Source organism: Pseudomonas sp. AF32 (assembly GCF_022342325.2).
Taxonomy (GTDB): domain Bacteria; phylum Pseudomonadota; class Gammaproteobacteria; order Pseudomonadales; family Pseudomonadaceae; genus Aquipseudomonas; species Aquipseudomonas uvaldensis.
In genome coordinates, this window is the sequence record NZ_RQJK02000008.1 from 1 (window position 1) to 57,044 (window position 57,044).

Genomic DNA, 57,044 nt, shown 5'->3' on the forward strand with positions numbered 1-57,044 from the left:
CCTCGCGTTTGAATTCAGCGGAAAAGGAACGACGTTGCTTGGTCATCAGACACCTCTATCTGGCGAGCATTCTCGCCTAAATGGGTGTCCGGTTTCATTAGACCACTACAGACAAATGCGGTCCAACTGGATGGACGCGACAGTCTTGTTGAAGCTGCATCCACTCAGCGAGAGCAAGCGCCTCTACCTGCATAAATCAAACAAGACCTAGGTGAAAACGGAGCTGCACGCGATTACAGCCCCGTTTTTGCAGTCTGCTAAACGATGCTATCCACCACCCCGCCATCCACGCGCAACGCCGCCCCCGTGGTAGCCGAAGCCTGCTCCGAGCTGGCATAGATAATCATGTTGGCAACTTCCTCGACCCGCGCCGCCCGTTGAATGATCGACGTACTACGGTGCTGTTTGACGAAATCCGCCCCCACCTTCTCCAGACTTTCCCCCGTGCGCTCGACATCCGCCTGAAGCATGTGAGCCACACCTTCGGAAAGCGTTGGCCCTGGTAGCACCGAGTTCACCGTAACCCCCGTGCCGGCAAGGCGCTTGGCCAAGCCGCGAGCAATGGAAAGCTGGGCGGTTTTGGTGAAGCCGTAGTGGATCATGTCGGCCGGAATGTTCACGCCCGATTCGGACGAAACAAACACAATCCGCCCCCAACCGCGCTCGACCATGCCCGGCGCGTAGGCCCTGGAAACCCGCACGCCGGACATCACGTTGGTTTCGAAGAAACGCTGCCACTCGCTATCCGGGGTTTCAAAAAAGTCTTCCAGCTTGAAAATGCCCAGGTTGTTGATGACGACATCGAAGCTTGGGTGTTTGGCGACCAGTGCCTGACAGCCAGCCTCGTTGCTGAGATCGCCGACGAAGCCGGTGGCTCTGGAGGCGAGATCGCCCAGGCGCTGCAAGGCGTCCTCGACGCTGCGCTCGCTGCGACCGTTTATGACCACGTTGGCGCCGGCTTCGAGGAAGCCTTTGGCTGTGGCGAAACCTATACCGCTGGTGGAGCCGGTGACTAATACGTGACGGCCGGTGAAGTCGATTTTCATGGAGTAACTCCTTGATGAATGGACTAGGGGGACTGTGGACTTTTCTTGGACGGATGATGATCCGAAGGATTCAAAAATGGCTTTCAGGCATTTCGAATACACAACCACCCGACAGCTCCGATACTGCAGGCACTAATCATGGACACGATTGAGGGTTTGCGCCTCCCAAGCGCTTCAGCTACGGCGCAAATAAATCATCCTGGTTGCGGCACAGCCAAAAGGAATTCGACCATGACTGAACGGGTCAAGTAATTCTGGACACCCGTTAAGGTTTCACGCTGCCAGTTTCTCCATAGCTATCGGCGACCGGTAGTCTTGTAGCTATGGAGCCGAACAGCACTTTCGAGAATCAAGGCAGCCGCTTCTCCATCGGCTGATAGACCAGCCCAGCGAAGTTGCCCACATCCCCTGCCAGGACGAATCCGTAGCTTTCGTAAGATGCCACCGAAGACAACGATGCCCTGACTGTCACGATCTCACCCCTTGCCTGCTCCAACGCCGCCATTATCAGACGCATGCCGATACCTCGACGCTGCCAGCTCGGCGCAACGAACAGCATCGCCACGTGGCGCCCTTCCTTGAGCTCGACCAGCCCCGTTATCGCTCCATCCACTTCACAGACCAGCATCAGGTTGTCGCCCTCCATACGGTCGGCAAACGCTTGCACCGCTGCCACCTTGGCGAAGGTTTCAACACCCTGCTCGGACAGGGAGGGCGCAACCGCCTGCATGAACGCATCCAGGCAAAGGGCACTGGCGCGGGGCAGGTCGTCGTGGGTCAGTTTGCGTATCTGAATGGTCGTCGTCCGTGTCTGGAAGATGGGGGATAACAGTGCAGGCCAGCGGGGATGAATTCCCTCGCGGCCGTCGCCGCAATGGATGCCTTGCTTTCAGTACCACCGCGCCTCACCCGGCGGGCGCTTCTTGAAGCGTTTCATGCTCCACATGTATTGGCTGGGGTAGGCGCGCACGTAGCGTTCGACTACCTGGCTCATGGCGGCGCAGGCGGTTTCGGTGTCGGTGCTGTACATGGCCTCGGGGGCGGCTTCAAGGATGACTTTGTAGCCGGAGCCGTCGGGCAGGCGCAGGGCGTGGAGAAAGACGCCGACCGCTTTGCCGCCGGCGAGCATGTTCGGGACGAATTTGCTGGTCAGGGCCTGGGTGGCGAAGAAGGGTACGAAGATGCCGGCGGATTCGGCCGGCTCCGGGTCGGCGGGGATGCCGACCTGGCCGCCCTTGCGCACTTCCTTGATGACGCTGAGGATGCCTTCCTTGGTGGACGCCGCGACTTTGTTGCCCAGCTGTACGCGCTGCTTTTGCAGCAACTCATCCACTGCCTTGAGCTTGGGCGGGCGATAGAAAATGATCGGTTTGCACTGACTGCAATAGAAGTGGTTGAGCACTTCCCAGTTGCCCAGGTGGCTGGTAATGCCGACCACGCCTTTGCCGGAGGCAAGGGCGTCTTTCAGAACCTGCAGCCCTTCAACTTCGCGCACCAGTTCGATGGAGCGCTGGGCCGGCCAGATCCAGGCGCAGGCACTTTCGGTCAGCGACTTGCCGATGTCCTTCAGGCTCTGGCCCACCAGGCGCTCGCGCTCGGCCGGGTCCATGTCGGGAAAGCACTTTGCGAGGTTGATCCGCACCACGTCGCGGGAACGGTTCGGCAGTTTCCACATCAGCCAGCCAATGGCCGAGCCCACCGATTGCACCGCACGCCAGGGCAGCAGCGCAAACAACCGCAGAGCGCCGACCAGCAAGGCGCCTTTCAACTTATCCACAGGTCACTCCTGAATTCATGGGCGTGTTGCGAGCCGGCTATTCTAACCGCCGTTTGCCAGCTCGGCGTAGCGGTCGCAATCCTGGGTGTGGTCCATGACCATGCCCGAGGCCTGCATGAAGGCATAGCAAATGGTCGGGCCAACAAAGGTGAAACCGGCTTTTTTCAGGCCTTTGCTCATCGCCAGCGCCTCAGGGGTGATGGCCGGCACTTCGCTGCGGTCCTTGAAATGGTTGATCAGCGGCTTGTCACCGACGAAGGACCAGAGGAATGCCACCGGGTCTTCCAGCGCCAGCCAGGCCTGGGCGTTGCGGCGGGCGGCCTTGAGCTTGAGGCGGTTGCGGATGATGCCGGGGTCGAGCATCAAGTCCTCGATTTCCGCGTCGCTCATCTGCGCCACGCGCTGTACGTCAAAGCCATAGAGCACCTTGCGGTAATGCTCGCGTTTGCGCAGCACAGTGATCCAGGACAGGCCCGCCTGGAACCCTTCGAGCAAAAGCAACTCGAACAAACCCTGCGCATCGCGCAGCGGCATGCCCCACTCCTGATCGTGATATGCCATGTACAGCGGATCGTCAGAACACCAAAAGCAGCGTGGCATAAGGCTCCAGGGGGCGTGCGCACGAACGAATCGGGTATACTCCCGCTCTTTAAATCGCAGCCCAAGAAACAGGTGAATTTCGTGAGCCAGCCTACGCCAGCCGTGCGTACCTTCCAAGACTTGATCCTCGCCCTCCAGCAATACTGGGCCGAGCAAGGTTGCGTGGTACTTCAGCCCTACGATATGGAAGTAGGCGCCGGCACTTTCCACACTGCCACGTTTCTGCGTGCCATCGGCCCGGAAACCTGGAACGCCGCCTATGTCCAGCCCAGCCGCCGCCCGACTGACGGCCGCTACGGCGAAAACCCGAACCGTCTGCAGCACTACTACCAGTTCCAGGTGGTACTGAAGCCGAACCCGGAGAACTTCCAGGAACTGTACCTGGGCTCCCTCAAGCACGTGGGCCTCGACCCGCTGGTGCACGACATTCGTTTCGTCGAAGACAACTGGGAATCGCCGACCCTGGGCGCCTGGGGTCTGGGCTGGGAAGTCTGGCTCAACGGCATGGAAGTGACCCAATTCACCTACTTCCAGCAAGCGGGCGGCATCGAGTGCTACCCGGTCACCGGCGAGATCACCTACGGCCTGGAACGCCTGGCGATGTACCTGCAAGGCGTGGATTCGGTCTACGACCTGGTGTGGGCCGACGGCCCGTTCGGCAAAGTGACCTACGGCGACGTGTTCCATCAGAACGAAGTGGAGCAGTCGACCTACAACTTCGAACACGCCAATGTCGACAAGCTGTTCGAACTGTTCGATTTCTACGAAAGCGAGGCCAAGCGCCTGATCGAACTGGATCAGCCGCTGCCGTTGCCAAGCTATGAAATGGTGTTGAAGGCGTCCCACACCTTCAACCTGCTGGACGCACGCCGGGCGATTTCCGTGACGGCGCGCCAGCAATACATCCTGCGTGTGCGCACCCTGGCGCGTTCCGTCGCGCACGCCTACCTGCTGGCCCGTGCCAAGCTGGGCTTCCCGATGGCGACCCCGGACCTGCGTGATGAAGTGTTGGCTAAGCTGGAGGCTGCACAATGAGTGCTCAAGATTTTCTGGTTGAACTGGGCACCGAAGAACTGCCACCCAAAGCCCTGAATACCCTGGCCGATGCGTTCCTGGCCGGCATTGATAAAGGCCTGCAAGCCGCCGGCCTGAATTTCGAAACCAAGCACGTCTACGCCGCGCCGCGTCGTCTGGCCGTGCTGATCACCGGCCTGGCCACCCAGCAGCCGGACCGCAGCATCAACCTCGATGGCCCGCCGCGCCAGGCCGCGTTCGATACCGACGGCAACCCGACCCAGGCCGCCCTGGGCTTCGCCAAGAAGTGCGGCGTGGACCTGAGCGAAATCGACCAGAGCGGTCCGAAGCTGCGCTACAGCCAGAGCATCAAGGGCAAGCCGACCGCCAGCCTGTTGCCGACCATCGTCGAAGACTCCCTGAACGACTTGCCGATTCCCAAGCGCATGCGCTGGGCTGCGCGCAAGGAAGAGTTCGTGCGTCCGACCCAATGGCTGGTGATGCTGCTCGGTGACCAGGTCATCGATTGCACGATCCTGGCCCAGAAGGCCGGTCGCGACTCCCGTGGTCACCGTTTCCATCATCCGCAAAGCGTGCGCATCACCTCGCCGGCCAACTACCTGGCCGACCTGCGGGCCGCCTACGTGCTGGCTGACGCCAACGAGCGCCGCGAGCTGATCAGCAAGCGCACCGAAGAGCTGGCGACCCGCCAGGAAGGCACCGCCATCGTACCGCCGGACCTGCTCGACGAAGTGACCGCCCTGGTGGAATGGCCCGTGCCGCTGGTGTGCTCGTTCGAGGAGCGTTTCCTTGAAGTGCCGCAGGAAGCCTTGATCACCACCATGCAGGACAACCAGAAGTATTTCTGCCTGCTGGACGCCGAAGGCAAGTTGCTGCCGCGTTTCATCACTGTCGCCAACATCGAGAGCAAGGACCCGGCACAGATCATCGCCGGTAACGAAAAAGTCGTTCGCCCGCGCCTGACCGACGCCGAGTTCTTCTTCAAGCAAGACAAGAAGCAGCCGCTGGAAAGCTTCAACGAACGCCTGCAGAACGTGGTGTTCCAGGAAAAACTCGGCAGCGTCTACGACAAGGCCGAGCGCGTGTCGAAGCTGGCGGCGTTCATTGCCCCGCGCATTGGCGGCGACGCCCAGCGTGCGGCGCGTGCCGGCATTCTGTCCAAGTGCGACTTGTCCACCGAGATGGTCGGTGAGTTCCCGGAAATGCAAGGGATCGCCGGTTACTACTACGCCCTCAACGACGGCGAGCCGCAAGACGTGGCCCTGGCGCTGAACGAGCAGTACATGCCACGCGGTGCCGGCGCTGAACTGCCAAGCACCCTGACCGGTGCGGCCGTGGCGATTGCCGACAAGCTCGACACCCTGGTCGGCATCTTCGGCATCGGCATGCTGCCCACCGGCAGCAAAGACCCGTATGCCCTGCGTCGCGCAGCACTGGGTGTGCTGCGGATCCTGATCGAGAAGCAGCTGGACCTGGACCTGAACGAAGCGGTGGCCTTCGCCGTCAGCGCGTTTGGCAGCAAGGTCAAGGCCGCCGGCCTGGCCGATGCGGTGCTGGAATTCATCTTCGACCGCCTGCGTGCGCGTTATGAAGACGAAGGCGTCGATGTCGCGACCTACCTGTCGGTGCGTGCCCTGAAGCCGGGCTCGGCCCTGGACTTCGACCAGCGCGTACAGGCGGTGCAAGCCTTCCGCAAACTGCCGGAAGCGGCGGCATTGGCGGCGGTGAACAAGCGTGTGTCGAACCTGCTGAGCAAGGCCGAGCCTTCCATCAAGGCCCCTGAAGCGCGTTACTTTGATAACGCGGCGGAGTTCTCACTCAACTCGGCGATTCAACAGGCTTACACCTCCGTGCAGCCGCTCATGGAAAAACGCGATTACGCCGAGGCACTGGCACGCCTGGCGGCATTGCGCGAGCCTGTGGATGCGTTTTTCGACGCGGTGATGGTGAATGCGGACAACGAAGACGTGCGCAAGAATCGCTATGCACTGCTGACCCGCCTGCGCGGGCTGTTCCTCAACATTGCCGACATTTCCATGCTGGGCTGAGGAGCTGCTGTTGAAACTGCTGATTCTCGATCGGGACGGGGTGATCAATCACGACTCCGACGCTTACATCAAATCGGTGGAGGAGTGGCTGCCGATCCCTGGCTCGATCGAAGCCATCGCGCAGTTGAGCAAGGCCGGCTGGACGGTGGCGGTTGCCACCAACCAGTCGGGCATCGCTCGCGGTTACTATGACCTCGCGGTCCTCGATGCCATGCATGAGCGCTTGCGCGCCCTGGTGGTGGAGCAGGGCGGCGAAGTCGGGTTGATCGTCTATTGCCCTCATGGGCCGGACGAAGGCTGCGATTGCCGCAAGCCCAAGCCGGGCATGCTCAAGGCCATCGCCACGCATTACGATGTGGCGCTGGCGGGCGTGTGGTTCGTCGGCGACAGCCTCGGTGACCTGGAAGCGGCCAAGGCCGTCGATTGTCAGCCAGTTTTGGTAAAGACCGGGAAAGGCGAAAAGACTCTGGGCAAGACCCTACCGGTGGGCACCTTGATTTTTGACGACCTGGCGGCGGTTGCCGCTGAACTTATCCACAATTAGAGCTCCCAAGGCATCCTGATCAAGGACGGTTGGGTAAGCGCTTAAACAGTCGGGCTCTGCCCGCAACGGTAAATGCCGCTATGTCGATATCGCAGGCCATCAGATCTTTTCTCTTTTACCTGCTGTTGGGCACCAGTTCCTTGCTGTGGTGCTCCTTGAGTTTTTTTGTCGCGCCTTTCATGTCGTTCAAGGCGCGCTACCGTTTTATCAACGTGTACTGGTGCCGTTGCGCACTGTGGCTGAGCAAGGTGTGCCTGGGCATCCGCTATGAAGTGAAGGGCGCCGAGAACGTGCCCGACCGGCCCTGTGTCATTCAGTCCAATCACCAGAGCACTTGGGAAACCTTCTTTCTCTCGGCCTATTTCGAGCCCCTGAGCCAGGTGCTCAAGCGTGAACTGCTGTTCGTGCCGTTTTTCGGCTGGGCCATGGCCATGCTTCGCCCGATCGCCATTGATCGCGACAACCCCAAGGCAGCGCTCAAGATTGTCGCGAAGAAGGGTGACGAGTTGCTCAAGGATAATGTCTGGGTGCTGATTTTTCCCGAGGGGACCCGCGTTCCCTATGGAACGATGGGCAAGTTTTCCCGCAGCGGTTCGGCATTGGCGGTAAACGCCAACCTGCCGGTGCTACCGATTGCACACAATGCCGGCAAATTCTGGCCCAAGGCGGGCTGGATCAGGAAGCCAGGACTCATCACCGTGGTGATCGGCGCGCCCCTGTACGCCGAAGGCAGCGGGCCCCGCGCCATTGCCGACCTCAATGATCGCGTTCAGGCCTGGAATGAACAGGCACAGCGGGAAATGGGTTCATTGCCTTCCGCTCCGGAATCACCAGCCGCCACGGACCAGATCGCTGTCTGATTTCTGTGGATAAGCTGTGTACGGTTTTTTCTGAAAGCGTTTTATTTTTCAGATAACTATTTGTTTTTTATACATATTTCTTAAACACATAAAACGCCGACGTAGGTGCATAAGTTTTTTATAGCACCGCGCCGGTGCTGCCGAAGGTCAGGATTTTCAGGCCTCCAGCAACGGCAATCCCAGACTGAACGTTGTACCTTGCCCCACCACACTGCGACATTCGATTCGCCCCTCATGTCGATCCACCACGGCCTTGACCATCGACAGCCCGAGGCCCACGCCATCCACTCCGTGGGCCGACGAGAACCGCCGATACTGGCTGAACAGATCGGGTAGTTCCTCCGGCCCGATGCCTTTGCCCTGATCGATGAGCTCACAGCCCAGCCAACCCTCCACGCACCGAACCTGCAGGACCACGCGGGAAGCGGGCGGGCTGTACTTGATGGCGTTTTCCAGCAGGTTGAACAGCGCACGGGTCAGCAAGGACTGGTCCGCCCTCACCATCGCCTCCTCGTCATCAATGTCGTGGCTCAACTGGATGCCCTTGGCCTGGGCAAGCGGCAGAGCCTGGTCAAGCACATCCAGGATCAACATCGCGAACAGTGTAGGGCGAAACTGGTAGACCTCCGATTCGGCCCTCGCCAACTGCACGAAGCCGTCGGTCAGCGCCAGAGCGCGTCGTACCTGACGCTCGATCTGCTCGAACACCGGTTGAGCCCCGCCGTCCTCATGCCTTTGCACATCCAGCAGCGCCAGGATCGCCGAGTGCGGCGCGCGCAGGTCATGGGACAGGAAGCGCAGCATGATATTGCGCTGCGCCTCGGCTTCACGTTCAGCGCTCAGATCGATGAGGCTGAGTAACCAACCAATCGGCACATTGCCGTCGACCGGCAACAGCGGTTCACGCTCCAGGCGCAGGCTGCGCTCGCGCACATCGCGAAACTCCAGCAACGGCAGTGTGGATAACCTGTGCGAGCCGTCCTGCGCCAACCCCGGGTAACCTAGCTGGATCAGCTGCTCCAGTACTTCCCCGCCCGTCAGGGCATGACCGAAGAGCTCGCGCGCCTTTCGGTTGCCCAGCAGGATCCGCCCATGGGGATCGCTGATCAGGGTCGCCACGGGCAGGTGTTCCAGGCCATCGGCAATGAAGCGGCGAGTATCCCGCGTCCGGCCCATGGCCTGCTCCAGGGCCAGGATCTGGCTTTGTAAGCGATCACTACCGGTGTACGGTGCCCGACGGCGCTCCGGGAATACCTTGGGCTCGGCGTCCAGGCGCGCCAGTTCCCAGCCGAAATAAGCCAACACCACACTCAGGCGTCGCCAGTTCCAGATCAGGTAGCCGAACAGCATGCCCAGCACGCTCGCCAACGGCGACCACCATTCGCCCTCGGCTCCCAGCACGGCACTGATCAGCAGCGCCAGGCTCATGCCACCGACGGTCGTCCACAGCGCCAGATGCGGGCGCAGCAGCATCAACCCCAGTACACCGGCCACCAGGCAGACCGACACCAACGCCGCACCGGCTCCGTTGCGAGTCGGTTGGGCGCTGAATGACAACAACGCCGTCAACGGCAATAGCAACAAACTTATCCACAACCACTCCCGCACCCACTGCCGAAACAAACGTTGGGCCTGGGTCGGTTCACGGCTTTCCCGGCGGCGCTGATGACTCATAAGCACCCAGGACGAAGGGAACGGGAGAAGGTTGTATTCATGGCGATTCAACGGACCGGCAAACTGCGAAGCCCAAGACTATAGCGGACTCGATGGTGGCGTGCTGCAGCCTTTCCCTACACGACATCAGCCGGTATTGTCGCAGCCTGCGACAGGAGGCCGAGCCCACTTGCGTGGCCGCCCGAGGATGTCCGTCAGTCTCGAAATCAAGGAATTGCATGCATGCGTGTCGCCATACTGGATGACGAACCGGCTGAATTGCGCCGGGTGGAACAGACACTGCAACAAATCCCCGGCAGGGGCGAGCAAGCCTGGACCCTGCACAGCTTCGAACGGGGCGAAGACCTGCTGCGACAGCTGCGTAGGGAGACGTTCGACCTGTTGATCCTCGACTGGCAGGTGCCCGACATCAGCGGGTTGTCGCTGCTGCGCTGGACGCGCGAACACATGGACTCGCCCCCGGCCGCCATCATGCTCACCAGCCGTGACGGCGAGCACGACATCGTCCAGGCCCTCAATACCGGCGCCGATGATTATGTGAGCAAACCCTTCAGACCCAACGAACTCAAGGCCAGGGTCAACGCCGTGTTGCGCCGCCACAACCTGCAACGTGCTCCGGCCAGCGACGTATTGGTGTTCAACGACCTGGCATTCGACGACGCCGAACTGACCGTCACCCGCGCCGGTGTCCCCATCAACCTGACCGAACGGGAATATCGCCTGGCCCGCTGCCTCTTCTCCAACCTGGGGCGTCCACTGTCCCGTGAGTACTTCTATGAACGCTTCTGGACCCACGAGGAAATGACCTCGTCCCGTCCGCTGGATACCCATATCTATCGCCTGCGCAACAAACTCGGGCTGACGGCGGACCGCGGTTGGCAGCTACTGACGATTTATGGGTACGGGTATCGCCTGGAAAGTGTGGCGGTGGGAAGTGAAACGACAGTGGCGAGTTAAAAGACGCTTAACGAAAAGGCCAATGCAGATGCGTTGGCCTTTTCTTTGGGTCGGATCAACCGTGGCGAATCAACTCACCGGGCCATCTGTAGCCCTTTGTCGGCCCTTGCGGCCCGACGACGCTGCAACAGCAGCCCGGACGCCACGACCAACACGCTGAGCAGGCCAGTCGCAAGGATCTCCACACGATGGGCTTCCTGGAACAACATGATGGTCAACGCCCCGACGATGAACACAATCACCGCGTAGGTCAGCCCAGGGAACAACCACATGCTGAAGGCGATTTTCTCCCCGCGCGCCATGCGCTGCTTGCGCATGCGCAATTGCGAAAACGCAATCACCAGGTACACCAACAGGGCGATAGCGCCGGAGCTGGCGAGCAGGAACTCGAAGACCGCCGCCGGCGCCACATAGTTGGCGAATACCGTCAGGAAGGCAGCGCCGGTTGAAAGCATTACCGCCCAGTAAGGCGTGCCGCTCTTATTGGTGCGTTGGGAAACCGCTGGCGCATCACCGCGCTTGCCCAGCGAGAACATCATGCGCGAAGCCGTGTAGAGCGCCGAGTTGAGGCAACTGGTGACCGCGACCAGCACCACGATATCGACGATCAGCTTGGCATTAGGAATCCCCATACGCTCAAGCACCGTCTGGTAGGAACCTACGCTGGCAAGCATCGGGTCATTCCATGGCACCAAGGCGACGACCATGAAAATGGACACGAGGTAGAACAAGCCGATCCGCCAGATGACCGAGTTGGTCGCCTTGGAAATCTGCTGCCCTGGGTTCTTCGATTCAGCCGCCGCGATGGTCACGATCTCAGTGCCCATGAACGAAAACATGGTGGTCAGGATCGCCCCCAACACAGCACCCATGCCGTTGGGCAGGAAGCCTTGGGTATCGAACAAATGCGAAACGCCGCTGACCTGGCTGGTGGGCAACAACCCGAGGACCGCCAGCGCACCCAGGGCAATGAAACCGATGATCGCGATGACTTTGACCAAGGCGAACCAGAATTCGAACTCACCGTAATTTTTCACGCTGAACAGGTTGGTGATCGTCAGCAGCAAGGTGATGACCAGGGTGAAAGTCCAGATGGCCACATCAGGGAACCAGGCATGCAGGATGGTCGCGGCAGCGTTGGCTTCCAACGGAATGACCAGCACCCAGAACCACCAGTAGAGCCAACCGATGGTGAAACCGGCCCAACGGCCAATTGCCCGATCAGCGTAAGTCGAGAACGAGCCGGTATCCGGCGAAGCCACCGCCATCTCGCCCAGCATGCGCATCACCAGCACCACCAGCGCACCAGCGGCGGCATAGGCCAGCAGCACAGCCGGCCCGGCCGCGGCGATAGCATGGCCGGAGCCCACGAAAAGGCCAGCGCCGATCACGCCAGCGATGGAGAGCATCGTCACATGACGGGGCTTTAGCCCTTGCTCCAGATTATTGGAAGCTTGCGAACCACTCATTGAGACTACCCTTGGAATTGGATTTATTCGTACCGCCTCTTGCCATCGTCTTCTGTAAATTTAAAAAAACGACGTGTTGTTTATTCAGCACGCAAGTTTTACGCCAGAAAACGTGAGAGCCCGTCGTGGCGGGGGATTGAAGCGATTTGCAAGCTATTGAGCAGGAAGGCTTTGTTCCAAAGTGTTACCGGGTTACCCGGTTTTTGACCGTCGAGTTTCAGAAGGGTGCATGTGATCACGTCGTAAAAAAAAGCCAACGCCAGGCACTCCAGCTGTTTCGAGCAAGGCATCACGGATTTCTACATGGATCATGTCCCGTCGCACGTTTTTCAATCCGCGTGTGGCGAACAAAAGCCCAGTGGGTCGAGCAGTCACTACCTGAGATTTGTCTGCTTCCAATATGGGGTTGGTCTGTTCAAAGTCCTTTTCGTATGATCGGCAAACCCTCCCATGGAATGATTTTCGTGAAGCCGTCACCTGGAAGCGTCTCGTCGTCCACTGCTAAGCCGAATGGCCCCAAATGGGATGTCAGCGAGGCCGTTAATCAGCTCTCCTGGGACGACTTGAGGATCATCAAGATCTTGAGTGACTGCGGTAGTCGCGCCGCAACGGCGAAGAAGCTCGGTGTCAACGTCTCCACCGTGTCGCGTCGGATCGCCCAGGTCGAGAAAGCTTTGGGGGTGGCTCTCTTCGATCACCGGAAAGCCGGGTATTTGCTGACAGTCGAAGGGGCGGAGCTGCGAGCACTGGCGGAACGAGTCGAACTGGACATCGTCAGCGTCACTCGCCGGGTTTCACGTGCAAGCCAAGGCCCTCTCGGGAAGCTCCGGATTACCACCAGCGACTCGCTGCTGCTCTATTTTCTCACTCCAATAATCGCGGACTTCAAAGCTCTGAATGAGGGGATCACGATTGAGGTGCTGGTAGGAAACCAGACCTTGAGCCTGGCCCGAGACGAGTCGGATATCGCGATACGAGCGACCAGGAAACCAGCTGACACTTTAGTGGGCAGGAAGTTGGCCAATATTGCATGGGCTCCGTATGGCAGCATCAGGCATGAGGCGATTGCAGATCCCTTCGCCGAGGGTCAGGAATGGGTGTCCTACTCCGGTGGCTTGTGCGGCTTGAAGGCGACCAGCTACGTTGAATGCAGGGTGTCCCCCGAATGTATTTCCTACCGCACGGATTCTGTCGCAGCGGCGAGCGCGGCGATTGCGGCTGGCCTAGGCCTGGGCTTTCTACCCTGTATGCTCGGCGACATCACGCCTGGTTTGCTTCGCGTCGGCCCGGTAGTGCAAGCGCTTCAGGACGAGCTTTGGTTGCTTACCCACCAAGACATCAGGAAGTCTTGGCGGGTTAAAGCATTCATGACGTTTTGTGCAGCTGCCGTTGCCGATCTGAAACCCTTGGTCGAAGGCCGGCAGCCTGGCCTGGCTTCATATACTGAAACTGAGTGCTGATCAGTTGGCTGGGGAGCTGATGACAGCCCTGCACACGATTTCGATCAACTGTGGGCGCTGGGCAAGTCTGGACACACCAATAATGTTGCTGGCCGCCTGAGGGCGCTCCGAGCCATACGCCGCTTTGCGCACTTTGCCAACGACCGCAAAGGCAGCGTCCATATCCAGCACGTACAGCGTCTCCTCGACCACATCCTGAAGGCTTGCCCCATACAGCGCGAGCAGCTTGGCTATGTTGTCGTAGGAGACCCGCATCTGTTCTCCCATCGAAGAAAAGTCGCTCGGTCTGCCATCAGCACCCAATGGCGCTGGGGCGACCAGATTGCCCTCTTCGTCGTGATTGAACTGACCTGAGACAAAGATCTCGTTGCCTACCCGCCGCGCCTGCGGATACCCGTAGCTCTCTTCCCAAGGAACACCCCAATAAGCAGTGTCGTCGTTGTAAGGTCGTGAAGCAGCCATTGCATTCTCCTGGCGAAAGACGGATCGAAGGGATCCGGATGCGGCAGATCCTAGCAGCGAAATGCGGCAGTATAGCGGTGTATTACTGCGCTCCAAGAAGCGCAAAAATGCGCCACCGCGCTGCCTTCAGTTTGGCTATCTTCTACTGGCATTCAGCTACTTCCGCTTGAAGGCTTCCCGACGAGACTCGCGTTCGTCAAGGAAACGATCGCTGATCATCGCTTCCAAGTCCTTGCGTTCCACAGGGTCGCCGCAGTGAGGACAAACGCTGGCCACACCCACATCATGGCCGCATGCACGGTGCACGAAATGCACGGCCAACCCCTCATCCGAGTTCTTGCACCACTTCTCGCCCCAGGCGCGCAGCGCGTAGATCACAGGATAGAAGTCCCAGCCCTTGTCGGTCAGATGGTATTCGTAGCGCAGCGGCTTTTCGCTGTAGGGCCGGCGTTCGATCAGGCCGTTCGCCTCCAGCGCTTTCAGGCGCGAAGTCAGCATCTGGGGCGTAGCGGTGGTCTGGATCTGCATTTCCTCGAAGCGTGTCGCGCCCATGTACAGCTCACGCAGGACCAAAATGGTCCATTTGTCGCCCACCGAATCCATCGAGCGCGCCACCGGGCACACCGTATCGCTTGTCTCGTCCTGCATCGGCATCACGCTGTTTTCTCCGTGGAAACTATTATTTTCATAGTAACGCAGCGAAGATAACAATGTCGCATGGATCACAGCGCAAAGCCTCATTCCCATTGACACTATGATTTTCATAGTTAAGATGAAGCCTGTGCGGCTTACCCTGTCGCAGCGGGCAATTACTCGTGAGCAAACGTCTCGGAACGCCTCTCCTTTCATCTGGAGCACCATCATGACCCATCCTGTGTATGCCTCGGAGCGGACCGCTCTGCTGCTGGTCGACCCCTACAACGACTTTCTGTCCGATGGCGGCAAGCTTTATCCCATGCTCAGAAGCGTCGCGGACGAGGTTCAACTGCTCGACAACCTGCGCACGACCGTTGCCGCCGCGCGAGCGCGAGCCATTCAGGTGTACTACGTGCCTCATCGGCGCTGGCAGCCCGGCGACTACACCCACTGGGATCACCCCAATCCGACCCAACGCCTGATCCAGCAACGCCACACCTTTGCCAAGGGTTCCTGGGGCGGCGAATGGCATCCCGACTTCGTGCCGCAGGAGGGCGACATCATTATCCAGGAACACTGGGGACAAAGCGGGTTCGCTAATACCGACCTCGACTTCCAGCTAAAGCAGCGAGGCATCACACACGTGATCGTCATCGGCCTGCTGGCGAACACCTGCATCGAATCGACCGCACGCTTCGCCATGGAGTTGGGTTATCACGTCACACTGGTACGCGATGCGACAGCCGCCTTCAGCAAGGAAATGATGCACGCGGCGCACGAACTGAACGGGCCGACGTTTGCGCACAGCATCGTCGACACCCGCGGGCTCGTGCAGATTTTGCAACAGCAGTGAAGGGGCTGCGTCATGTCTGCCTCTTGCGCATCGCCGATGGGAGTTTCCGGCCGCCTTGTCACGCTCATGGCCCTGTGCTGCGCGCTGGCGGTCTCGACCATCTACTACCATCAGCCACTTCTGCCCCAGATGGCCGCGTCGTTTGGCCTGGCGCCGACACAGGCCGGCCTGATCGCCACGCTGACGCAGCTTGGCTATGCGCTAGGCCTGCTGTTCATCGTGCCGCTCGCCGATTGTCGACAGCCACGCCAACTCGCGTTGCTGGCCATCGCGGGAAATGCCGTAGCCCTGCTTCTTTGCGCCGTGGTTCCGACCTTCACGATGCTGTGCGTTAGCAGCTTTCTAGTCGGCGTGACAGCGATCACTGCGCAGCTCATCATTCCCTGTCTGTCGGGGTTGGCCACTCCGGCTGAACGAGGTCGTATCGTCGGCAGCCTGCTCAGCGGCCTCTCGGCAGGTCTCTTACTGGCGCGCATGCTCGGGGGCTTCGCCGGCGCACATGCGGGATGGAGAGCCGCTTTCGTGCTGGCCTCCCTCAGCGATGTCCTGCTGCTAGTCATCGTTGCCAAGCACCTGCCCGCCACCACGAGCCTGCAGACGATAAGCTACGGGCGCCTCCTGGGTTCGCTAGGCAGCCTGGTCAGGCAGGAAGGCGTGCTGCGTTACTGCGCGGCGAGCGGCCTGCTGATGTTCGCCGCATTCAGTGCGCTGTGGGCCTCGCTTGCCGCGCTATTGGCACAACCTCCCTACCGACTCGACTCCGCCACCATTGGTCTGTTTGGCCTAGTCGCGCTGTTGGGCATCGTCGCGTCACCCCCTATCGGCGCGCTGGCGGATCGCCTGGGCGCACGCACCATGGTCCTCGCCGGCGCAATCACCCTCGTCCTGGGTTTCGCCTGCATTGCAGCGAGCGGGCAACATCTTGGCTGGCTGATCCTCGGCATGGTGCTGCTCGACATGGGCAATCGTGCCGGGCTGGTTGCCAACCAGGCACGCGTATTCACCCTGAGGAGCGAGGCCAGGAGCCGGCTCAATACCGTATTCATGGGGTCGTATTTCCTGGGGGGAGCGATCGGCGCCGCGTTGGGGAATTACGGCGTGCACCGGGCAGGCTGGATCGGCCTTGCCGCTGTTGGCATCCTGCTGGCTATTGCGGCCACCGCGATCAACGCTCTTGCACCCCGTGAGACGAGCTCGACGATGGGCGAGGTTCGACCATGAGCGACTCAAAAACGACGCGACAGCGCATCTTTTGCTGGTTTGCTTAGGCTTCCGACGGAATTCCAGGCAAAAAAAGCCCGCGAAAGCGGGCTTGATGCTGACCGGCGGGGACCAGGATCAGACCCCGGTCGGTCAATTATTTGTGAAAGCGTGCAGCTATTCTGTGAACCTGCTAACAGGATCAGAAATCCAGGTTAGACACCGCCAACGCATTGCTCTCGATGAAGTCACGACGAGGTTCGACCGCATCACCCATGAGGGTGTTGAAGATCTGATCCGCACCAATGGCGTCTTCGATGGTGACTTTCAACATCCGGCGCGAGCCCGGGTCCATGGTGGTTTCCCACAGCTGGTCGGGGTTCATCTCACCCAGTCCTTTGTATCGCTGGATAGTGTGGCGCTTGGTGCTTTCGGCCATCAGCCATTCAAGGGCTTCCTTGAACTCGGTCACCGACTTCTTGCGCTCGCCACGCTGGATGTAGGCGCCTTCGTCCAGCAGCGTGCTCAATTGCGCACCAAGGGAGACGACGGTCTTGTAGTCGTTGCTGCCGAAGAAGTCGCGGTTGAAGGTGACGTAGTTCGACAGGCCATGGGAGATCAGTTCGACTTCTGGCAGCCAGACGTTACGTTCACGGTCTTCACGCAGGCTGGCCTTGTAGACCAGGCCAGACTTCTCGACAGTGCGCAGGCGGGTTTCGTACTGGGCCAGCCAATCCTGCATCGCTGCGTGATCGGACAGTTGCTCCAGGCTGATGGCCGGCAGGTAAATGAAGTGCTCGGTCAGCTCCTGTGGATAAAGACGCGACAGACGCTTGAGGGTTTTCATCACCAGGCGGAAGTCGTTGACCAGGCGCTCCAGGGCTTCGCCGGAGATGCCGGGGGCGTCTTCGTTCAGGTGCAGGCTCGCATCTTCCAGGGCCGACTGGGTCATGTACTCTTCCATGGCGTCGTCGTCTTTGATGTATTGCTCTTGCTTGCCTTTCTTGACCTTGTACAGCGGCGGCTGGGCGATGTAGATGTAGCCACGCTCGATCAGCTCCGGCAACTGACGGAAGAAGAATGTCAGCAGCAGGGTGCGGATGTGCGAACCGTCGACGTCGGCGTCGGTCATGATGATGATGTTGTGATAGCGCAGCTTATCGATGTTGTACTCTTCACGGCCGATGCCGCAGCCCAGCGCAGTGATGAGCGTGCCGACCTCAGCAGAGGAAATCATCTTGTCGAAGCGCGCCTTCTCGACGTTCAGGATCTTGCCCTTGAGCGGCAGGATGGCCTGGGTCCGGCGGTTGCGACCCTGCTTGGCGGAACCGCCGGCGGAGTCACCTTCCACGAGGTACAGTTCGGACAGGGCAGGGTCCTTTTCCTGGCAGTCAGCCAGTTTGCCGGGCAGGCCAGCGATGTCCAGCGCGCCTTTGCGGCGGGTCATTTCACGCGCCTTGCGCGCCGCTTCACGGGCACGGGCGGCGTCGATCATCTTGCCGACCACCAGCTTGGCTTCGTTCGGGTTTTCCAACAGGAAGTCGGAGAAATACTTGCCCATTTCCTGCTCGACCGCCGTCTTCACTTCGGAAGAAACCAGCTTGTCCTTGGTCTGGGAGCTGAACTTGGGATCCGGCACTTTCACCGAAATGATCGCCGTCAGGCCTTCGCGGGCATCGTCACCGGTGGTGGCGACCTTATGCTTCTTCGCCAGGCCTTCCTGTTCGATGTAGTTGTTCAGGTTACGGGTCAGCGCGGAACGGAAGCCCACCAGGTGAGTACCGCCGTCACGCTGTGGGATGTTGTTGGTGAAGCACAACAGGTTCTCGTTGAAGCTGTCGTTCCACTGCAGGGCGATTTCCACGCCGATGCCGTCGTCGCGCTGGACATTGAAGTGGAACACCTGGTTAACCGCATTCTTGTTGGTGTTCAGGTATTCGACGAACGCCCGCAGGCCGCCTTCGTACTTGAACAGCTCTTCCTTGCCGCTGCGCTCGTCCTTGAGGACGATACCGACACCGGAGTTCAGGAAGGACAGTTCGCGAATCCGCTTGGCCAGGATGTCCCAGCTGAAATGGATGTTCTTGAAGGTTTCGCTGGAAGCCTTGAAGTGGATCTGGGTACCGGTGGTTTCGCTGTCGCCAACGATTGCCATCGGTGCCTGGGGCACGCCGTGGACATAGGTCTGTTCCCAGATCTTGCCGCTGCGGCGAACCGTGAGGACAAGCTCTTCGGACAGGGCGTTCACCACCGAGACACCTACGCCGTGCAACCCGCCGGATACCTTGTAGGAGTTATCGTCGAACTTACCCCCTGCGTGGAGGACGGTCATGATGACCTCGGCGGCGGAAACGCCTTCCTCCTTGTGTACGTCTACCGGGATGCCACGGCCGTTGTCGCGAACGGTGATGGATTCGTCCGGGTGAATGATGACGCTGATATCGTCGCAATAGCCGGCGAGGGCTTCGTCGATGGAGTTGTCGACCACCTCGAACACCATGTGGTGCAGACCGCTGCCATCGTCGGTGTCACCAATGTACATACCGGGACGTTTGCGTACGGCATCCAGGCCTTTAAGCACTTTAATGCTCGTTGAGTCGTACGTATTTTCTTCGCTCAATGCCTTCACTCCCGATGGTCGTGGGTCTGGGTGATACGGCCCTGTTCCACGTGGAACAGGGCGACTGGCGTTTCCGTCTGCCAGCCTTCCCTCAGTAATTCGTGGTCTACACAGGTAATGAACACCTGGCAGCGTAAGTCTTCCAGCAAACGGCAAAGCGCTTGACGGTGGGCCTCGTCCAACTCGGACGGCAGGTCATCCACCAGATAAATACACTGGCCGCGGCGAGCCTGGCTGACCAGGTGTCCCTGGGCAATACGCAAGGCACACACCACCAACTTCTGTTGCCCCCGGGACAAGATGTCCGCGGCGTTATGGGCGCCCAATCGAAGGCGCAGGTCAGCGCGTTGTGGCCCAGCCTGGGTATGGCCCATCTGCTGATCACGTTGCAGCGAGCCAGCCAGTACGGCGCTCAGCTCCCGGTCTTTGTCCCAGCCTCGGTAATAGCTGAGCGTCAGGCCCTCGAGCTCAACCAGTTCGCTCAAGGTCTGCTCGAAGACCGGTTTCAGGGCTTTGATATAAGCGCGGCGGTATTCATCGATTTCAGCGCTGGCCTGGCACAGTTCCCTGTCCCAAACCGCTTGCGAAACGGCGTCAAGTGTACCATGCCGAAGCCAAGAGTTTCGCTGGCGCAGCGCCTTCTGCAAGCGCTGCCAGGTTGCCATGAAACGCGGCTCCACATGGAACACTCCCCAATCGAGGAACTGCCGGCGAATCTTCGGGGCCCCCTCCAGCAGGCGGAAGCTGTCTGGATTGATCAATTGCAACGGCAGAATCTCGGCCAGTTGCGCAGCGCTTCGGGCGTTCTGCCCATCGATACGTATCTGGAACTCCCCTTGCCGGTCCCGTGAAATCCCCAACGCACTATGACCCCCTTCGGCCAGCTCTACCTGTCCGAACACCGTACAGGCCAACTGATCGTGCTGGATGACAGGTGACAGGCGGGTGCTGCGAAAGGATCGGGCAAGCCCCAGCAGATGAACAGCTTCCAGGACGCTGGTTTTGCCGCTGCCATTGGCGCCGTAAAGAATATTGATGCGGGGGGAGGGGGAGAAGGTCACCGGGTGCAGATTGCGCACCGCGGTGACCGAGACGCGACTCAGGGACATCTAGCTGATTACAGACGCATCGGCATAACAACGTAGGCCGAATCGTCGTTATCGGATTCCTGCAGCAGTGCACTGCTGTTGGAGTCCGACAGGATCAGGCGAACCTGTTCGGTGGTCATTACGCCCAGTACGTCGAGCAGGTAGCTGACGTTGAAGCCGATTTCCAGGGAACCGCCGTTGTAGTCGACGCCGACTTCCTCTTCCGCTTCTTCCTGTTCCGGGTTGTTCGCCTGGATTTTCAGCTGACCGCTGGCCAACTGCAGGCGAATGCCACGGTACTTTTCGTTGGACAAAATCGCGGTACGACTGAAAGCTTCGCGCAACGCCTGGCGATCACCCAGTACCAGTTTGTCGCCGCCCTTAGGCAGAACGCGCTCGTAATCCGGGAATTTGCCGTCCACCAGTTTCGATGTAAAGGTGAACTCACCGGTGGTCGCACGGATATGGTGCTGACCCAGGACGATGCTGACATTGCCGTCCGGTTCGGTCAGCAGGCGCGCCAATTCCAGGATACCTTTGCGCGGCACAATCACCTGGTGCCGATCCGGCTGACCGATATCGGCCTGCATGGAGCACATGGCCAGACGGTGCCCGTCGGTGGCGACGGCGCGGATGACACCGGCGGACACTTCCAGCAGCATGCCGTTGAGGTAGTAGCGCACGTCCTGCTGGGCCATGGCGAAGCTGGTGCGCTCGATCAGGCGGCGCAATTTGCTTTGCTCAAGGCTGCAGGTCAGCGAGCCCGGGCCTTCTTCCACGGTTGGGAAATCATTGGCCGGCAGGGTGGACAGGGTAAAGCGGCTGCGACCGGCCTTGACCACCAGCTTCTGCTCATCGACCTTGATGTCGATCAGCGCGTCGTTGGGCAGGCTCTTGCAGATATCCATCAGCTTGCGCGCTGGCACCGTGATGGAGCCCGGATCGGCCGGCTCTTCAAGTTGCACACGCCCCACCAGCTCGACTTCCAGGTCGGTACCGGTCAGCGACAGTTGCTGGCCTTCGACAACCAGCAGCACGTTGGAAAGTACCGGCAAGGTCTGGCGGCGTTCGACGACGCCCGCGACCAGTTGCAGGGGTTTCAACAGGGCTTCGCGTTGAATGGTGAAATGCATGGTCTAGTCCCTTGCCTTAATAAGCTGCGCTGGTCATCAAGTGGTCAGTGTACGCAGCAGGTTCTTGTAGTCCTCGCGGATGTCCGCGTCGGATTCCTTAAGTTCGTTGATCTTGCGGCAGGCGTGCAGCACCGTGGTGTGGTCGCGCCCACCAAACACATCGCCGATCTCCGGCAGGCTGTGGTTGGTCAGTTCCTTGGACAGGGCCATGGCCACTTGACGTGGACGAGCTACCGAACGCGAGCGGCGCTTGGATAGCAGGTCGGAGATCTTGATTTTGTAGTATTCAGCTACAGTTCTCTGGATGTTATCCACAGACACCAATTTGTCCTGAAGGGCCAAAAGGTCTTTCAAGGACTCACGAATCAGCTCGATGGTGATGTCGCGACCCATAAAGTGCGAATGAGCGATCACCCGCTTGAGGGCGCCTTCGAGTTCGCGCACGTTCGAACGGATGCGCTGGGCGATGAAGAACGCAGCATCGTGCGGCAGCTCGACCTTGGCCTGATCGGCCTTCTTCATCAGGATCGCGACGCGGGTTTCCAGCTCGGGCGGCTCGACAGCCACCGTCAGGCCCCAGCCGAAGCGCGATTTCAGGCGCTCTTCCAGGCCTTCGATTTCCTTCGGGTAACGGTCACTGGTGAGAATGACCTGCTGCCCGCCCTCGAGCAGTGCGTTGAAGGTGTGGAAAAATTCTTCCTGGGAACGTTCCTTGCGAGCGAAGAACTGGATGTCGTCAATCAGCAAGGCGTCCACCGAACGGTAGAAACGCTTGAATTCGTTGATCGCGTTCAACTGCAACGCCTTGACCATGTCGGCCACGAAGCGCTCGGAATGCAGGTACACGACTTTGGCGTTCGGGTTCTTCTTTAATAAGTGGTTACCCACAGCGTGCATCAAGTGGGTTTTACCCAGGCCCACGCCGCCATAAAGGAACAGCGGGTTATAGCCATGCTTGGGGTTGTCCGCGACCTGCCAGGCGGCCGCCCGGGCCAGCTGGTTGGATTTACCTTCGACAAAGTTCTCGAAAGTGAACGTCCGGTTCAGGTAGCTGGTGTGCTTGAGCGCACCTTCGACCTGGACGGTGCGCTGTTCGGCACGCACCGGTGCCTGCTGCGAGCTGGCGCCGGCCATGGGGTCGAAACTATCGCGCGAAGGTTCCTCGCTGACCTCTTCCACCTTTTGTGCGTTGCGTTTGCTCGGCGCTGGCGTCGGGGCAGGAGCGGCGTGGTTGACCGGCGCCGCGGCTGCCTGGGCCTGAGAGGCTGCCGCCGCCAACGGCGCATTGGGCGCAGCCCGCGGCGCTGAGCTGCGCTTGCTGCCTATTAATAAGGACAGGGCAGGCGCCATGCCATTGCCGTGCTCGTCGAGCAGTTCCAGGACCCGACCCAGGTACTTTTCATTGACCCAGTCGAGGACGAAACGGTTCGGTGCATAGACGCGCAACTCGTCGCCTTCGGCTTCGACCTGTAGTGGACGGATCCAAGTGTTGAATTGTTGGGCAGGCAGCTCATCGCGCAAAAGCTCCACGCACTGCTGCCAAAGTTCCACTGACACGGATATCCCCTAAGTTGAAAGCCGGTGAGGCAAAAACAAGCGGCCATTGTAGCGAGCAGGCGATCACTTATCCACACGCAGGTGGCACATCGTCCAAGGAATTATCAAAGCCTTAACGGTAAAAAAGGTGACAAACGGTCGGAGGATAAGCCCTGTGGATAAACCGGCTTCAGAGCATTGGAAAAGTCCCCTCGAATCTCAGTGGATAACCGGCCTGTGGATAACCACTCATTCCGCGCACAGCTTATCCGACAGCGCAGCACAGGCTGATCACGGCTTTCCCTTGTAGTTGTCATTCCCTCTACGCCAAGCACCATAAGGGCTGCGGTTAGTTATCCACAGACACCTGCCAGCCTTGCCTTTATAAGCTTCACAGAAAAGCTTTAAATAATTCCCTTCTTTTTATATCTGTGAGCGATGGCTTTGCGAACCGATTCGCCGGCTCTCATCTATTTAAAGGAAACGTTGGTTGGAAATTGACCTAGGGTCTTGCTTTCTCTAGAATCCCCGGTCTCTTAAAACAGGGGCCATTCCGGCCCGTTGTGGACGAACCAGGTAACACGACATGAAACGTACTTTCCAACCAAGCACTATCAAACGCGCTCGTACCCACGGTTTCCGTGCTCGCATGGCTACCAAGAACGGTCGTGCCGTCCTGTCGCGTCGCCGCGCCAAAGGTCGCGCACGTCTGGCAGTTTGATAATCCGGCATTGGAGGTGAGTCAGGACTTCAGTCGGGAAAAGCGTCTGCTTACACCCCGGCATTTCAAGGCAGTCTTTGACTCCCCTACCGGTAAGGTTCCGGGGAAAAATCTCCTGCTCCTTGCACGCAGCAATGATCTCGATTACCCCCGATTAGGGCTGGTTATCGGGAAAAAGAGCGTCAAGCTCTCTGTGCAGCGCAATCGCCTCAAACGTCTGATGCGCGAATCGTTTCGCCTGAACCAGGATTCACTGGTCGGCTGGGACATCGTTATCGTCGCGCGCAAAGGTTTGGGTGACGTAGAAAACCCCGAATTGATTCAGCACTTCGGCAAGCTCTGGAAGCGTCTGGCGCGCAACAAGCCCGCTCCGGCGGCCAATACCGAAACTGTAGGGGTAGACAGTCCCGATGCGTAAACTGGCACTCCTTCCGATCCAGTTTTACCGCTACGCCATTAGTCCCCTGATGGCCAGTCACTGTCGTTTCTACCCCAGCTGTTCCTGCTACGCGTATGAAGCCATAGAAAACCATGGCCTTTTGCGCGGTGGCTGGCTGACCTTTCGTCGTTTAGGTCGCTGTCATCCGTGGAATCCCGGCGGCTACGACCCGGTTCCGCCTATCCCTACCTCCCGTTCTTCTTCGATGGCCGAGTAATCATGGATATCAAACGCACGATCCTGATCGTCGCCCTGGCAATCGTGTCTTACGTCATGGTTCTTAAATGGAACCAGGACTATGGCCAGGCTGCCCTGCCGACTCAGAATGTTGCAGCCAGCAATACTGCACCGAGCCTGCCGGACACCGCTTCCGGCAACAACGCTGCCAGCAGTGATGACATACCTCGCGCGGCAAGCGAAACCAGCGCCCCTGCCGAAGCTCCCGTGGCTGCAAGCAAAGACCTCATTCAGGTCAAGACGGACGTGCTCGAGCTGGCAATCGATCCACAAGGTGGTGACATCGCACAGTTGAAGCTGCCGCTTTATCCACGTCGTCAGGATCATCCGGAAATCCCGTTCCAGTTGTTCGATAACGGCAACGAGCGGACTTATCTGGCCCAGAGTGGCCTGATCGGCACCAACGGCCCGGATGCAAACCCGGCCGGTCGTCCGGTTTACTCCGCCGAAAAGAAGACTTACCAACTGGCTGACGGCCAGGACCAATTGGTTGTCGACCTGAAATTCAGCAAGGACGGCGTCAACTACATCAAGCGTTTCACTCTGAAACGTGGCCTGTATGACGTGACCGTTTCCTACCTGATCGACAACCAGAGCGCCCAGCCGTGGTCTGGCGCTATGTTCGCGCAACTGAAACGCGACGCCAGCGATGATCCTTCTTCCAGCACCGCCACCGGTACCGCGACTTACCTGGGTGCTGCCCTGTGGACAAGTTCGGAGCCGTACAAGAAAGTGTCCATGAAGGACATGGACAAGGCGCAGCTCAAGGAAACTGTTCAAGGTGGCTGGGTTGCTTGGCTGCAGCATTATTTCGTCACCGCCTGGATTCCACAGAAGGGCGAAACAAACATCGTCCAGACGCGTAAGGACAGCAGGGGCAACTACATCGTCGGCTACACCGGCCCGGCCCTGACCGCAGCGCCTGGCGCGAAAGCCGAAACCAGTGCCATTCTGTATGCCGGTCCGAAAAGCCAGGCTGTGTTGAAAGAATTGTCCCCAGGTCTGGAACTGACGGTGGACTACGGTTTCCTGTGGTTCATTGCCCAGCCGATCTTCTGGCTGCTGCAACATATCCACAGCATCGTCGGTAACTGGGGCTGGTCGATCATTTTCCTGACCATGCTGATCAAGGGAATCTTCTTCCCATTGTCGGCCGCCAGCTATAAATCGATGGCTCGCATGCGCGCCGTGGCTCCGAAACTGGCCGCTCTGAAAGAGCAACATGGCGACGATCGTCAGAAAATGTCCCAGGCCATGATGGAGCTGTACAAGAAAGAGAAGATCAACCCGCTGGGTGGATGCTTGCCGATTCTCGTACAAATGCCTGTATTCCTGGCGCTGTACTGGGTTCTGCTGGAAAGCGTGGAGATGCGCCAGGCGCCGTTCATGCTGTGGATTACCGACCTGTCGATCAAGGATCCGTTCTTCATCCTGCCGATCATCATGGGCGCCACCATGTTCATCCAGCAGCAGTTGAACCCGACACCTCCGGACCCGATGCAAGCGAAGGTCATGAAAATGATGCCGATCATCTTCACCTTCTTCTTCCTGTGGTTCCCGGCCGGCCTGGTGCTGTACTGGGTTGTGAACAACGTGTTGTCCATTACTCAACAGTGGTACATCACGCGTAAGATCGAATCGGCTACGAAAAAAGCCGAGGCGTAACTTGCACTGTGGATAACCACACAAAACGCCCCCTCGTGGGGCGTTTTGCTATCTGTCATTTTTGTCTGGATACAGGTTTATGAGCGCACCTCGTGAAACCATCGCCGCCGTTGCCACTGCCCAGGGACGAGGTGGAGTTGGCATCGTCCGGATCTCAGGGCCTTTGGCCAGTGTCGCAGCCAAAGCCATCAGTGGACGTGAGCTCAAGCCGCGGTTCGCTCATTACGGCCCGTTCTTCAGCGCTGACCAACAGGTACTCGACGAAGGCCTTGCCTTGTATTTTCCTGGACCGAATTCCTTTACCGGAGAAGACGTCCTGGAGCTGCAAGGCCACGGCGGGCCTATCGTGCTGGATATGTTGCTCAAGCGCTGCCTGGAACTGGGCTGCCGCCTCGCCAGGCCGGGAGAATTCAGCGAACGGGCCTTCCTCAACGACAAACTCGACCTGGCCCAGGCTGAAGCGATTGCCGACCTGATCGAAGCCAGTTCTGCACAGGCTGCGCGCAATGCCTTGCGTTCATTGCAGGGTGCCTTTTCACAGCGTGTGCATAACCTTACCGAGCAGTTGATCGGCCTGCGGATCTACGTCGAGGCGGCAATCGACTTTCCTGAGGAAGAAATCGACTTTCTTGCTGATGGCCACGTCCTCAACATGTTGGATAAGGTTCGTGACGAGTTATCCACAGTCCTGCACGAAGCCGGGCAAGGCGCTTTGTTGCGTGACGGCATGACAGTGGTGATCGCAGGCCGGCCGAATGCCGGCAAATCGAGCCTGCTGAACGCCCTGGCCGGTCGAGAGGCGGCGATCGTCACCGAGATTGCCGGCACGACTCGGGATATCTTGCGTGAACATATCCACATCGACGGCATGCCCCTGCACGTTGTGGATACCGCAGGACTGCGCGATACCGATGACCAGGTTGAAAAGATTGGGGTAGAACGTGCGCTGAAGGCCATTGGCGAGGCAGACCGGGTATTGCTGGTAGTCGACGCCACGGCACCGGAAGCGACCGATCCCTTCGCCTTGTGGCCCGAATTTCTCGAAGTCCGTCCGGATCCGGCGAAAGTCACGCTGATTCGTAACAAGGCGGATCTGACAGGGGAGGCGATAGCGCTCGAAGTGAGCGACGATGGTCATGTCACCCTCAGCCTGAGTGCAAAAGCGGCAGGCGAAGGGCTGGAACTGCTGCGGGATCACCTCAAGGCCTGCATGGGCTATGAACAGACCTCGGAAAGCAGCTTCAGTGCCCGGCGCCGGCATCTCGAGGCGTTGCGTCAGGCCAGCGCAGCGCTGGAACACGGACGTACCCAACTGACCCTCGCGGGCGCCGGGGAGTTACTGGCTGAGGATCTGCGCCAAGCCCAACATTTCCTCGGTGAAATCACCGGGGCTTTCAGCTCCGATGACCTGCTCGGGCGGATCTTCTCCAGCTTCTGCATCGGCAAGTAATCCCCTTCTTCAAAAACCGGGCTGGGCGCTGAATTCAATCGTGCCAGCCCGACCTCTCTTTCTCATCCTCGATAGCCCTTCATGGCGGCTCGCCCGTGGACGGATTCCAGCCGTTCTGTGGATTAAGCCCTGTGAATAACTGCCGCTGAGCTCCGTTGATAATCCCCCTTCAAAACTGGAGATAACGGCCTCTGTGGATAACAGGCCCCTTCATCCACAGGCTTACACCGGTTATCCAACCCCTTCATTGGCAGATGACCACAGGGTTCAGGATCTCTGTACAGTAGATAAATAAAGGCTTGTGTGGATTTATCCACAGATCGGTAGGGGCGTAAGAATAAACATAAAAACAAAGATTTTATAAATTTCTCTTTTTTTAAATTTTTAACCGCGAGTTCTCCACAGCTGGTTAAATTTTGTGCAAAGGGTTCTTTAGGAAGGGGGAAGTCCCTATACTTGCCGACCTGGTTCAGAAAACCCCAGGCCAGACTCATAACCTTTTTCCGAATTACCTGAATAAAGCAGGCACGAGGTGCGTGGTGGATTTCCCTTCCCGTTTTGAAGTGATCGTCATCGGCGGCGGTCATGCCGGTACCGAGGCAGCACTTGCATCAGCACGCATGGGCGCAAAAACCCTGCTGTTGACGCATAACGTGGAAACCCTCGGCGCCATGAGCTGCAACCCTGCCATTGGTGGGATCGGTAAAAGCCACTTGGTCAAGGAGATCGACGCCCTCGGCGGTGCGATGGCCATGGCGACCGATAAAGGTGGTATCCAGTTTCGCGTATTGAACAGCCGCAAGGGCCCAGCCGTTCGCGCTACTCGCGCCCAGGCAGACCGGGTCCTGTACAAGGCTGCTGTCCGTGAAATTCTGGAAAACCAGCCGAACCTGTGGATATTTCAACAAGCAGCCGATGACCTGATTGTCGAGCAGGATCAGGTCCGGGGTGTCGTGACTCAAATGGGCCTGCGTTTCTTCGCCGAATCCGTGGTGTTGACCACCGGAACCTTCCTCGGTGGACTTATCCACATCGGGTTGCAGAATTACTCCGGCGGCCGTGCCGGCGATCCACCGTCCATCGCGCTGGCCCAGCGTTTGCGGGAATTACCCTTGCGTGTCGGTCGGTTGAAAACCGGTACGCCGCCGCGCATCGACGGCCGATCTGTGGATTTCTCGGTCATGACTGAGCAGCCGGGCGACACTCCGATCCCCGTGATGTCGTTCATGGGCTCGAAAGAGCAGCACCCGACACAGGTGAGTTGCTGGATCACCCACACCAATGCTCGTACCCACGAAATCATCGCCGCCAACCTGGATCGTTCGCCGATGTATTCCGGCGTGATCGAAGGCGTCGGCCCGCGTTATTGCCCGTCCATCGAAGACAAGATTCATCGCTTTGCCGACAAGGAAAGCCATCAGGTCTTCATCGAGCCGGAAGGGCTGACGACCCATGAGCTGTATCCGAACGGGATTTCCACCTCCCTTCCGTTCGATGTGCAACTGCAGATCGTGCAATCGATCCGTGGCATGGAAAACGCTCACATCGTGCGTCCGGGCTACGCCATCGAATACGACTATTTCGACCCCCGCGATCTGAAATACAGCCTGGAAACCAAAGTCATCGGCGGCCTGTTTTTTGCCGGGCAGATCAATGGAACCACCGGTTACGAAGAGGCCGGCGCCCAAGGGCTGCTGGCGGGAACCAACGCCGCGCTGCGTGCTCAGGGCAAGGACAGCTGGTGCCCGCGTCGCGATGAGGCGTACATCGGTGTGCTGGTCGATGACCTGATTACCCTGGGTACCCAGGAACCCTATCGGATGTTCACTTCCCGTGCCGAATATCGCCTGATCCTGCGCGAAGACAACGCCGATCTACGCCTGACCGAGAAAGGTCGGGAGCTGGGGTTGGTGGATGATGTGCGCTGGGCCGCGTTCTGCAAGAAACGCGAAGGGATCGAGCTGGAAGAACAACGCCTGAAAAGCACCTGGGTTCGCCCGGGCACCGCGCAGGGCGATGCCATTGCGGAAAAATTCGGAACGCCGTTGACCCACGAATACAACTTGCTCAACCTCCTGAGCCGTCCGGAAATCGACTATGCCGGACTGGTGGAAGTGACGGGCGAGGGTGCGCAGGATCCCCAGGTGGCCGAGCAGGTCGAGATCAAGACCAAGTACGCCGGTTACATCGACCGCCAACAGGACGAAATTGCCCGTTTGCGCGCCAGCGAAGATACGAAACTGCCTGTGGATATCGATTACACGGTGATCTCCGGCCTGTCGAAAGAAATTCAGAGCAAGCTCGGTGCAACCCGTCCGGAAACCCTGGGCCAGGCATCGCGTGTGCCAGGCGTGACCCCGGCGGCGATTTCCCTGTTGATGATTCATTTGAAAAAACGCGGCGCGGGCCGTCAGTTGGAGCAAAGCGCTTGAGTTCGATGGTCACCTCGCAACACGCCGAAGAGTTATCCACAGGTGCCCGCCAGCTCGGGATCAGCCTGAGTGATGCCCAGCATGCGCAACTGCTGGGTTATCTGGCGCTGTTGATCAAATGGAACAAGGCGTACAACCTGACTGCAGTCCGTGATCCGGACGAAATGGTTTCGCGCCACCTGCTCGACAGCCTCAGCGTGATGTCTTTCATCGAAAACGGTCGCTGGCTCGATGTAGGCAGCGGCGGAGGCATGCCGGGTATTCCGTTGGCGATCCTGTTTCCGGACGCGCAAGTCACCTGCCTGGACAGCAACGGCAAGAAGACCCGCTTCCTGACCCAGGTCAAACTCGAACTCAAATTGGATAACCTGCAAGTTATCCACAGTCGCGTAGAAGCGTTCCAGCCTGAACAACCTTTCGACGGGATCATTTCCCGTGCATTCAGCAGCATGGAGAACTTCAGCAACTGGACTCGCCATCTGGGCGATGCCAATACGCGATGGCTGGCAATGAAGGGCGTCCATCCGGCCGATGAGCTGGTAGCATTGCCGGCAGACTTTCACCTCGATAGCGAACACGCCCTGGCCGTACCCGGTTGCCAAGGCCAACGCCATCTGCTGATACTGCGCCGCACGGCATGATTGGGAATACAAGCAAGAATGGCTAAGGTATTCGCGATAGCGAACCAGAAAGGTGGTGTGGGTAAAACCACCACCTGCATCAACCTCGCAGCATCCCTGGTCGCGACCAAGCGCCGGGTGCTGTTGATCGATCTTGATCCACAGGGCAACGCCACCATGGGCAGCGGTGTGGATAAACATGGCCTGGAAAACTCCATCTACGACGTTCTGATCGGTGAATGCGATCTGGGCCAGGCCATGCATTTCTCCGAGCACGGCGGTTATCAACTGCTGCCGGCCAACCGTGACCTGACGGCCGCCGAAGTGGTGCTGCTGGAAATGCAGATGAAGGAAAGCCGTCTGCGCAGTGCTTTGGCGCCGATCCGGGAAAACTACGACTACATCCTGATCGACTGCCCACCATCGTTGTCGATGCTTACCTTGAACGCCCTGGTTGCCGCCGATGGGGTCATTATCCCCATGCAGTGCGAGTACTTCGCCCTGGAAGGGTTGAGCGACCTTGTGGATAACATCAAGCGCATTTCCGAGCTGCTTAACCCTGACCTGAAAGTCGAAGGCCTGTTGCGCACCATGTACGACCCGCGCCTGAGCCTGATGAACGACGTGTCGGTCCAGCTCAAGGAGCATTTCGGCGAGCAACTCTACGACACGGTCATTCCGCGTAACATCCGTCTGGCCGAAGCGCCGAGCTACGGCATGCCGGCCCTGGCCTACGACAAACAATCCCGTGGTGCGCTGGCCTACCTGGCCCTGGCGGGCGAGATGGTTCGCCGCCAGCGCCGTAACCCACGCACCGCTGCCGCCCAGCCAACTTAAGGAAACCCCATGGCCGTCAAGAAACGTGGTCTCGGACGTGGACTGGACGCGCTGCTCAGCGGTCCCACCGTCAGTGCGCTGGAAGAGCAGGCCGTACAGGCCGACCAGCGCGAGCTGCAACACCTGCCGCTGGACCTGATCCAGCGGGGCAAATACCAGCCGCGCCGGGACATGGATCCGCAGGCGTTGGAGGAGCTGGCGCAGTCGATCAAAAACCAGGGCGTCATGCAGCCGATAGTGGTGCGTCCCATCGGCAGTGGTCGTTTCGAGATCATTGCCGGTGAACGCCGCTGGCGCGCCAGCCAGCAGGCCGGTCAGGAAACCATTCCGGCAATGGTGCGCGATGTGCCTGATGAAACCGCCATTGCCATGGCGCTGATCGAGAACATTCAGCGCGAAGACCTCAACCCGATCGAGGAGGCGGTGGCCCTGCAGCGGTTGCAGCAGGAGTTCCAGCTGACTCAACAACAGGTTGCCGAGGCGGTGGGCAAGTCTCGCGTGACCGTGGCCAACCTGTTGCGTTTGATTGCATTGCCGGAAGTCATCAAGACCATGCTGTCCCATGGCGACCTGGAAATGGGTCATGCCCGGGCCCTGCTCGGTTTGCCGGAAAATCAACAGGTTGAAGGGGCGCGACATGTTGTCGCACGAGGTCTTACCGTGCGCCAGACCGAGGCACTGGTTCGGCAATGGCTCAATGGTAAGCCGGCCCCTGTCGAAGCCCCCAAACCCGACCCGGATATCGCTCGCCTGGAACAGCGCCTGGCCGAGCGCCTGGGCTCTGCGGTGCAGATTCGCCACGGCAAGAAGGGCAAGGGGCAGTTGGTGATTGGCTATAACTCCCTCGATGAGTTGCAAGGGGTCCTTGCACACATTCGCTGAAACAATTGCTCTTGTAGCGCGCAGTCGGAAATCACTACCCGACAGTTGAATAGGGGCAGAACCGCCCCTATACTCTGCGCGCATTTTGTCGGCACAAATTATGCCAAGTTATTGATTTCAGGCAGCCGACCCTTGGAGAGCAAAAGCGATGGAAACCCGCACGCCAAACCGCTTGCCGTTTCATCGTCTGGCAGTTTTCCCGGTCTTGATGGCCCAGTTCGTCGTTGTACTGATCGCCACCTTGGCGCTCTGGCAATGGAAGGGAGTCGTCGCCGGATACTCAGGTCTTTGCGGAGGCCTGATAGCCTTGCTTCCCAATATTTACTTCGCTCACAGGGCATTTCGGTTTTCCGGCGCCCGAGCAGCCCAGGCTATCGTCCGGTCTTTTTATGCCGGCGAGGCGGGGAAACTGATTTTGACGGCAGTGCTCTTTGCACTGACGTTCGCAGGTGTGAAGCCACTGGCGCCGCTGGCTGTATTCGGCGTGTTCGTGCTGACCCAACTGGTCAGCTGGTTCGCTCCCCTGCTAATGAGAACAAGACTTTTGAGACCTTAGGGCGTTTGAGGCAACCATGGCAGAGACAACCGCTTCGGGCTATATCCAGCACCACTTGCAGAACCTGACCTTCGGTCAGCTACCCAACGGCGGCTGGGGCTTTGCCCACTCCGCAGCAGAAGCCAAGGAGATGGGTTTCTGGGCTTTCCACGTCGATACCCTCGGCTGGTCGATCGCATTGGGCCTGATCTTCGTTTTCCTGTTCCGCATGGCGGCGAAGAAGGCGACTTCGGGTCAGCCCGGTGCCTTGCAGAACTTCGTTGAAGTGCTGGTCGAGTTTGTCGACGGCAGCGTGAAGGACAGCTTCCACGGTCGTAGCCCGGTAATCGCACCACTGGCGCTGACCATCTTCGTCTGGGTGTTCCTGATGAACGCCATCGACCTGATCCCGGTCGACTGGATTCCTCAACTGGCCATCCTGATCTCCGGCGACCACCACATCCCGTTCCGTGCCGTGTCGACCACCGACCCGAACGCGACCCTGGGCATGGCGTTCTCGGTTTTCGCACTGATCATTTTCTATAGCATCAAGGTCAAGGGCATCGGCGGCTTCATCGGCGAATTGACCCTGCACCCATTCGGCAGCAAGAACATCCTCGTTCAGGCCCTGCTGATCCCGGTGAACTTCCTGCTGGAATTCGTGACCCTGATCGCCAAGCCAATCTCTCTGGCCCTGCGTCTGTTCGGCAACATGTATGCCGGCGAGCTGGTGTTCATCCTGATCGCTGTGATGTTCGGCAGCGGCCTGCTCTGGCTCAGCGGCCTGGGCGTAGCACTGCAGTGGGCGTGGGCTGTGTTCCACATCCTGATCATCACCCTGCAGGCGTTCATCTTCATGATGCTGACCATCGTCTACCTGTCGATGGCGCACGAAGAAAACCATTAAGGCCAGTCTCGACTAGTCTGATGTCCTTCCCGGTCAAACGGGAGGGGGCCCGAACAGGCCATGATGAAACGATTTGTTTTACCGCTTTAAATTAAAAAAACCTAAACCATACGACGTAAAAGTCGGGAGGAAAGATGGAAACTGTAGTTGGTCTAACCGCTATCGCTGTTGCACTGTTGATCGGCCTGGGCGCACTGGGTACCGCAATTGGTTTCGGCCTGCTGGGCGGCAAGTTCCTGGAAGGCGCTGCGCGTCAGCCAGAAATGGTTCCAATGCTGCAAGTCAAAATGTTCATCGTTGCCGGTCTGCTCGACGCCGTAACCATGATCGGTGTTGGTATCGCTCTGTTCTTCACCTTTGCGAACCCGTTCGTTGGTCAGATCGCTGGCTAATTACTCGGATTTTTCGAGTAGTTTGATGTGATGGACAACGTAACTGCGAGGTGTTGGCGTGAACATTAATGCGACCCTGATTGGCCAGTCCGTTGCGTTCCTGATTTTTGTATTGTTCTGCATGAAGTTCGTATGGCCTCCGGTCATTGCGGCGCTGCACGAACGTCAAAAGAAGATCGCAGATGGTCTGGACGCTGCCAGCCGTGCAGCTCGCGACCTGGAGTTGGCCCAAGAGAAAGTGGGTCAGCAACTGCGCGAAGCGAAAGCCCAGGCAGCTGAAATCATCGAGCAAGCCAAGAAACGCGGTACCCAGATCGTCGATGAAGCCCGTGAACAGGCTCGCGTCGAAGCTGACCGTGTGAAGGCTCAGGCTCAAGCCGAGATCGAACAGGAACTCAACAGTGTCAAAGACGCTCTGCGTGCCCAAGTGGGTAGCCTGGCCGTTGGCGGTGCTTCGAAGATCCTGGGTGCCACAATCGATCAAAACGCGCACGCAGAGCTGGTAAACAAACTGGCTGCTGAAATCTAAGCGAGGGCGATCATGGCAGAACTGACCACGTTGGCCCGACCTTACGCTAAGGCGGCCTTCGAGCACGCTCAGGCCCACCAGCAACTGGCCAATTGGTCAGCCATGCTCGGCCTGGCGGCAGCGGTGTCGAAAGATGACACCATGCAGCGCGTGCTCAAGGCCCCGCGACTGACGAGCGCAGAAAAGGCCGCCACGTTCATTGACGTGTGCGGCGACAAGTTCGATGCCAAGGCACAGAATTTCATCCACGTCGTTGCCGAAAACGACCGTCTCCCGCTTCTGCCGGAGATCGCCGCCCTGTTCGACCTGTATAAGGCCGAGCAGGAGAAGTCGGTAGACGTGGAAGTGACCAGTGCTTTCGCATTGAACCAAGAACAGCAAGACAAACTCGCCAAGGTTCTCAGTGCACGACTCAACCGGGAAGTGCGTCTGGACGTTACGGAAGACCCTGCCTTGATTGGTGGTGTCGTCATCCGCGCCGGTGACCTGGTTATCGATGGCTCGATTCGCGGCAAACTCGCGAAACTTGCCGAAGCATTGAAATCTTGAGTTTGAAGGGGCAGCAGAGCAATGCAGCAACTCAATCCTTCCGAAATAAGTGAAATTATCAAGGGCCGCATCGAAAAGCTCGATGTGACCTCCCAAGCCCGTAACGAAGGCACTGTCGTCAGCGTATCTGACGGCATCGTGCGGATTCACGGTCTGGCCGACGTCATGTACGGCGAGATGATCGAGTTTCCGGGCGGCGTCTACGGTATGGCCCTCAACCTGGAGCAAGACTCCGTAGGTGCTGTTGTACTGGGTGCCTACACGACTCTGGCTGAAGGCATGAGCGCCAAGTGCACCGGCCGCATCCTCGAAGTTCCGGTAGGTAAGGAACTGCTGGGTCGCGTTGTCGACGCACTGGGTAACCCTGTTGACGGCAAAGGTCCGCTGAACAACACCGAGACCGACGCGGTCGAGAAAGTTGCTCCAGGCGTGATCTGGCGTAAGTCGGTAGACCAGCCTGTACAGACTGGCTACAAGGCTGTCGATGCCATGATCCCTGTCGGCCGTGGCCAGCGTGAGCTGATCATCGGTGACCGTCAGATCGGTAAGACCGCCCTGGCGATCGACGCGATCATCAACCAGAAGAACAGCGGTATCTTCTGCGTATACGTGGCAATCGGTCAGAAGCAATCGACCATCGCCAACGTGGTTCGCAAGCTGGAAGAGAACGGTGCCCTGGCTAACACCATCATCGTTGCTGCCAGTGCCTCCGAATCGGCTGCGCTGCAGTTCCTGGCACCGTACTCCGGTTGCACCATGGGCGAATTCTTCCGCGACCGCGGTGAAGACGCGCTGATCGTTTATGACGATCTGTCCAAGCAAGCAGTGGCTTACCGCCAGATTTCCCTGCTGCTGCGCCGTCCGCCAGGACGTGAAGCCTACCCAGGTGACGTGTTCTATCTCCACTCCCGTCTGCTGGAGCGCGCATCCCGCGTTTCGGAAGAGTACGTCGAGAAGTTCACCAACGGCGCTGTCACTGGCAAGACCGGTTCCCTGACCGCCCTGCCAATCATCGAAACCCAGGCTGGCGACGTTTCCGCGTTCGTTCCGACCAACGTGATTTCCATCACCGACGGTCAGATCTTCCTGGAATCGGCCATGTTCAACTCGGGTATCCGCCCTGCTGTGAACGCCGGTGTTTCGGTATCCCGTGTGGGTGGTGCCGCTCAGACCAAGATCATCAAGAAGCTGTCCGGTGGTATCCGTACCGCCCTGGCCCAGTACCGTGAACTGGCGGCATTCGCCCAGTTCGCTTCTGACCTGGACGAAGCGACCCGTAAGCAACTTGAGCATGGTCAGCGCGTTACCGAGCTGATGAAGCAGAAGCAATACGCACCGATGTCGATCGCTGACATGGCGCTGTCGCTGTATGCCGCTGAGCGTGGGTTCCTGACTGACATTGAAATCGCCAAGATCGGCAGCTTCGAACAAGCGCTGATCGCTTTCTTCAACCGCGATCACGCCGATTTGATGGCCAAGATCAACGTGAAGGGTGACTTCAATGACGAAATCGACGCAGGCCTCAAAGCCGGTATCGAGAAGTTCAAGGCCACCCAAACCTGGTAAGCCGCAGCGGGAGCCGCAAGGCTCCCGCTTGCTAACCTGATAGGTGTTACATGGCAGGCGCAAAAGAGATTCGCAGTAAGATTGCGAGCATCAAAAGCACGCAAAAGATTACCAGCGCCATGGAAAAAGTGGCGGTCAGCAAAATGCGCAAGGCACAAATGCGCATGGCTGCTAGCCGTCCTTATGCGGAGCGCATCCGCCAGGTGATTGGTCATCTGGCCAACGCCAACCCGGAATATCGCCACCCGTTCATGATCGACCGCGCCGTCAAGCGCGTCGGTTACGTTGTGGTGAGCAGTGACCGTGGTCTGTGCGGTGGCTTGAACACCAACCTGTTCAAGGCTCTGGTCAAGGACATGGCGGTAAACCGCGAACAAGGCGTCGAGATCGATCTGTGCGTGGTAGGTAGCAAGGGTGCGGCTTTCTTCCGCAACTTCGGCGGTAACGTCGTCGCCGCTATCAGCCACCTGGGTGAAGAACCGTCGATCAATGACTTGATCGGCAGCGTCAAGGTGATGCTGGATGCTTACCTGGAAGGCCGGATCGACCGCCTGTCCGTGGTATCCAACAAGTTCATCAATACCATGACGCAACAGCCAACCGTGGAGCAGTTGATTCCACTGGTGGCGACCCCGGAACAGGAACTCAAGCACCACTGGGACTATCTCTACGAACCGGATGCCAAGGAGCTGCTCGACGGCTTGATGGTCCGCTACGTGGAGTCGCAGGTCTACCAGGCGGTGGTCGAGAACAACGCAGCTGAACAAGCAGCGCGGATGATCGCGATGAAGAACGCTACCGACAACGCCGGTGATTTGATCAGCGATTTGCAGCTGATCTACAACAAGGCGCGTCAGGCTGCGATCACCCAAGAGATCTCGGAAATCGTCGGCGGCGCTGCCGCGGTTTAACGGTTCAAATATTCAGAGGATCCAGCTATGAGTAGCGGACGTATCGTTCAAATCATCGGCGCCGTTATCGACGTGGAATTTCCACGCGACAGCGTACCGAGCATCTACGACGCCTTGAAGGTTCAGGGCGCCGAAACCACTCTGGAAGTTCAGCAACAGCTGGGCGACGGCGTGGTTCGTACCATTGCGATGGGCTCCACCGAGGGCTTGAAGCGCGGTCTGGACGTCAACAACACTGGCGCAGCCATTTCCGTACCGGTCGGTAAAGCGACCCTGGGCCGGATCATGGACGTACTGGGCAACCCGATCGACGAAGCTGGCCCGATTGGCGAAGAAGAGCGTTGGGGCATTCACCGTCCTGCGCCGTCCTTCGCTGAGCAAGCTGGCGGCAACGACCTGCTGGAAACCGGCATCAAGGTTATCGACCTGGTTTGCCCGTTCGCCAAGGGTGGTAAGGTTGGTCTGTTCGGTGGTGCCGGTGTAGGCAAGACCGTAAACATGATGGAACTGATCCGTAACATCGCCATCGAGCACAGCGGTTATTCCGTGTTCGCCGGTGTGGGTGAGCGTACTCGTGAGGGTAACGACTTCTACCACGAGATGAAGGATTCCAACGTTCTGGACAAAGTGGCACTGGTCTACGGCCAGATGAACGAGCCGCCGGGAAACCGTCTGCGCGTAGCCCTGACCGGCCTGACCATGGCCGAGAAGTTCCGTGACGAAGGTAACGACGTTCTGCTGTTCGTCGACAACATCTACCGTTACACCCTGGCCGGTACCGAAGTATCCGCACTGCTGGGCCGTATGCCTTCGGCAGTAGGCTACCAGCCGACCCTGGCTGAAGAGATGGGCGTGCTGCAAGAGCGCATCACTTCGACCAAGCAAGGCTCGATCACCTCGATCCAGGCCGTATACGTGCCTGCGGACGACTTGACCGACCCGTCGCCAGCAACCACCTTCGCCCACTTGGACGCCACCGTCGTTCTGTCCCGTGACATCGCTTCCCTGGGTATCTACCCAGCGGTAGACCCACTGGACTCGACTTCCCGTCAGCTGGACCCGAACGTGATCGGCAACGAGCACTACGAGACCGCTCGTGGCGTTCAGTACGTGCTGCAGCGCTACAAAGAGCTGAAGGACATCATCGCGATCCTGGGTATGGACGAACTGTCGGAAACCGACAAGCAGTTGGTAGCCCGCGCTCGTAAGATCCAGCGCTTCTTGTCGCAGCCGTTCTTCGTGGCTGAAGTCTTCACCGGTGCTTCGGGTAAATACGTTTCCCTGAAAGACACCATTGCTGGCTTCAAAGGCATCCTCAACGGTGACTACGACCACCTGCCAGAACAAGCGTTCTACATGGTCGGTGGCATCGAAGAAGCGATCGAGAAAGCCAAGAAACTGTAATCCCGGCGCCCGGTAACGGGCGCTAATTTAGGTTGAGGCAATCAGATGGCTATGACAGTCCATTGCGATATCGTCAGTGCGGAAGGGGAAATCTTCTCCGGTCTGGTCGAGTTTGTGGTTGCGCATGGTGAGCTGGGTGATCTTGGTATCGCTCTGGGGCACGCACCGCTGATCACCAGCTTGAAGCCAGGTCCGATTAGTCTGACCAAGCAGGGCGGGGAAAAGGAGGTGTTCTACATCTCCGGTGGTTTCCTCGAGGTTCAGCCGAACATGGTCAAGGTCCTTGCCGACACCGTGCAACGCGCTGCCGACCTGGACGAAGCCTCCGCTCAGGAAGCCGTCAAGGCTGCCGAGAAGGCACTGCACGAAAAAGGCGCAGACTTCGACTACGGTTCTGCTGCTGCACGTCTGGCCGAGGCTGCAGCCCAGCTGCGCACCGTCCAGCAGATCCGCAAGAAGTTCGGCGGTTAAGCCGTCAGCTTTCTGTGCGATTGATTAAAAAGGGTAGCCTCGGCTACCCTTTTTTCTTTTCCCGACACTCATCATCTGGTCACAGCCGCTGACCACCCAGGATTGGTAGCCAGTCATGTCTCTCGAAATCGTTATTCTCGCGGCCGGTCAAGGCACCCGCATGCGTTCGGCGCTGCCCAAGGTCCTGCACCCGGTCGCCGGCAACTCCATGCTGGGTCATGTTATCCACAGCGCCCGCCAGCTCAATCCACAGCGCATTCATGTGGTCATTGGTCATGGCGCCGACGCAGTACGTGAACGTCTGGCGGCGGACGATCTGAATTTTGTTCTGCAGGACAAACAATTGGGAACCGGCCATGCGGTGGCTCAGGCCGTGCCTTTCATCAATGCCGACACGGTGCTGATTCTCTATGGCGATGTACCGTTGATTGAAGTCGACACGTTGCAGCGCTTGCTCAAGCACGCCGCGCCGCAACAGCTGGGTCTGCTGACCGTCGAGCTGGATGATCCCACCGGTTACGGTCGCATTGTGCGCAACACCGACGGCCAGGTGACGGCCATCGTCGAGCAAAAAGATGCCAACGAAGCCCAACGCGCCATCACCGAAGGCAACACCGGAATTCTCGCTGTACCAGCTGCACGCTTGGGTGACTGGATGAGTCGTCTGTCGAACAACAATGCCCAGGGCGAGTATTACCTGACGGACGTGATTGCCATGGCCGTCGCGGACGGGCTGGTGGTGGCCACCGAACAACCCTTGGACGCAATGGAAGTGCAGGGCGCCAATGATCGCCGGCAACTGGCCGATCTGGAGCGCCACTATCAACTGCGTGCTGCTCATCGCTTGATGGCACAAGGCGTAACCCTGCGCGATCCGGCCCGTTTCGATGTACGGGGTGAAGTCAGCGTGGGCCGCGATGTGGTGATCGATATCAATGTCATCCTTGAAGGCAAGGTGGTGATCGAGGACGACGTCGTCATTGGTCCGAACTGCGTGATCAAGGACAGTACGCTGCGCAAGGGCGCGGTGATCAAGGCCAACACGCACCTCGAAGGCGCGATCATGGGCGAAGGCAGCGACGCCGGTCCGTTTGCTCGTCTGCGTCCCGGTTCCGTGCTGGAAGCCCGTGCCCATGTGGGTAACTTTGTAGAGTTGAAAAATGCTCACCTGGGCGAAGGCGCCAAGGCCGGACACCTGACCTATCTGGGCGACGCCGAGGTCGGCGCCCGCACCAACATCGGTGCGGGCACCATCACGTGTAATTACGATGGCGCCAACAAATGGAAGACCGTGTTGGGCGAGGATGTGTTCATCGGGTCCAATAACTCTTTGGTAGCCCCTGTGGATATCTCCAGCGGTGCAACCACGGCAGCCGGTTCGACCATCACGCAGAATGTGGATAACTCCCAGTTGGCCGTAGGACGTGCCCGGCAGAAGAATATTGACGGCTGGAAGCGTCCGGTGAAGAACAAGAAACCTTAAGTTATCCACAACCCAATGTGGGAGCGGGCTTGCTCGCGAAGGCGTCGGCACATTCGAAATAGATGCAAGTCGACCCTCCGCCTTCGCGAGCAAGCCCGCTCCCACAGGTATCTGATCGTTTCTGAATTTTTCTACCCTCGCCTTGACGAACCCTCTGTAATAGGTTTTGATTGCTTACGTTATCTTTCGAATCGAAACTTATAAACGCCATGTCGAAGCGCAACACCCCTCAACGCCGCCACAGTATCCTTGCATTGCTCCAGGAGCAGGGCGAGGTCAGTGTGGATGAATTGGCCAAGCGCTTCGAAACCTCGGAAGTTACGATTCGCAAGGATCTCGCCGCACTGGAAAGCAATGGCCTGTTGTTGCGTCGCTACGGTGGTGCCGTGCCGATGCCCCAGGAGCTGGTGGCCGATAACGGGCATACAGTCTCTAAATACAAACAGGCCATTGCCCGGGCCGCTGTGAAGCGGATCCGCGAACATGCGCGGATCATCATCGACAGCGGCAGTACCACTGCGGCCATGATTCCTGAACTGGGCCTGCAACCTGGGTTGGTGGTGATGACCAATTCCCTGCATGTGGCCAGCGCCTTGAACGAGCTGGAGCATGAGCCGGTGCTGCTGATGACCGGCGGCACCTGGGACCCTCATTCCGAATCGTTCCAGGGGCAGGTTGCCGAGCAAGTCCTGCGTTCCTATGACTTCGACCAGCTGTTCATCGGTGCCGACGGCATCGATCTGGTTCGTGGTACCACCACCTTCAACGAACTGCTGGGCCTGAGCCGTGTGATGGCTGAGGTTGCCCGCGAAGTGATCGTGATGGTGGAGGCCGACAAGGTCGGCCGAAAGATCCCCAATCTGGAACTGCCGTGGAGCAGCGTCCATACCCTTATTACCGATGATCGTCTGCCCGTGGAGGCACGCGACCAGATTCAGGCTCGTGGCATCCATGTGATCTGCGCGTCTGTCAGCCAGGAGAAATAACATGTGTGGAATCGTCGGCGCCGTCGCTGAACGCAACATCACCGCCATCTTGCTCGAAGGTCTCAAGCGCCTGGAATACCGCGGCTACGACAGTGCCGGTGTCGCGGTGTTCACCAACGACGAGAAACTCGAGCGCATGCGCCGTCCCGGCAAGGTCAGCGAGCTGGAGCAGGCTTTGGATGCCGAGCCGTTGATCGGCCGCCTGGGTATTGCCCACACCCGCTGGGCCACTCATGGTGCGCCCTGCGAGCGTAACGCTCATCCGCATTTCTCCGGCGACCTGGCGGTGGTACACAACGGCATCATCGAAAACCACGAAGCCCTGCGCGAACAGCTGAAGGCCTTGGACTATGCGTTCACCTCGGACACCGACACTGAAGTCATCGCCCACTTGCTCAACCACAAGCTCAAGGAGCTGAGAGACCTGACCGTAGCCCTCAAGGCCACCGTCAAGGAATTGCACGGCGCCTACGGCCTGGCGGTGATCAGCGCGAAACAACCGGATCGTGTGGTAGCGGCCCGTAGCGGCAGCCCGTTGGTCATTGGCCTGGGCCTGGGTGAGAATTTCCTGGCTTCCGATCAGTTGGCACTGCGTCAGGTCACCGACCGCTTCATGTATCTGGAGGAGGGCGATATCGCCGATATCCGCCGTGACAGCGTGCAGATCTGGGATCTGGATGGCAAAGCCGTCGAGCGCGAAACCGTGCAGTACCGCGACGGTGCCGAAGCGGCTGACAAGGGCGAGTTCCGCCACTTCATGCTCAAGGAAATCCACGAGCAACCGGCCGTCGTGCAGCGCACGCTGGAAGGGCGCATGAGCCAGAACCAGGTGCTGGTCCAGGCATTCGGCCCGCAGGCGGCCGAGCTGTTTGCCAAGGTTCGTAATGTACAGATTGTCGCCTGCGGCACCAGTTATCACGCTGGCATGGTGGCTCGTTACTGGCTGGAAGAGCTGGCTGGTATCCCTTGTCAGGTCGAAGTGGCCAGTGAGTTCCGCTATCGCAAGGTGGTGGTACAGCCGGACACCCTGTTCGTCACGATTTCACAATCCGGCGAAACCGCCGACACCCTGGCGGCGCTGCGTAATGCCAAGGAGCTGGGTTTCCTGGCCAGCCTGGCGATCTGCAACGTTGGTATCAGTTCGCTGGTGCGTGAATCCGACCTGACGCTGTTGACCCAGGCCGGCCGCGAAATCGGCGTGGCTTCGACCAAGGCATTCACCACGCAACTGGTGGGCCTGCTGTTGCTGACCCTGTCCCTGGGCCAAGTACGCGGTACGCTGGGCGAGGGCATCGAAGCCAAGTTGGTGGAAGAGCTGCGTCGCCTGCCGGCCCGTCTGGGCGAGGCGCTGGCGATGGACAGCACCGTGGAGAAAATCGCCGAACTGTTCGCCGAGAAGAACCACACCCTGTTCCTGGGCCGTGGCGCACAATTCCCGGTGGCGATGGAAGGCGCCCTGAAGCTCAAGGAAATTTCCTATATCCACGCCGAAGCCTACCCGGCCGGCGAACTCAAGCACGGCCCATTGGCCCTTGTGGACAACGACATGCCGGTGGTCACCGTAGCGCCGAACAACGAACTGCTGGAGAAGCTCAAGTCCAACCTGCAGGAAGTGCGCGCCCGTGGCGGTCAGTTGATCGTCTTTGCCGACGAAAAGGCCGGCATGACCAACGGCGAAGGCACTCATGTGGTGCATATGCCGCACATCCACGACATCTTGTCGCCGATCCTCTACACCCTTCCGCTGCAACTGCTGTCGTACTACGTGGCGGTGCTCAAGGGGACCGATGTGGACCAGCCGCGCAATCTGGCGAAGTCTGTGACGGTGGAGTGAGTCGTCTACCAAGAGTCCGGTTTCTTTGTGATCTACGTAATGAATCTGTTCGGGTTTAGCGCCGCTAAACCCGCTCATTCTTCCAAGACGCATCGTTCCTTACGCATAGCTGGCCCTTCGCCAAGTAGCTGAAAAGAACCCGACTCAGCATCTGCGCTCCTCTTGAGAAACCAAATTTTGTTTTGAAGGTATTTTTTCGATTTTTTCGATAATATGAAAAAATATTTTCTGTTCTCCCGGTAAAAGTCGATATCAGGCATCTCTATGCTAGTATTTTTTCAAATCCTCTAAGAAACTGAAAAAATACTGCCATGCCCAAAAAAACAGCACCCCTCATGCCACCCGCTGAGCGGCTCCTGCGCCAGCTTGGCGAACGGATCGAGCTGGCTCGTAAGCGTCGTAAGATCACTGCGACGCAAATGGCTGCGCGTGCGGGCATGAGCGCCCCTACGTTAAGGGCGCTGGAAAGTGGCAGTCCTGCTGTGACCATAGGGGCTTACGTCTCGGTATTGGTAGTCTTGGGCCTGGAGAAGGACCTTGAATTGCTCGCACGCACGGATGAGTTAGGCCGTGATCTGCAAGATGCTGAATTGAAAGGACGTTCTGCAGTCGAGCACATCAAGCCAAAAGTAAGGCTGCCTCATGTTCATTGGAACAATTTGATCAGCGTTTCGGCAAAAGAGAATAGTACTGCATCGCCAACCGCTTCCAGCCCGAGCCAGACAAGCTCTGAACTGGCCAAGAAGCTTTTAGGGGACGACGATGCCTGAAAGGATTTTCGTCTACGCAGACTGGAATGAAACAGCACCCGTACTGCTTGGAACCCTTCATTCCCGCAGATTGGCAGGATCCGAGCGTATGGAGTTTGAGTACGCACGGGCTGTTCTTCAAACCATTCACACCCAGATTGCGATCGACCCTCGGATTCAGCCTTACGAAGGGCGGCAATATCCAGCGAGAAATTGCTTTGGGTGCGTATCGGACTCCTCGCCTGATCGATGGGGGCGACTGCTGATGGATCGTCGCTTGGAGCGGGATAAAAGAGCAGGAGTCGTACCGCAGGACGCACGGCTGTTTGACTCGGACTATCTCATCGGGGTTCACGACGCCTATCGGGTAGGGGGACTGCGTTTCAAAGTCGAGGAAGAAGGAGCGTTCCTTGATGACTATGTGGAGCATGCCGCTCCACCGATGGCTCGCATGCGTGAGCTTGAAGAGGCTTCGCGTCGATTTGAAGCTGGAGAGGATCGGGGGGCTCAGGGTCAGGACTGGATTCGAATGCTCATTGCTCCAGGGGGCTCTCTGGGTGGAGCGAGGCCCAAGGCAAGCGTAGTTGATGACGATAATGCTCTCTGGATAGGAAAGTTTCCCAGTAATAGAGACGCTCACGACGTGGGCGGCTGGGAGATGGTCGTCAACACATTGGCCCAAGGCTGTGGGCTATATGTGGCTGAAGGAAAAGCGCAACGGTACGCCAGTGAGTACCACTGTTTCATGGTGAAGCGCTTTGACAGAACAGCAAGGGGAGGCCGACTTCACTTCGCTTCAGCGATGACCCTGACGGACCACCAGGATGGCGATGGGCATGAGACAGGGGCCAGTTATCTGGAGATTGCTGAAGTATTGGTAAGGGAGGGAGCCGCTGCCGACGTAGATCTTCCCGAGCTTTGGCGAAGAATTGTTTTCAACATGCTGGTTTCGAATACTGACGATCATCTACGAAACCATGGCTTCCTATTGGAGCCAGGGCGCGGTTGGCGTCTTTCGCCTGCGTATGACATGAACCCGGTCCCTGGTGACACTGGCTTGAGGCTCAACGTTTCAGAGGCCGATAACGCCATAGACCTTGATTTGGCAATGAGCGTGGCCGGTTACTTCCGCGTCTCTGCTGACGATGCCAGACAAACCATCCAAAGGTTCCAGGGCGTCGTCGGAAAATGGCCCAGGGTCGCGCGCTATCTGGGCATCTCAAGCAATGAGCAGGAGCGGATGGCGCCAGCATTTGCGCTTGCTCGCTAAGCGCTACTCCAGAAAACACCGATCAAAAAGATAAACACTGCCCGGTTTGAGGTTTTCCACAGTGCTCTGCGGCCGCCCGCCATCGCCGCTTTTCTTGCGACCGGTTTCCCGCAGGTAACCCGCTTCGGCCATCTTCAGCAGACGCTGGCGAATACTGGTCTTGAGCACTGGGCGTTCGAGCACCACGGAAAAAATGCCCACGGCGTCCGGTGCACTGAACTCGGGGCCGAGGAACATCAGGGGGAGGCTGCTGTAGAGGGATTTGGACAGCAGCCGCTCCTGTACCGCCGCCACCAGGCTGTTGTGGTCGAAAGGCAGTTTTATCGAGCCGCTAGCGACGCCTTTGAGTGGGAAAAAACCCTGGTGTTCGGCGAGTTGGACTGTGTCGCTGACAATCGCCAGGTAGAACGTCGACGAAGACCAGCAGCGCGGGTCTCGGAAGGCGTCGCCGACGGTGCCGACCTGTTCGATCCAGGCCAGGGGCATGCCGACTTTGCTGGAGTGACGCAGGCGCTCCACGGCGTCGTTCAGCGTGAGATCCTCGACGCCCCCGTTGACCACGATCCCCGGCAGCGCCCAGTGACCGGCGAACGGCTCGGCTTCCCGCCGGTTCAGGAGAATTTCCAGCGCCTGGGTTTCCCGGCAGAAGCGCAGCACACAGAGGTCGATGGTGTGCAAGTAATCGCGCGTGTGGGCTGTGGGATTTGGCATGTCAGGTTCCGTGGGCAGCATAAAGGTCATAGTTTAACGGGTTCATGCCGGGCGCCATCCAGTGGACGGGCAAAGGTTGGCCCAGGGCCAATCGTTCGCGGACCAGTGTGCTGCGCACGTGAATCCTTTCCTCCACGCACAGGATGGAAAACCGCTCCAGCAACGCCTGGCCGCGATAGAACGTCGGTAACAGATCCGCGACGTCCTCACCTACCACCAACGCTATCCGCTTGCCGTCCAGGGCCAGGCTGTCGGCAAGGTGGGCGAGCAGTGTGTAGCTGTAGATGGGACCTTCAACGCCGCGTGCCACGACTTGCTCCACCCGGCTGGCGCGCACTTCGGCGTGGCACAGTGGCTGGATGTTATCCACAACCGATTCCAGCCAGTTCAGACGAACTTCGTAGTCGATCATTTGCTTGCCGTAGGGGTGCCTGAAACTCGGGGCCACCAGCACGCGTTTGGCGTGACGTGAGGCTTCGATCATCACCTGGGCGTGGCCGGCGTGAGGTGGGTTGAAGGCACCGCCATACAGCGCTATCTCGAACATGGGCTCGCTCTCTATTTGTACACGACATGTACTTTAGCATTGTCTTCGGTTTAGTACGCAAGCTCACCAACTGTATGGAGAGATTTATTGATCTAAATAAAATCTTTTCAGAGAGGCTTGTCATGAAAGTACATGTCATGTACTTTTGCATCCATGAAGAGGAGAGACCCAGCATGAACAGCCTGACCCGCAAAACTGCTTCCTTCGATGTCGATGCGCAAAAGAGCTTCACACCGCTTTGCCCCGATGAGCTACCCGTACCGGGTGGCGATCAAATTGCCGGTGAGCTGAATTTCATCGCGTCGCTGGCCAGCCTGCGCGTCGGTAGCAAGGACGCCCACACGCCCCTGGCGCCATGGGTAGTCGCCGAGCATTCACAGATGCTTGTGCCCACCGGGCTCGCGCACGCCGACGTTACCTGGGTCAGTCACTGTGTCCCTGGTACCGAGGGGTTCACCCTGCTGGACGAACTGCCGACTCCATACGATTACGACTATTTCGTCTGGAAGGGCGTCGAGCCGGATCTGCACCCGTACGGCGCCTGCTACCACGACCTGCACGGCAAGCTTTCCACCGGTGTCATCGAGTATCTGAAAGGGCTGGATGTGGAACAGGTCATTGTCGGCGGGCTGGCACTGGATTTCTGCGTGAAGACCACAGCCCTGCAACTGGCTGCCGCCGGTTTCAAAGTGATCATTCACCTGCCGGCCTGTCGGGCCATCAGTGAGCAGGGCGCCGTTCAAGCCATTCAAGACTTGCAGCAAGCGGGGGTCCTGGTGGCCACCACCCGTGAAGAAACCATTCGCCAGGCAAACGTGTAAGGAGCCGACATGGACAGCGCATTCGATTCAAGCAACGGTGTCATCCAGAGTCTCCTGGATACCGATTACTACACCTTCACCATGATGCAGGCGGTCTTGCACCAGCACCCGAACGTGGAGGTGGAATATCAGTTCATCGTGCGTTCCAAGGAACGGTTGGGTCATCTGATTTCCGACATTCGTATCGAGTTGGAGAAACTGGCCGGGTTGCAGCTGCGCGAAGGGGAGCAACGGTTTCTGTTCAACAAGCGTTTCCGTGAGTACCTGACCCCGGACTTCGAGCAGTTTCTCGGTCTGTTTCGCTTCAACCTGCGCTACATCCATGTTTCGGAAATCGACGGCCAACTGCACATTCGTGTCCGGGGTCCGATGTTGCACTGCATCATGTTCGAGCAACCGGTCCTGGCAATGGTCAGCGAACTGCGCAACCGTGAAAAGTATCCCGAGGTCGAGCTGGCCGACGTGACCCGCAAGCTGTATCAGAAATTCGAATGGCTGGAGAAAAACGCCAGCCGGGAGGAATTGGCCGAATTTCGCGTTTCGGATTTCTCCACTCGCAGGCGCTTGTCATTCAGGGCCCAGCGGGAAGTGGTGAATGTCATGCGCAGCGATTTCCCCGGGGTGTTTGTCGGCACCAGTAACGCCCACCTGGCTTACGAATTCGATCTACCGCTGATCGGCACCATGGCCCACCAGTGGCTGATGGTGCACCAGCAACTCGGGCGGTTGCGCGAAAGCCAGAACGCGGCGCTGGAAAACTGGGTGCGCGAATACCGTGGCCGGCTCGGTATCGCACTGACGGACTGCATCAGCACCGACTTTTTCCTCAAGGACTTCGACCTGTACTTTGCCAAGCTCTATGACGGCCTGCGCCAGGATTCCGGTGATCCTATTGTCTGGGCTGACAAGGTGCTGCGGCGTTACCAGGAACTGGGCGTCGACCCACGCACCAAGGACCTGATGTTCTCCGATGGTTTGAATTTCGAAAAATGCCTGCCGATCCTGCGTCATGTTCGCGGCAAGGCCAAATTCGGTTTTGGCATGGGCACCAGCCTGGCCTGCGATGTCGAGGGTGTCGAGCCGTTGAGCATCGTCATGAAACTGGTGCGGGTCCACGGCGAGCCCGTGGTGAAGTTCTCCGACGATCCGATCAAAAACGTCTGTGAAGATGCCTCTTTCCTGCGCTATGCCGCGCAAGTGTTCAACGTCGCCCTGATCAATCCGCAATTGGGAGCCTGATATGACTTCGCTTCAGCAAGACAGCATCGCCCGGGAACTGGGCATTGACCGCCAACTCAAACCGGGTGGCGAACAAACTGAAATTGCCCGGCGCGTCGGGTTTATAAAACAGGTGATGCGTGAGTCGGGCTGTAAATCTCTGGTGTTGGGCATCAGTGGTGGTGTCGACTCTCTTACCGCCGGACGGATGTGTCAGTTGGCGGTGGAGCAACTGCGGGATGAAGACTACGAAGCGCGTTTTATTGCCGTCCGGCTGCCCTACAAGACCCAGGCCGATGAACAGGACGCCCAGGCTTCCCTGGACTTCATCCGCCCGGACCTGATCACCACCAGCAACATCGCCGCTTGTGTCGACGGGTTGATGGACAGTATTGCCATCGACGGTTTGGCGCCATCGGCCGAACTCAACGACTTTGCCAAAGGCAACGTCAAGGCCCGGGCGCGGATGCTGGCGCAGTACGCTATCGCCAATTTCACCAATGGGTTGGTGGTCGGTACCGACCACGGGGCAGAGGCGGTGATGGGCTTTTTCACCAAGTTCGGCGACGGTGCGTGCGACCTGGCGCCGCTATCAGGTCTGACGAAGACGCAGGTACGGTTGCTGGCCGCGGCGATGGGTGCGCCCATGAATTTGGTACGCAAGGCGCCCACTGCGGATCTGGAGGACCTGGCGCCGGGCAAGCTGGATGAAGCGGCGTATGGATGCACTTACGAGGACATCGATGCGTACCTGATGGGTGAAGAGGTTTCGCCTCAGGCTCGTCAGATCATCGAACGCGCTTACCTCAAGACGGCTCACAAACGAGCGCTGCCGCGGGTCCCGGCGTGTTGAACGACTAATCGAAGAATGGAGCGGGTGAATGACACAGACAATCAGCACCAAAGACCGCGTACGCATCAAGAACGTCGAAGTCCTCTCGGACAATTGGTACGTGCTGCGCAAGACAACCTATGACTACTTCGGCCGCGACGGCCAATGGCGCGAGTTGACCCGCGAAACCTATGACCGTGGCAACGGCGCCACCATCCTGCTGTACAGCCGGGCCAAGCAGACCGTGGTCCTGACCCGGCAATTTCGCTTTCCTGCCTTCGTCAATGGCCATGACGACCTGCTGATCGAAACCTGCGCCGGCCTGCTGGATAACGACGATCCTCACACCTGCATCCGCAAGGAAACCCAGGAGGAAACCGGCTATGTCATCCAGAACGTGCGCAAGGTGTTCGAGGCCTTCATGAGCCCGGGATCGGTGACCGAGCGCATACATTTCTTCGTGGGCGAATATTTTGACGAGGACCGAAAGCACGAAGGCGGCGGCCTTGAGGCGGAAGGCGAGGAGATCGAGGTGTTGGAAATGTCCCTCGACCAGGCCTTGGGCATGATCGAAACCGGCGAGATCTGCGACGGCAAGACCATCATGTTGCTGCAATACGCCAAGCTGCACCGGTTGTTGGATTAGAGCTTCTTGACGGCTCAACTGGACTGGAGCTCGCCCTCATCCTGCATGTCGTCCAGGTACTCTGGTTGGTCTGTTTGATCAGGCAGTTCGGTCACGACGCTGAAATCGGAAATCTCGATGGCGCCGACGCCATGGCCGAGCAGGTGAAAGGAAAACGCCTTGCGAGGTTGCGGGTTGTCGAAGCTGATGTTCATCACCAACGGCTGCTCGGGAGTGACCGCGACGTCTGTCGGCAGATCCATCGGCACATCCCGTTCGAACTCCTTGGCCTTGAGGGAGATGTAGGCGGCATGGTCTGGGTCCACGGCGCGAATGGTCAGGCTGACGCGCGTTTGCGAACCTTTGGGCATCTCCAGGTATTGGGCGCCGATGAGGTTGTCGGTCCAGTCATTGGAGACCTGGGCCGGAAGCGGGATTTTTTCGGTGCTGCCGAACTGATAGCGCTGGTTCAGGGCGGTGGCTGACAGGCTCTGGCCCAAGGCCGTGGCCCGCGCCGCAACCAGTCTTGCACGCTGACCGCTGTATTGGCCGGCATAGTTGGCTTGATCAGCGATGAAACCTTCGCTGCGGTAATCACGGCAGCGCTGCAGGAAGTCGCATTCGGTGAACGTGTTCTTGCCGTCGTGATAGCGCAGTTTGCCGTTGGTGAACGACATGATTTGCCGACCGGTCGTGTAATCCCGGAACATCGAGCGCCCGGACAAGGACGAGGGCACCGGGAAATCGAAATAATCGAGAACCGAGGCGGTCAGGTCCACATGGCCATGCACACCGGTCTTTATTCTGGGCAGGGGCTCTGGCGCCAACATCAGGTTGAACCCCCAGGACGATGCCAGGCGTACGTCGTCCAGCCCGTGGGACTCGTCCGAGGTAATGACCACCAGGGTATTTTCCAGAACGCCCTGTTTTTCCAGGTTCGCCAGGAACGCGTCCAGCGCATCGTCCAGATAACCGACGGCGGCCTGCTTGGCGGTGTCGTAGCGTTGCAGATAGTCGTCCGGCGCGGAATAAGGCTGGTGCGTGCCCACTGTCAGCAAGGTGAGCATCCAGGGTTTGTCGGCTTGTTGCAGTTGCCCGACGTAGTCCAGCGCGCCCTCGAAGAAGCTCTTGTCGTCCCTGCCCCAAGGGAACTCCAGATAAGCCGGGCGAGTGAACCATTCCATGCCCAGGGTCGTGTCGAAACCGATGTGGGGCATGATCCTGTCCTTGGCCATGAAGCGCAGGCCAGCCCCTTGCAGGAAATGGGTCGAGAAGCCGTGCTGGCGGAGCTGGGCCGGCAGGCACGCCCGGTTGCGATGGGTCTGGTTCAGCATCTCGACGCCCTTGGGCGTGCCGTCGTCGAGCTTGTCGTAATCGCCACATAGCATCGCGTAGAGACCGCGGATGGTCTGGTGGCTGTGCAGGACATAATCAGGCGTGTTCATGCCGCGTTCGGCCCAGGCACTGAGGTGCGGCATCAAGTTTTCCCGGTAACTGCTGTTCAATGCCTGGCGGTTGGCATTGATGTAGGCGCCGGGAATGCCTTCCAGGGCAATGATCAGAACGTTGCGCGCCTGGCCTGGTGCGGCCAGCAGCTTTTGTCCCTCGAGGTCAAGCCGGGTGAGGCCCTCCATTGACGGGGTGAGGGCGTCATCGCCCTCCAGCCAGAGCTGGGCCCGTTCCTGCCCGGCGGCGACGCCGGCGGTCACAAGCTGATGGGGCAGGTTGAACAGGTTCCACTGGTCTGCCTCACTGGGACGCCAGGATTGCACAGCACCGTGGACCACCAGCAACAGCATCGGCAACGCCCAGGCTTGGCGTGGCAAGGGGGGCGCCAGGCGCGGCGGGCTTGTCCGCCGGACCGCCAGCCAGAGCGCCAGCGCCGTTAGTTGGAGGGTTGCCAGCCAGGGATGGGCGAAACCACCACCGGTTGAATTCTCGACGAATTGTGGGTCCGTCAGATAAACCAGGTCCGACAGGTTGGGCATCCGCCCGACCGCGCTGACCAGCTCGATATTGACCAGCGTCAGCGCACTCCAGGCCAGCAGCACAGGCAATACCAGCCACCCGGGGCGGCGATGAAGCAGCGCGATCAGCAACCCGCCGCTGCCCAGGTCCGACAGATAACCCAAGGGATCGGACCAGCCCAATGCCAGGCGCAGCACCAGGGGAACGAGCAATACGCATCCGACCAGGGTAATGAGGGAGGCCAGGGGATGGCTCAGAGCACGGTAGATCTTGATCATGAAACAGGCCTTTCGATGGAGTCAGCCACATACCAATCCCGGGAAGCAGGCTTGCTCCACAGGGTTTAACGAGTCATAGGAAAGGGGATGGTAACAAGCGAAGCCGCCAGTGGCCGGTCGTGCTGGCGCGTTGCGCTGTGGTTCGCTTGCCCGAGGCTCTACAATGGCCGTGCGGTGCGGCTTCGGGGGGCGCACAAAACTTGTATCAGGATTTCTCGTCGGGGGATGGATGGACAGGTTTCAGGAAATGCAGGTGTTTGTTGCCGTCGCCCAGGATGCGGGTTTTTCCGCCGCAGCGCGGCGTCTGGGTCTGTCGGCGGCGAGCGTCACGCGTGCAGTGGCGGCGTTGGAACAACGCATCGGTACGCCTTTACTGGTACGCACCACTCGTAACGTGTACTTGAGCGAGGCAGGTCAGCGCTTTCTTGAAGACTGTCGGCGGATCCTGGGCGATTTGCAGGAAGCCGAAGACTCGGCCGCCGGCAGTCACGCCCAGCCCCGCGGGCAGCTGACGATGACCGCGCCCGTGTTGTTTGGCCAGTCATTCGTTACGCCGGTGCTGGTGGACTATCTGCAACAGTACCCCGACGTCAGCGTTAACGCCTTGCTGCTGGATCGAATAGTCAGCATGGTCGAAGAGGGCATGGACGTCGCCGTGCGTATTGGCGAGTTGCCGGACAGCAGTCAGCACGCCGTACGTGTCGGAGAAGTGCGACGCGTGGTTTGTGCATCTCCAGATTTTTTCACTCGCCATGGCCGGCCGCAGCATCCCGAAGATCTGGAGCGAATGCCGATCGTGGCGTCGTCGGCCATTGGCCAGATCAGGAACTGGACTTTCCTCGACGCCGGACAACCGTTGACGGTGCGACCGGCGCCCCGGCTGGTGGTCACGGCTAACCAGGCCGCCATCACCGCGGCCTGCCGAGGCCTGGGGATGACGCGCGTTCTGTCTTATCAGATTGCAAGTGAAGTCGAGAGCGGTGCATTGGAAATCGTCCTGGCCGATTTCGAACTGCCGCCGCTGCCGATTCATGTGGTGTATCAGGGGGGGCGCAACGCGCCGGCGCGGGTTCGCAGTTTTGTCGATTTCACGGTTAACGCGTTGCGTAAACACCCGGCCTTGAGAGGCTGACGCATTATTTCTCGTGGTGAAATGATGGATTGCGTTTTCGGGTCATTCTCTAGCTTTCGCTTGAAGGGGAAGATGAGCCCCATCGACGCCGTTCTGCTGATGGCGTCACTTCGCAGCGGAGTCGTTCCATGAAACCCATCAAGCTCTATCATTTTCCCCTGTCCGGCCATGCGCATCGCGTCCAACTGATGCTTTCACTGCTGGAATTGCCTGTCGAGGTGGTCTTCGTCGACTTGGCCAAGGGAGCGCACAAACAGCCGGACTTCCTGGCCATCAACCCGTTCGGGCAGGTGCCGGTCATTGACGACGACGGTGTAATACTGGCCGATTCCAATGCCATTCTGGTGTACCTGGCACAAAAATATGGCGCAGGTCACTGGCTGCCCACCGATCCGGTCGGTGCCGCCCAGGTACAGCGCTGGCTGTCGGCAGCCGCCGGACCGATTCACGCGGGGCCGGCCACGGCGCGCCTGATCACAGTGTTCGGTGCTTCTTACAACGCTGAAGAGGTGATTGCCCGATCTCACGCGCTGCTCAAGGTTGTCGATCAGCATCTGAGCGCCAGTGCCTACCTGGCAGGAAATACTGTGACCATCGCCGATATCGCTGGCTACACCTACATTGCCCATGCACCGGAGGGCAATGTGTCGCTCGAGCCCTATCCGCATGTGCGTGCCTGGCTGGCGCGAATCGAAGCGTTGCCGGGGTTCGTGGGCATGCCGCGTACGGCCGTGGGTTTGCAAGGGAATGCCTGAAGTAGCCATCACCGGGGTGGGGGATGGTTCCTCTCACCCTTTGGCTTGCCCTCTCGTTGCCATACCTTCATGCATAGCTGAGCGCTTTTTCCTGCAGCAACCCTTCGTATAACTCCACCCATTTGCGGCCCATTTCTTCAGCGGTGAATAGCTGTTTGTAGCGGGCTTGCGCCTTGATACCCATTTCCTGGGCCCTGGTGGGGTTTTCCCACAAGGTGCGCATCGCCTCCCGGAATGCCTCGGGCTGACTGGGGGGAACGACAAGGCCGGTTTCGTTGTGGATATTGATGTAGCTGGTGCCCGTGCCAATCTCGCTGGAGATCATCGGCTTGCCGTACATTGCGCCTTCGAGCAGGGAGATCCCGAAGGCTTCGGAGCGCAGGTGCGAGGGAAATACGATGGCGTAGCTCAGCTCCAGCAGTGCCACCTTGTCTTCATCTGCGAGGAATCCAAGGAAATGTACGTTACGCAGGCCCAGCGCCGCAGCTTGGGCGTGCAGCTCTTTTTCCAACGGGCCGGCCCCCACGATAACCACTGGATAATCCACGCCTTCAAGGGCATCGAGCAGGATATGCAGACCCTTGTAATAACGCATCACACCGACGAACAGAAAGAAGCGTTCGCCCAGCTTTGCCTTCCACCTCGCCATGCGCTCGGCGTCCGGTTGTGGATAACTCGCTTTGTTCAGGCCATAGGTAATGACCTGGGTTTTGTCCCGGTACGCCCTGAGTACGTCGCTGGTCTCCAGGTAATTGGGAGACGCCGCGACGATGCGATCGGCACCTTCAAGAAAGCGCCGCATCAGGGGACGATACAGCGCCATCAGCCGCTTTTGGCGAATGATGTCCGAATGATAGGTCACGACATAGGGTTTTTTCACCGCACTGAAAAAGTGGACCAGGTCCATGAAGGGCCAAGGGAAGTGGTAGTTGAGCACATCTGCTTCGGCAGCCAGTTCTCGGAATTTCTTGAAGACACTGTAGGAAAAACCGGTAGATGCCAGCTGAAAGTTCATTCGAGACTGATAGACATCATGCTCTCGGATCCTGATGGGCCCGGGGGCTGGATTTCCACTCAAGGTCAGCACGGTATTATCGATATTCAATCGGTCAGTGCTGTCGCACAGTTGAAAGATGACCTGTTCGATGCCGCCTATGGAGTCAGGTAAATAGGTTTTGTAAAAGTGCAGGACTCGCATTCAACCTCCCAGAACCTGGTGATACGCATGGACGGTCACCTTGGCACACCGTTCCCAGGAAAAAAGTGCTGCTTGTTGCAAGCCCGCTTCCCGACAGGCCTGCCAGTGCAAACGGTCTTCTATCAACCGGCACATGGCGTCGCGCATGCCTTGCGGATCGTCGGGCTGGCAATAATTGCCTGCGCTTGCGGCCACTTCGGGCATCGCCGAGCAGCGGGTTGTGATGACCGGTGTGCCACTGGCCATGGCTTCAAGCACCGGAAGGCCGAAGCCTTCATAAAGGGATGGGAAGAGCAACGCCCTGGCTCCCGACAGTAAATGGGCGACCTGTTCATCGGGCAGGTAACCGGCCAGGCAAACATGACCGCTGGCCATGGCACTTTTCAACTCGTCGTTGAGTTGTGTGTGTTGCCATCCGCTCATTCCCACAATGAATAGAGGAAAAGCCTGACGGATAGATTCAGGTAAACCGGCGTGCGCTCGCAAGGCCAACGACAGGTTCTTGCGCGGTTCCAGGGTGCCGACACATATAAAGTAGCGGCCTGCTTCCAGGCCATGGGCTTTGAGCACGGGATCGACTGTCTTGGGGCTACGCGGGTGGAAGCGCGCCGCAACCCCCAGCGGGGCAACCCTCAGGCGCTCGGCCGGCAGGCCGAAATACCGCTGGGCTTCATCGGCAATAAACTGCGAGTCGGTCAGGATCAACTGCGCCTCTTGCACCGCCTGGTCCAGCCGCCGCTCGATTTCCCTGAGCCGCGCCGGCGGTTGCGTATCGGGATAGCGCAGGTGAGTCAGGTCATGCAGGGTCATGACCGTGGGCCCTTCGAAAGCCAATGGCCACAGGCTTGGTTCGTGGTACAGGTCGATGGCCCCGCTGCGGCGTCGATCGAAGCGCCGCTGTTCCATCCAGCGTCGCGCCCGATACGCGCCTGGAACCTGTCGAAGCAGGGGAGCAAGACGCGAGTAACCCGGCAGGGTCGCTTGCGGCAACTGTGAGCTCCAGCCCCAGCCATGAAACAAGGACAACTGCACGTCCGGTTCCCGAGCCAGGGCGGTGGCCAGTTCCGCCACGTAGTGGCCGATGCCGGTGCG

55 protein-coding genes (1 of these 55 running past the window's edge) are annotated in these 57,044 nt (G+C 58.9%); 38 read left to right on the plus strand and 17 right to left on the minus strand.

Features of this window, described 5'->3' with window-relative positions; translation table 11 throughout:
* Positions 1–211, plus strand: a 211-nt coding sequence (locus EGM97_RS09540) for a hypothetical protein (protein WP_477788795.1), incomplete at its 5' end; no start/stop codon positions are given.
* 46 nt (positions 212–257) lie between these two features.
* On the opposite strand, the gene EGM97_RS09545 is transcribed toward EGM97_RS09540, so the two are convergent.
* The 4 genes from EGM97_RS09545 to EGM97_RS09560 form a co-directional block, all read right to left on the minus strand.
* Positions 258–1,046: an SDR family NAD(P)-dependent oxidoreductase gene (locus EGM97_RS09545; protein ID WP_238964946.1), complete on the minus strand. Its 789-nt coding sequence runs from the start codon at positions 1,044–1,046 to the stop codon at positions 258–260.
* Between the two features lie 349 nt (positions 1,047–1,395).
* Positions 1,396–1,842, minus strand: a complete 447-nt coding sequence (locus EGM97_RS09550) for a GNAT family N-acetyltransferase (RefSeq protein ID WP_238964957.1) — start codon at positions 1,840–1,842, stop codon at positions 1,396–1,398.
* Positions 1,843–1,935: 93 nt separating this feature from the next.
* On the minus strand, positions 1,936–2,823 hold the full coding sequence (locus EGM97_RS09555; RefSeq protein ID WP_238964945.1) for a lysophospholipid acyltransferase: 888 nt from the start codon (positions 2,821–2,823) through the stop codon (positions 1,936–1,938).
* A 42-nt stretch (positions 2,824–2,865) separates the two neighbouring features.
* The gene (locus EGM97_RS09560) at positions 2,866–3,423 is read right to left on the minus strand and encodes a DNA-3-methyladenine glycosylase I (RefSeq protein WP_238964944.1); all 558 of its coding nucleotides are present in this window, start codon (positions 3,421–3,423) and stop codon (positions 2,866–2,868) included.
* An 81-nt stretch (positions 3,424–3,504) separates the two neighbouring features.
* Here EGM97_RS09560 and glyQ point away from each other — a divergent pair, with 81 nt between their 5' ends.
* The 4 genes from glyQ to EGM97_RS09580 all read left to right on the plus strand — a co-directional run bounded on the left by glyQ (position 3,505) and on the right by EGM97_RS09580 (position 7,910).
* Positions 3,505–4,458: a glycine--tRNA ligase subunit alpha gene (gene glyQ / locus EGM97_RS09565; RefSeq protein ID WP_238964943.1), complete on the plus strand. Its 954-nt coding sequence runs from the start codon at positions 3,505–3,507 to the stop codon at positions 4,456–4,458.
* Positions 4,455–6,506 carry a glycine--tRNA ligase subunit beta gene (glyS, locus tag EGM97_RS09570; protein WP_238964942.1) on the plus strand — a complete coding sequence of 684 codons (2,052 nt, stop codon included), beginning with the start codon at positions 4,455–4,457 and terminating at the stop codon, positions 6,504–6,506. Before glyQ ends, glyS begins: the two co-directional genes overlap by 4 nt.
* A 4-nt stretch (positions 6,507–6,510) precedes the next feature.
* Positions 6,511–7,050, plus strand: coding sequence for a D-glycero-beta-D-manno-heptose 1,7-bisphosphate 7-phosphatase (gene gmhB, locus EGM97_RS09575; RefSeq protein ID WP_238964956.1), 540 nt, complete (start codon positions 6,511–6,513; stop codon positions 7,048–7,050).
* Positions 7,051–7,130: 80 nt separating this feature from the next.
* Entirely contained in the window at positions 7,131–7,910 is a 780-nt protein-coding gene (locus EGM97_RS09580; RefSeq protein WP_238964941.1) for a lysophospholipid acyltransferase family protein, read from the plus strand.
* 156 nt (positions 7,911–8,066) lie between these two features.
* Here the strand turns inward: EGM97_RS09580 and EGM97_RS09585 are convergent, their stop codons facing one another.
* Positions 8,067–9,584, minus strand: coding sequence for a sensor histidine kinase (locus EGM97_RS09585; RefSeq protein ID WP_238964940.1), 1,518 nt, complete (start codon positions 9,582–9,584; stop codon positions 8,067–8,069).
* Between the two features lie 222 nt (positions 9,585–9,806).
* Here EGM97_RS09585 and EGM97_RS09590 point away from each other — a divergent pair, with 222 nt between their 5' ends.
* Positions 9,807–10,541 (plus strand): response regulator transcription factor, encoded by a 735-nt coding sequence (locus EGM97_RS09590; protein WP_238964939.1) that lies wholly within the window; start codon positions 9,807–9,809, stop codon positions 10,539–10,541.
* Positions 10,542–10,615: 74 nt separating this feature from the next.
* On the opposite strand, the gene gabP is transcribed toward EGM97_RS09590, so the two are convergent.
* Complete coding sequence (gene gabP / locus EGM97_RS09595; RefSeq protein WP_238964938.1) at positions 10,616–12,010, minus strand: GABA permease; 1,395 nt, start codon at positions 12,008–12,010, stop codon at positions 10,616–10,618.
* Positions 12,011–12,465: 455 nt separating this feature from the next.
* Here gabP and EGM97_RS09600 point away from each other — a divergent pair, with 455 nt between their 5' ends.
* Positions 12,466–13,470, plus strand: a complete 1,005-nt coding sequence (locus EGM97_RS09600) for a LysR family transcriptional regulator (protein WP_238964955.1) — start codon at positions 12,466–12,468, stop codon at positions 13,468–13,470.
* On the opposite strand, the gene EGM97_RS09605 is transcribed toward EGM97_RS09600, so the two are convergent.
* Positions 13,471–13,932: a RidA family protein gene (locus EGM97_RS09605; protein ID WP_238964937.1), complete on the minus strand. Its 462-nt coding sequence runs from the start codon at positions 13,930–13,932 to the stop codon at positions 13,471–13,473.
* A 156-nt stretch (positions 13,933–14,088) separates the two neighbouring features.
* A complete protein-coding gene (locus tag EGM97_RS09610) occupies positions 14,089–14,586 on the minus strand; it encodes a winged helix-turn-helix transcriptional regulator (protein ID WP_238964954.1) in 498 nt (165 codons plus the stop codon).
* Between the two features lie 208 nt (positions 14,587–14,794).
* Here EGM97_RS09610 and EGM97_RS09615 point away from each other — a divergent pair, with 208 nt between their 5' ends.
* Positions 14,795–15,421 carry a cysteine hydrolase family protein gene (locus EGM97_RS09615; RefSeq protein ID WP_238964936.1) on the plus strand — a complete coding sequence of 209 codons (627 nt, stop codon included), beginning with the start codon at positions 14,795–14,797 and terminating at the stop codon, positions 15,419–15,421.
* 12 nt (positions 15,422–15,433) lie between these two features.
* Positions 15,434–16,642 (plus strand): MFS transporter, encoded by a 1,209-nt coding sequence (locus tag EGM97_RS09620; RefSeq protein WP_238964935.1) that lies wholly within the window; start codon positions 15,434–15,436, stop codon positions 16,640–16,642.
* Positions 16,643–16,823: 181 nt separating this feature from the next.
* Here the strand turns inward: EGM97_RS09620 and gyrB are convergent, their stop codons facing one another.
* From gyrB to dnaA, 4 genes are read right to left on the minus strand one after another with little or no spacing between them, the layout of a single operon-like run.
* Complete coding sequence (gyrB, locus tag EGM97_RS09625; protein WP_238964934.1) at positions 16,824–19,241, minus strand: DNA topoisomerase (ATP-hydrolyzing) subunit B; 2,418 nt, start codon at positions 19,239–19,241, stop codon at positions 16,824–16,826.
* 5 nt (positions 19,242–19,246) lie between these two features.
* Positions 19,247–20,350, minus strand: coding sequence for a DNA replication/repair protein RecF (recF, locus tag EGM97_RS09630; RefSeq protein WP_238964933.1), 1,104 nt, complete (start codon positions 20,348–20,350; stop codon positions 19,247–19,249).
* Between the two features lie 8 nt (positions 20,351–20,358).
* Positions 20,359–21,462 (minus strand): DNA polymerase III subunit beta, encoded by a 1,104-nt coding sequence (gene dnaN / locus EGM97_RS09635; protein ID WP_238964932.1) that lies wholly within the window; start codon positions 21,460–21,462, stop codon positions 20,359–20,361.
* A 36-nt stretch (positions 21,463–21,498) separates the two neighbouring features.
* Positions 21,499–23,019, minus strand: a complete 1,521-nt coding sequence (gene dnaA, locus EGM97_RS09640) for a chromosomal replication initiator protein DnaA (RefSeq protein WP_238964931.1) — start codon at positions 23,017–23,019, stop codon at positions 21,499–21,501.
* 565 nt (positions 23,020–23,584) lie between these two features.
* Between dnaA and rpmH the strand changes: the two genes are divergently transcribed.
* From rpmH to EGM97_RS09755, 23 genes are all read left to right on the plus strand, one after another.
* The gene (gene rpmH / locus EGM97_RS09645; RefSeq protein ID WP_003213577.1) at positions 23,585–23,719 is read left to right on the plus strand and encodes a 50S ribosomal protein L34; all 135 of its coding nucleotides are present in this window, start codon (positions 23,585–23,587) and stop codon (positions 23,717–23,719) included.
* Positions 23,720–23,735: 16 nt separating this feature from the next.
* Positions 23,736–24,137, plus strand: a complete 402-nt coding sequence (gene rnpA, locus EGM97_RS09650; RefSeq protein WP_238964930.1) for a ribonuclease P protein component — start codon at positions 23,736–23,738, stop codon at positions 24,135–24,137.
* Positions 24,130–24,375: a membrane protein insertion efficiency factor YidD gene (yidD, locus tag EGM97_RS09655; protein ID WP_238964929.1), complete on the plus strand. Its 246-nt coding sequence runs from the start codon at positions 24,130–24,132 to the stop codon at positions 24,373–24,375. Before rnpA ends, yidD begins: the two co-directional genes overlap by 8 nt.
* Before the next feature lie 2 nt (positions 24,376–24,377).
* On the plus strand, positions 24,378–26,060 hold the full coding sequence (gene yidC / locus EGM97_RS09660) for a membrane protein insertase YidC (RefSeq protein WP_238964928.1): 1,683 nt from the start codon (positions 24,378–24,380) through the stop codon (positions 26,058–26,060).
* 79 nt (positions 26,061–26,139) lie between these two features.
* On the plus strand, positions 26,140–27,510 hold the full coding sequence (gene mnmE / locus EGM97_RS09665) for a tRNA uridine-5-carboxymethylaminomethyl(34) synthesis GTPase MnmE (RefSeq protein ID WP_238964927.1): 1,371 nt from the start codon (positions 26,140–26,142) through the stop codon (positions 27,508–27,510).
* 539 nt (positions 27,511–28,049) lie between these two features.
* Entirely contained in the window at positions 28,050–29,942 is a 1,893-nt protein-coding gene (gene mnmG, locus EGM97_RS09670) for a tRNA uridine-5-carboxymethylaminomethyl(34) synthesis enzyme MnmG (RefSeq protein ID WP_238964926.1), read from the plus strand.
* Positions 29,943–29,947: 5 nt separating this feature from the next.
* Positions 29,948–30,583 carry a 16S rRNA (guanine(527)-N(7))-methyltransferase RsmG gene (rsmG, locus tag EGM97_RS09675; protein WP_238964953.1) on the plus strand — a complete coding sequence of 212 codons (636 nt, stop codon included), beginning with the start codon at positions 29,948–29,950 and terminating at the stop codon, positions 30,581–30,583.
* Positions 30,584–30,601: 18 nt separating this feature from the next.
* Positions 30,602–31,399 carry a ParA family protein gene (locus EGM97_RS09680; RefSeq protein WP_024777783.1) on the plus strand — a complete coding sequence of 266 codons (798 nt, stop codon included), beginning with the start codon at positions 30,602–30,604 and terminating at the stop codon, positions 31,397–31,399.
* A gap of 9 nt (positions 31,400–31,408) precedes the next feature.
* Positions 31,409–32,281, plus strand: coding sequence for a ParB/RepB/Spo0J family partition protein (locus EGM97_RS09685; protein WP_238964925.1), 873 nt, complete (start codon positions 31,409–31,411; stop codon positions 32,279–32,281).
* Between the two features lie 148 nt (positions 32,282–32,429).
* Positions 32,430–32,837: a F0F1 ATP synthase subunit I gene (locus tag EGM97_RS09690; RefSeq protein WP_238964924.1), complete on the plus strand. Its 408-nt coding sequence runs from the start codon at positions 32,430–32,432 to the stop codon at positions 32,835–32,837.
* A 16-nt stretch (positions 32,838–32,853) separates the two neighbouring features.
* Entirely contained in the window at positions 32,854–33,723 is an 870-nt protein-coding gene (atpB, locus tag EGM97_RS09695) for a F0F1 ATP synthase subunit A (RefSeq protein ID WP_238964923.1), read from the plus strand.
* A gap of 134 nt (positions 33,724–33,857) precedes the next feature.
* Positions 33,858–34,115, plus strand: coding sequence for a F0F1 ATP synthase subunit C (gene atpE / locus EGM97_RS09700; RefSeq protein WP_003097235.1), 258 nt, complete (start codon positions 33,858–33,860; stop codon positions 34,113–34,115).
* 58 nt (positions 34,116–34,173) lie between these two features.
* Positions 34,174–34,644, plus strand: coding sequence for a F0F1 ATP synthase subunit B (locus EGM97_RS09705; RefSeq protein ID WP_238964922.1), 471 nt, complete (start codon positions 34,174–34,176; stop codon positions 34,642–34,644).
* A 12-nt stretch (positions 34,645–34,656) separates the two neighbouring features.
* The gene (locus EGM97_RS09710) at positions 34,657–35,193 is read left to right on the plus strand and encodes a F0F1 ATP synthase subunit delta (protein ID WP_072397491.1); all 537 of its coding nucleotides are present in this window, start codon (positions 34,657–34,659) and stop codon (positions 35,191–35,193) included.
* A 21-nt stretch (positions 35,194–35,214) separates the two neighbouring features.
* Complete coding sequence (gene atpA / locus EGM97_RS09715; RefSeq protein ID WP_053149218.1) at positions 35,215–36,759, plus strand: F0F1 ATP synthase subunit alpha; 1,545 nt, start codon at positions 35,215–35,217, stop codon at positions 36,757–36,759.
* 50 nt (positions 36,760–36,809) lie between these two features.
* A complete protein-coding gene (gene atpG / locus EGM97_RS09720) occupies positions 36,810–37,670 on the plus strand; it encodes a F0F1 ATP synthase subunit gamma (RefSeq protein ID WP_030139034.1) in 861 nt (286 codons plus the stop codon).
* A gap of 27 nt (positions 37,671–37,697) precedes the next feature.
* Entirely contained in the window at positions 37,698–39,074 is a 1,377-nt protein-coding gene (atpD, locus tag EGM97_RS09725) for a F0F1 ATP synthase subunit beta (protein WP_053149215.1), read from the plus strand.
* A 45-nt stretch (positions 39,075–39,119) separates the two neighbouring features.
* A complete protein-coding gene (locus EGM97_RS09730; protein WP_024777790.1) occupies positions 39,120–39,545 on the plus strand; it encodes a F0F1 ATP synthase subunit epsilon in 426 nt (141 codons plus the stop codon).
* A gap of 115 nt (positions 39,546–39,660) precedes the next feature.
* Entirely contained in the window at positions 39,661–41,028 is a 1,368-nt protein-coding gene (glmU, locus tag EGM97_RS09735) for a bifunctional UDP-N-acetylglucosamine diphosphorylase/glucosamine-1-phosphate N-acetyltransferase GlmU (RefSeq protein WP_238964921.1), read from the plus strand.
* Between the two features lie 209 nt (positions 41,029–41,237).
* Complete coding sequence (locus tag EGM97_RS09740) at positions 41,238–42,014, plus strand: DeoR/GlpR family DNA-binding transcription regulator (protein ID WP_238964920.1); 777 nt, start codon at positions 41,238–41,240, stop codon at positions 42,012–42,014.
* Between the two features lies 1 nt (position 42,015).
* Complete coding sequence (glmS, locus tag EGM97_RS09745; RefSeq protein WP_238964919.1) at positions 42,016–43,848, plus strand: glutamine--fructose-6-phosphate transaminase (isomerizing); 1,833 nt, start codon at positions 42,016–42,018, stop codon at positions 43,846–43,848.
* Positions 43,849–44,159: 311 nt separating this feature from the next.
* Positions 44,160–44,618 (plus strand): helix-turn-helix domain-containing protein, encoded by a 459-nt coding sequence (locus EGM97_RS09750; RefSeq protein WP_238964918.1) that lies wholly within the window; start codon positions 44,160–44,162, stop codon positions 44,616–44,618.
* Positions 44,611–45,867: a type II toxin-antitoxin system HipA family toxin gene (locus tag EGM97_RS09755; protein WP_238964917.1), complete on the plus strand. Its 1,257-nt coding sequence runs from the start codon at positions 44,611–44,613 to the stop codon at positions 45,865–45,867. The genes EGM97_RS09750 and EGM97_RS09755 overlap by 8 nt, the downstream gene beginning before the upstream one ends.
* A gap of 3 nt (positions 45,868–45,870) precedes the next feature.
* Here the strand turns inward: EGM97_RS09755 and EGM97_RS09760 are convergent, their stop codons facing one another.
* The gene (locus EGM97_RS09760; protein WP_238964916.1) at positions 45,871–46,578 is read right to left on the minus strand and encodes an NUDIX hydrolase; all 708 of its coding nucleotides are present in this window, start codon (positions 46,576–46,578) and stop codon (positions 45,871–45,873) included.
* 1 nt (position 46,579) lies between these two features.
* The gene (locus tag EGM97_RS09765) at positions 46,580–47,125 is read right to left on the minus strand and encodes an adenylyltransferase/cytidyltransferase family protein (RefSeq protein WP_238964915.1); all 546 of its coding nucleotides are present in this window, start codon (positions 47,123–47,125) and stop codon (positions 46,580–46,582) included.
* A 173-nt stretch (positions 47,126–47,298) separates the two neighbouring features.
* Between EGM97_RS09765 and EGM97_RS09770 the strand changes: the two genes are divergently transcribed.
* From EGM97_RS09770 to nudK, 4 genes are read left to right on the plus strand one after another with little or no spacing between them, the layout of a single operon-like run.
* A complete protein-coding gene (locus tag EGM97_RS09770) occupies positions 47,299–47,946 on the plus strand; it encodes an isochorismatase family protein (protein WP_238964914.1) in 648 nt (215 codons plus the stop codon).
* 9 nt (positions 47,947–47,955) lie between these two features.
* Positions 47,956–49,185: a nicotinate phosphoribosyltransferase gene (gene pncB / locus EGM97_RS09775; RefSeq protein WP_238964913.1), complete on the plus strand. Its 1,230-nt coding sequence runs from the start codon at positions 47,956–47,958 to the stop codon at positions 49,183–49,185.
* A gap of 1 nt (position 49,186) precedes the next feature.
* Entirely contained in the window at positions 49,187–50,017 is an 831-nt protein-coding gene (gene nadE / locus EGM97_RS09780; protein WP_238964912.1) for an ammonia-dependent NAD(+) synthetase, read from the plus strand.
* 28 nt (positions 50,018–50,045) lie between these two features.
* The gene (nudK, locus tag EGM97_RS09785) at positions 50,046–50,642 is read left to right on the plus strand and encodes a GDP-mannose pyrophosphatase NudK (RefSeq protein ID WP_238964911.1); all 597 of its coding nucleotides are present in this window, start codon (positions 50,046–50,048) and stop codon (positions 50,640–50,642) included.
* Positions 50,643–50,656: 14 nt separating this feature from the next.
* Here the strand turns inward: nudK and EGM97_RS09790 are convergent, their stop codons facing one another.
* On the minus strand, positions 50,657–52,867 hold the full coding sequence (locus EGM97_RS09790) for an LTA synthase family protein (protein ID WP_238964910.1): 2,211 nt from the start codon (positions 52,865–52,867) through the stop codon (positions 50,657–50,659).
* Between the two features lie 229 nt (positions 52,868–53,096).
* On the opposite strand from EGM97_RS09790, the gene EGM97_RS09795 reads away from it, so the two are divergent.
* On the plus strand, positions 53,097–53,999 hold the full coding sequence (locus EGM97_RS09795; RefSeq protein ID WP_238964909.1) for a LysR family transcriptional regulator: 903 nt from the start codon (positions 53,097–53,099) through the stop codon (positions 53,997–53,999).
* 128 nt (positions 54,000–54,127) lie between these two features.
* Complete coding sequence (locus tag EGM97_RS09800) at positions 54,128–54,754, plus strand: glutathione S-transferase family protein (protein WP_238964908.1); 627 nt, start codon at positions 54,128–54,130, stop codon at positions 54,752–54,754.
* A 67-nt stretch (positions 54,755–54,821) separates the two neighbouring features.
* On the opposite strand, the gene EGM97_RS09805 is transcribed toward EGM97_RS09800, so the two are convergent.
* On the minus strand, positions 54,822–55,952 hold the full coding sequence (locus EGM97_RS09805) for a glycosyltransferase family 4 protein (RefSeq protein ID WP_238964907.1): 1,131 nt from the start codon (positions 55,950–55,952) through the stop codon (positions 54,822–54,824).
* A protein-coding gene (locus tag EGM97_RS09810; RefSeq protein WP_238964906.1) for a glycosyltransferase family 4 protein crosses the window boundary here: on the minus strand, positions 55,953–57,044 show its 3' portion. Its footprint extends 39 nt past the window's final position; only the last 1,092 of its 1,131 coding nucleotides appear in the window; the start codon falls outside the window, past its right edge; the stop codon is at positions 55,953–55,955.

Bases quoted from the DNA above. Each gene is read 5' to 3' on its own strand.
- EGM97_RS09545 (WP_238964946.1), bottom strand. From the start codon at position 1,046: ATGAAAATCGACTTCACCGGCCGTCACGTATTAGTCACCGGCTCCACC.
- EGM97_RS09560 (WP_238964944.1), bottom strand. From the start codon at position 3,423: ATGCCACGCTGCTTTTGGTGTTCTGACGATCCGCTGTACATGGCATAT.
- glyS (WP_238964942.1), top strand. From the start codon at position 4,455: ATGAGTGCTCAAGATTTTCTGGTTGAACTGGGCACCGAAGAACTGCCA.
- EGM97_RS09580 (WP_238964941.1), top strand. From the start codon at position 7,131: ATGTCGATATCGCAGGCCATCAGATCTTTTCTCTTTTACCTGCTGTTG.
- EGM97_RS09585 (WP_238964940.1), bottom strand. From the start codon at position 9,584: ATGAGTCATCAGCGCCGCCGGGAAAGCCGTGAACCGACCCAGGCCCAA.
- EGM97_RS09590 (WP_238964939.1), top strand. From the start codon at position 9,807: ATGCGTGTCGCCATACTGGATGACGAACCGGCTGAATTGCGCCGGGTG.
- gabP (WP_238964938.1), bottom strand. From the start codon at position 12,010: ATGAGTGGTTCGCAAGCTTCCAATAATCTGGAGCAAGGGCTAAAGCCC.
- EGM97_RS09600 (WP_238964955.1), top strand. From the start codon at position 12,466: ATGATTTTCGTGAAGCCGTCACCTGGAAGCGTCTCGTCGTCCACTGCT.
- EGM97_RS09605 (WP_238964937.1), bottom strand. From the start codon at position 13,932: ATGGCTGCTTCACGACCTTACAACGACGACACTGCTTATTGGGGTGTT.
- EGM97_RS09610 (WP_238964954.1), bottom strand. From the start codon at position 14,586: ATGCCGATGCAGGACGAGACAAGCGATACGGTGTGCCCGGTGGCGCGC.
- EGM97_RS09615 (WP_238964936.1), top strand. From the start codon at position 14,795: ATGACCCATCCTGTGTATGCCTCGGAGCGGACCGCTCTGCTGCTGGTC.
- EGM97_RS09620 (WP_238964935.1), top strand. From the start codon at position 15,434: ATGTCTGCCTCTTGCGCATCGCCGATGGGAGTTTCCGGCCGCCTTGTC.
- recF (WP_238964933.1), bottom strand. From the start codon at position 20,350: ATGTCCCTGAGTCGCGTCTCGGTCACCGCGGTGCGCAATCTGCACCCG.
- dnaN (WP_238964932.1), bottom strand. From the start codon at position 21,462: ATGCATTTCACCATTCAACGCGAAGCCCTGTTGAAACCCCTGCAACTG.
- rpmH (WP_003213577.1), top strand. From the start codon at position 23,585: ATGAAACGTACTTTCCAACCAAGCACTATCAAACGCGCTCGTACCCAC.
- yidD (WP_238964929.1), top strand. From the start codon at position 24,130: ATGCGTAAACTGGCACTCCTTCCGATCCAGTTTTACCGCTACGCCATT.
- yidC (WP_238964928.1), top strand. From the start codon at position 24,378: ATGGATATCAAACGCACGATCCTGATCGTCGCCCTGGCAATCGTGTCT.
- mnmE (WP_238964927.1), top strand. From the start codon at position 26,140: ATGAGCGCACCTCGTGAAACCATCGCCGCCGTTGCCACTGCCCAGGGA.
- rsmG (WP_238964953.1), top strand. From the start codon at position 29,948: ATGGTCACCTCGCAACACGCCGAAGAGTTATCCACAGGTGCCCGCCAG.
- EGM97_RS09680 (WP_024777783.1), top strand. From the start codon at position 30,602: ATGGCTAAGGTATTCGCGATAGCGAACCAGAAAGGTGGTGTGGGTAAA.
- EGM97_RS09685 (WP_238964925.1), top strand. From the start codon at position 31,409: ATGGCCGTCAAGAAACGTGGTCTCGGACGTGGACTGGACGCGCTGCTC.
- EGM97_RS09690 (WP_238964924.1), top strand. From the start codon at position 32,430: ATGGAAACCCGCACGCCAAACCGCTTGCCGTTTCATCGTCTGGCAGTT.
- atpB (WP_238964923.1), top strand. From the start codon at position 32,854: ATGGCAGAGACAACCGCTTCGGGCTATATCCAGCACCACTTGCAGAAC.
- atpE (WP_003097235.1), top strand. From the start codon at position 33,858: ATGGAAACTGTAGTTGGTCTAACCGCTATCGCTGTTGCACTGTTGATC.
- EGM97_RS09710 (WP_072397491.1), top strand. From the start codon at position 34,657: ATGGCAGAACTGACCACGTTGGCCCGACCTTACGCTAAGGCGGCCTTC.
- atpA (WP_053149218.1), top strand. From the start codon at position 35,215: ATGCAGCAACTCAATCCTTCCGAAATAAGTGAAATTATCAAGGGCCGC.
- atpG (WP_030139034.1), top strand. From the start codon at position 36,810: ATGGCAGGCGCAAAAGAGATTCGCAGTAAGATTGCGAGCATCAAAAGC.
- atpD (WP_053149215.1), top strand. From the start codon at position 37,698: ATGAGTAGCGGACGTATCGTTCAAATCATCGGCGCCGTTATCGACGTG.
- EGM97_RS09730 (WP_024777790.1), top strand. From the start codon at position 39,120: ATGGCTATGACAGTCCATTGCGATATCGTCAGTGCGGAAGGGGAAATC.
- glmU (WP_238964921.1), top strand. From the start codon at position 39,661: ATGTCTCTCGAAATCGTTATTCTCGCGGCCGGTCAAGGCACCCGCATG.
- EGM97_RS09740 (WP_238964920.1), top strand. From the start codon at position 41,238: ATGTCGAAGCGCAACACCCCTCAACGCCGCCACAGTATCCTTGCATTG.
- glmS (WP_238964919.1), top strand. From the start codon at position 42,016: ATGTGTGGAATCGTCGGCGCCGTCGCTGAACGCAACATCACCGCCATC.
- EGM97_RS09750 (WP_238964918.1), top strand. From the start codon at position 44,160: ATGCCCAAAAAAACAGCACCCCTCATGCCACCCGCTGAGCGGCTCCTG.
- EGM97_RS09755 (WP_238964917.1), top strand. From the start codon at position 44,611: ATGCCTGAAAGGATTTTCGTCTACGCAGACTGGAATGAAACAGCACCC.
- EGM97_RS09760 (WP_238964916.1), bottom strand. From the start codon at position 46,578: ATGCCAAATCCCACAGCCCACACGCGCGATTACTTGCACACCATCGAC.
- EGM97_RS09765 (WP_238964915.1), bottom strand. From the start codon at position 47,125: ATGTTCGAGATAGCGCTGTATGGCGGTGCCTTCAACCCACCTCACGCC.
- EGM97_RS09770 (WP_238964914.1), top strand. From the start codon at position 47,299: ATGAACAGCCTGACCCGCAAAACTGCTTCCTTCGATGTCGATGCGCAA.
- pncB (WP_238964913.1), top strand. From the start codon at position 47,956: ATGGACAGCGCATTCGATTCAAGCAACGGTGTCATCCAGAGTCTCCTG.
- nadE (WP_238964912.1), top strand. From the start codon at position 49,187: ATGACTTCGCTTCAGCAAGACAGCATCGCCCGGGAACTGGGCATTGAC.
- nudK (WP_238964911.1), top strand. From the start codon at position 50,046: ATGACACAGACAATCAGCACCAAAGACCGCGTACGCATCAAGAACGTC.
- EGM97_RS09790 (WP_238964910.1), bottom strand. From the start codon at position 52,867: ATGATCAAGATCTACCGTGCTCTGAGCCATCCCCTGGCCTCCCTCATT.
- EGM97_RS09795 (WP_238964909.1), top strand. From the start codon at position 53,097: ATGGACAGGTTTCAGGAAATGCAGGTGTTTGTTGCCGTCGCCCAGGAT.
- EGM97_RS09800 (WP_238964908.1), top strand. From the start codon at position 54,128: ATGAAACCCATCAAGCTCTATCATTTTCCCCTGTCCGGCCATGCGCAT.
- EGM97_RS09805 (WP_238964907.1), bottom strand. From the start codon at position 55,952: ATGCGAGTCCTGCACTTTTACAAAACCTATTTACCTGACTCCATAGGC.